The following is a 56,788-nucleotide window of genomic DNA, read 5'->3' on the forward strand; positions in this document are numbered from 1 at the left end:
TCTTCCACACCAACGTCAACATCAAGCCCGCTCCCTGAGCGGCGGCGCCGTACGAGGCCGTGGTGGCCGGCGCCACCACGGCCTCGTACGGGCTCAGACCGCTCTCGGCGTCTGGACCAGCCACTCGTGACCGAAGGGGTCGCGCACCCGGCCTGCGCGGGCGCCGTACTCGCGGTCGGCCACCTCGAAGACGTACTCCCCGCCCGCGTCGACCATGGCGCGGGCCACCGTGTCCGGGTCCGCGACGACGAGCTGGAGGAGGACGCCCGGACGGCCGAGGCTCAGCGGGTCGTCGTCGACCGTGTCGGCGTCCTTCACCTGCACGGCCGCCGGCCCGACCCGGAGCTGGGAATGCACGACACGGCCGTCGTGCTCGTGTTTTTCCTCGATCTGAGCACCCAGGGTGCGCACGTAGTAATCGAGGGCCCGGCGAGCGTCGTTGACGACGAGTTTCGGAGTCACTGCGAGTGCCACCATGTTCTCGACTCTCTCCAGTAGGGGTGAATTCATGTGACAGGACCGCGGCAGATCTGGCGGTCCGCGGCCTCCCCGAGCGTCTCTCATGACTAGCATGACGGCCATGCCTATGTTTCCTCGCCTGATCGTCTCCGATCCGGACCGGGCCTCGGTGTTCTACCGGGAATCCCTTGGCGCCGAGGAGGTTTTCCGCGCTCCGCCGCTCGACGACGGCCGGCCCAGCGTCATCGATCACCGCATCGACGGCACGACGCTCAGGGTCTCGCCCGCCGTCGAGGAATGGGGGTGGCTCGCCCCCGGTGACATCGGCGGGTCACCGGTCCTGATCGAGCTGGAGGCCGACGACCCCGACGCCGTCGGCGAGCGCATGACCGCCGGCGGCGCCGAAGTGATCGTGCCGATCGAGAACCGCCCCTACGGCAAGCGCTCGGGCCGGATCCGCGACCCGTTCGGCCATCTGTGGATCCTCACCGGCGAACTGAAGTGAACCGGGCGGCCCGGTGAGCCGGGGCCGCCCGCCGGCTCACGCGGCCTGGTCGGTCGGCGGCCACGGGGTCAGCCGGTAACCGAAGCCCTGCTCGCTCTTCTTGATCCCCTGCTTGATCGCGATCGGCAGGGTGAGGTCGCGCATCATCCGCTCCCACCAGTGCCGCGGCGTCATCACGGAACCCATGCGCTGCGCCTGCTTCAGCATCTTGGCCACCCGGGCGCGGCGGTCGGCCTCGAACGCCGTGAAGGCGGCGGTGACGTCGCGCTCCCGTCGCATGGCGGCGGTGAGTCCGTACGCGTCCTCCAGGGCCAGCGTCGCCCCCACCCCGAGGTGCGGCTGGATGGCGTGGGCGGCATCCCCGATCACGATGGCGGTGCCCCGGTGCCAGCGCTCCAGCAGCGGCACCTCGTACACCGGCCAGCGCCACACCGTCCCCACGGAGGCCCGAATGATCTCGCCGAGTTCCGCGGGGTCGGTGCGGTGGCGGTCCACCAGCGCGTCGATCCACCCCGAGTTGGGCAGGTCGGCGAGTTCACCGATGGTCCGCTCCTGTACCTCGTAGTGGTTCTCGAACCACAGGATCTGCCGCGGGCGGATGACCTGGTAGCCGAAGAAGCCGTGCAGTCCGAAGGTCATGTGGAACATGCCGTCCACCTTGTAGCGGTCGGAGACCTCCGACAGGCCGCCGGAGCCGACCACGCCGGCATACCGCGGGGGCGCGGCCTCCGGCAGCACGTGCGGCCGCACGTCGGAGTGCACCCCGTCGCAGCCGACGACGATGTCCGCCACCGCCTCTGACCCGTCCGCGAAGCCCAGTTCCCAGCCGCCGTCGGGCCGCTCCCGCAGCGACCTCAGCCGCTTGTCCAGGCGCAGTTCCACGCCGTCGGCGACGGCCGCCTCGCGCAGTCCGGCGCTCAGCGCGCCGCGCATGATGTTGGTGGTGGTCTCCGGATTGTTCGCGAGCCAGCGGCCCTTGTGGTTGCGGAAGGTGATGCCGTCGCAGACCGTCCCGGTCCTGAGCGCGGCGTCCGCGATGCCCAGCTCCTCCAGCACGCTCCGTCCGAGCGGGGCCAGGTTGAAGAACGAGCCCACGTCCTCGACCCGCTTGCTGTAGGCCTCGTACAGGGTCACGTCGTACCCCGAGCGGGCCATACCGACCGCGAATGTCGGTCCGGCCACCCCGCCTCCCACGACAGCCACATTCCGGCCGGTCCCAGGTCCACTCATGTCGGGCTCCTCGCCGCCGATCGTCTCAGCACTGGTGGCGCTCAGCGTAGGAACTCCCGGCAACCGCGAGCCGACTGTTGTCGCGATTCTTTCGGCGCACCCCCGACGCGGCGCGCTCCCCGCAAAGGTTGACCAGGTGGCGTCCTGTCAAAGAACCCCCGACTCGGCCGGGCGGGTGTGTCCACCCCGTGAACTCTTCGGCAATTGCGTCGGCGTCCTGCCTGGTCACCGAGGCATTACCCAGGGCGTGCCACGACTTACCCACTTGAAGCCGCCAAGACAGTCATGCAAGGGTCGAACCGATCCGAAAGCCGCTCCGGCACAGGAGCAAGGGAAGGGAATTCCACGTGATTCTGACGCCCGAGGGGAACCGTTTCGCGGAGGCCACGGAAGTGGCCGTCACCGGTGGTTCCGGATTTGTCGGAAGCCATCTGGTGAGGGCGTTGCACAAGCGCGGCCGAAAGGTGGTCGTGGTCGACTTATCCACACCCCGGCCGGACATACTCGACCTGCCCGGAGTGCGGTATGCCAAGGCCGATCTGCGCGACTTCGGCGATGTGCTGCTGGCCCTGCAGGGCACCGACACCGTGTTCCACCTCGCCGGCAACGCGAGCGGGACCCTGTCGGTGGAGCAGCCCCGCTTCGACTTCGAGGTCAACGCGGTCGGCACCTCCAACGTCGGCAACGCCTCCGCGCTGCTCGGCGTGCGCAAACTGGTCTACCTGTCCTCGGCGATCGTCTACGGCACGCCCCAGGACACCCCGATGACGGAGCACCACCCCACCCGGCCGTTCCTCCCGTACGGCGCCTCCAAGCTCTCCGGTGAGCTGGCCCTGCGCAGCCTCCACGACACCCTGGGGCTGCCCGTGGTCATCGGCCGCTCGTTCGTCGTCTACGGGCCCGGCGAGGACCCGCGGCGGGCCGGCGGCGAGGTGTCGCAGTTCCTGCGCTGGCAGCTCAACGGCCTGCCGATCCCGCTCGTCGGGGACCGCGACCGCAAGACCCGTGACTTCATCCACGTCAGCGACCTGTGCCAGGCCCTGATCACCCTGGCGGAGGCGGGCACGGACGGGGAGATCTACAACCTCGGCAGCGGCCGCGAGGTGTCCATGCGGGAGCTGGCCGACGCCGTCGCCGAGGCGACCGGCCGCCCGGCGCTGCTGGAGGCCGACACCACCAGCCTGGAGGACAGCTTCCGGCTGGTGGCCGACGTCTCCAAGCTCCGCGGGCTCGGCTTCACGCCAGAGTACGACCTCGCCTCCGGACTGCGCGACCTGGCCGCGCATCTCGGCCAGGACCCCGAACTGCCTTCGCTCACCGCCGTGTTCCGCAAGTCACCGGTGACCGGCGGGCCGGCGGTGGTGGAACGCGCGGCGGCCGGCGCGGAGGTCACGGCATGTTAGCGGCGCTGGGCGGCAAGCCGGTCATGACCGAGGGCGACGTCGCTCCCTGGCCGTACATCGTCGACGAGGACCGCCGCGCGGTGCTCCGGGCGATGGACGACGCCACGCCGTGGCACTGGCCCATGGACACCGTGCTGGAGCTGGAGTCGGCCTGGTCGGAGACGACCGGCATGCCCCATGTGCTGGCGGCGAACTCCGGCACCGCGGCCCTGCACATGGCGGTGGCGGCGGCCGGCGTGGAGCCGGGCGACGAGGTGATCGTGCCCGCCGACACCTTCCTGGCCACGGCCTCCTGCGTACTGCAGGCCAATGCCGTCCCGGTCTTCGTGGACACCGACCCGGTCACGCTGAACATCGACCCGGACAAGATCTCCGAGCGCGTCACCGACCGCACGAAGGCGATCATCGCCGTCGACCTCCACGGGCTTCCGGCCGACTACGACCGGCTGCGCGAGGTCGCCGGCCGGCACGGACTGACCTTGATCGAGGACGCCGCCCAGGCACACGGCGCCACCTACCGCGGCCGGCCGGTCGGGTCGCTCGCCGACATGAGCGCCGCCAGCCTCAACGGCTCCAAGGCCCTGTCCGCCCTGGGCGAGGGCGGCCTCTTCGCCACCCGCGACGACGAAGCCCACCGGCTCGCCCGCCGGGTCCTGATGTTCGGCGAGGAACTCACCGGCCAGGGCCGCGACTACAACGCCCGCATCATGGGCTGGAACTACCGCATCGATGTCCTCGCCGCCGCCTTCGCCCGTTCCCAGCTCAGTCGGCTCCCCGCGATGACGGCCGTCCGCGAGGCCAACGGCACCGCGCTCACCGACGCGCTGCGGGACATGCCGGGGCTGCGCCCGCCGGCGGTGCCGGACGACCGTACCCATGTGTATTTCTTCTACCCGATTCTCGTGGACCCCGAGGATTACGGACTGTCCGACGTTCCCGTGGCGGCGTTCCGGGACGCCGTGCTGAAGGCGGTCGGCGCCGAAGGACTGGGCATCATGCGCTGGCAGCACCAGCCGGTACCCGCGCAGACGCTGTTCCAGGAACGGCGCGGCTACGGGAAAGGGTGCCCGTGGACGTGCGGTCACGCCCGGCCCGGATGCGAGTACCGGGCCGAGGAGTATCCCGTCGCGCTGGACGTCTGCGAACGCCGGCTCGTCCTCGGGCAGAGTTTCAGCTCCCTCGGACCGCCCAACGGAGCGGACACCATGGCCAGGTTCACCGATGTCTTCACCAAGGTGATGATCGACGAGCGTGACGCCCTGATCGGCCTGGCGCGTGACGAGGCCGCCCGTGCCGGCTGAGGCGGCCGAGCGGCAGCGGCACGGCTCGCCTCCCCGGCAGGTGCGCAGGGCGCGGGCCGCCGTCGCCGCGGTGTTCTTCCTGACCGGCACCGTCTTCGCCACCTGGGCCTCCCGGGTGCCTGCCGTGCAGGACCGGCTGGACATGTCCGCCGGGGCGCTGGCGCTCGCGCTGGTCGGGCTCAGCGTCGGCGCGGTGTCGGCGCTGCCCGTCGTGGGCGGCCTCGTGGCGCGGCACGGCAGCCGGCCGGTGCTGCTGGCCGGCGTGGTGCTGTACGCGGGCGGGCTGCCCCTGCTCGCGGTGGCGCCCAACCTGCCGCTGCTGGCGCTCGCGCTGGCCGCGTTCGCGTGCGGCAACACCGCCGTGGACGTCGCCATGAACACCCAGGGCGTCCTGGTGGAGCGGGCCTACCGGCGCCCGATCCTGGGCAGCTTCCACGCGATGTTCAGCCTCGGCGGCATCGCCGGCGCCGCCGCCGGGAGCGTGGCGGCCGGCCGGGGCGTCGGCGTCGGGCCGCACTTCCTCGTCACCGGGCTGGTCGCGGTAGCCGCCTTTCTCGGGGCCATGACCATCCTGCTCCCGGACCCGCCGGACGCCACCGACCCGGGGCCGGCGCTGGCGCTGCCCAGGGGCGGGCTGTGGATCCCGGGCCTGATCGCGTTCTGCGCGCTCATGGGCGAGGGCGTGCTGAACGACTGGGGGGCGGTCTACCTGCACGACGCCACCGGTGCCGACGACGGCACCGCCGCCGCCGGTTTCGCCGTCTTCTCGGCCGGCATGGTCACCGGGCGGCTGGCCGCCGACCGCATCCGGGCCCGCGCGGGGACGGTCCCCTTCATGCTGGCCTGCGGGCTGGTCGCGGGGCTCGGCGCCGCCGTGGCCGTGGCGGTGGCCTCCCCCGTGTCCGGGCTGGTCGGCTACGCGCTGCTCGGCCTCGGGCTGGCGGCGGTCGTCCCCGTCGTCTTCAGCCACGTGGCCGAGCTGCACCCGGACCGGCCGGGCCCGTCCATCGCCGCCGTCTCCGCCGTCGGCTACGGCGGCTTCCTCGCCGGCCCGCCGGTCATCGGTGCGGTCGCGGAGGTCGCCGGGCTGCGGGTCGCGATGCTCGTCCCCGTCCTGCTCATGGTCGCGATGACGCTGCTGGCCCGGCGGCTGGACAGGTCAACTCGCCCTAAGGGGAGATGAACGGCCTCCTGGAGCGCCCCCTCCCCTGCCTCAGGACTTCATCTCGTACGCCCCCGACAGCGCCTCCACGCGCTGCCACACGCGCTCCGAACGCGTCCCGTCGACGACCGGGCGGCGGACCGCGCCCAGTGCCCAGCGCTGCTGGTCCCCGGTCGCGGAGTCCTTGCCGTGGAGTTCGACGGCGTGGGCGGAGAAGTCCCGTACGAGGACGGCGAACAGTTCGTCGAGGACGTCCTCGTCGAGGTGGGTCAAGGCTGCCTGTTCCAGGACCAGTTGGCCGTGGACGACGAGGGCGAAGAGCTGACCGACGGCGAGGAGCAGGTCGAGGTCCCGGCTCTGCGCCTCGTCGGGGGCGGCCGTGCGCACGAACTCGCAGAGCGCGTCGGCCTGTTCGCGGAACCGGGCGATGTTGGGCAGGTGGGCGTAGGCGTCGAAGGCCGGCCGCCAGTCGTGGAAGCGCACCGAGCCGAGACCGCGGGCCGGGCCCTGCCGGAAGAGGAAGGCGTCGTCGGCAGCGTCGAGACGGGTCGGGACGGGCTCGTAGGCGACCGGGTCGAGGAGGTGGTTGCGCATGAACTTGAGGATCAGCGCCAGGTTGACGTGGACGGTGCCCTCCAGCTTCGGCAGGCCGCGGATCTCGACGGCGGCCTGGGCGAAGTAGTTGTCCTTCTCGAAGCCCTTGGCGGCGATGACGTCCCACATCAGGTCGATGACCTTCTCGCCCTCGGTGGTCACCTTCATCTTCGTCATCGGGTTGAACAGGAGGTAGCGGCGGTCGTCGGGGCCGGCGGTGCGGAAGTAGTCGACGGCGCGGTCGCTGAACAGCTTCATGCCGACGAGCCGCACGTACGCGTCCGTCAACTCGCGCCGTACGTGCGGGAAGGCGGTGACGGGGCGGCCGTAGAGGATGCGGTTGTGCGCGTGGGTGACGGCCTCGTACATCGCGTGCTCGCAGATGCCGATCGAGGCGGTGCACAGGTTGAACTTGCCGACGTTGACCGTGTTGAGGGCGGCGTCGAAGGCGGCACGGCCGGTGTGCAGGACGTCTTCGGGGGCTACGGGGTAGTTCTCCAGGCGGAACTCGCTGACGTACTTCGAGGAGTCGACGACGTTCTTGACCAGGTGGTACGCCGGGTGGCGGCTGTCGGCGGCGAAGAAGACGTAGCCGTCGGGGCCCTCGACGTCGGTGCGGCGGCCGAAGACGGAGACGAGCCCGGCGGCGTTGCCGTTGCCGATGTAGTACTTGGAGCCGGTGGCCCGGAAGCCGCCCTCGCCGCCGGGCTCCAGGAGCATGTCGGTGGAGTAGATGTCGGCGCCGTGGGTCTTCTCGGACAGGCCGAAGGCGAACACCTCGCCCTGGGAGAGCAGTTCGGCGGCGCGGGCACGGGCGGCGGGGTTCTCGCTCTGCCAGACGGGGCCGAGGCCGAGGATGGTGACCTGCCAGGCGTACCAGTAGTCGAGGCCGTAGAAGCCGAGTATCTCGTTGAGGGCGGCGATGCGGGCGGTGTCCCAGCGCTTGCCGTCCTCGCCCTCAGCGGCGGCCGAGGCGGGGGTGAGGAAGGTGGCGAAGAGCCCTTCCTTGGCGGCGAAGGCGAGGAAGTCGCCGAGCCAGGCGCGGGTGCGGTAGTCCTCGATCAGCCGGCGCTTGCCCCGCTCCTCGAACCAGTCGACGGTGGCGCGCAGCAGCCTGCGGGTCTCCGGGTCGAAGTGCGCGGGGTCGTAGGTCCGCGGGTTGAAGAGCAGCGCGTCGGCCATGGGTTGCCGCCTTTCGGCTGGGAGGGTGAGGGGTGGTTCCGGGCACGGGTCCCGGGATGGGTCCGCTCGGCCGGTCAGCGGCCGGCGTCGAAGCGGGCGAGGGTGGCGAGGACGTCGTCGAGCCAGGCGATCATCATGCGTTCGTAGGCGATGCCGCCGCGCAGCACGACGTGCTGGAGCTCCCGTTCGGCGTCGAGCGGGCCGTCCGCGGGGGGTGGTCCGAAGTCGCGGTTCTCGCCCGCGAGGTAGTGGGCGAGGCGGTCCGTGTGCGCCTGCCGGTGCCGCTCGACCTCGCTGATCAGGGCGGCCGGATCGTCGAAGGCGGCGCCCCGGACTTTGACCGCCAGGTCGTGCCGCACGCTCTCGGGCTCGGTCGGTTCGCCGAGCCACGCGGAGAGCGCGGCCCGTCCGGGCCCGGCGACGGAGTACTCCTTCTTGTCGGGACGCCCGTACTGCGGGACGTCCCTGACGTCGATCCAGCCGTCGCTCTCCATGCGCTTGAGCACGCGGTAGATCTGCTGGTGGGTGGCGGTCCAGAAGTACCCGATGGACCGCTCGAAGCGCCGGGCCAGCTCATAGCCGGAGCCCGGCTTCTCCAGCAGGGAAACGAGGATCGCGTGCTCGAGCGCCATGCGCACGATCTTGCTATGCACTTCGTTGCATAGCAACGGTCCGGCGGTGAGACACGGCTCACCAGGCCGGTGCTAGACCCGTTCCAGCGGGCGGTGGGGAAGGGGTGGGAGGTCGATCTCGATGGAGTCGTCCGGGCGGACGATCCCCCCGCGGCGGACCACCGCCATGACGCCGGACTTGAAGGTGAACTCGCCGGAGCCGGGGTCGATGGTGAAGACCTCGGCGAGCAAACCCTTGCGGAAGGCGTTGATCTTCGAGCACGGGTTGCGCAGTCCCGTCACCTCGATCACCGCCTGCTCCCCGAGACGGAGCAGAGCCCCCGTCGGCAGGCCCAGCAGGTCCACGCCGCGCGTGGTGATGTTCTCGCCGAGCTGGCCCGCGGCGACCTCGAAGCCCTTGAGCGCGAGCTCCGCGAAGAGTTCCTCGTGCATCAGGTGCACCTGGCGCAGATTGGGCAGGTCCGGCTCGTAGGTCATGCGGAACTGGTGCCGGATCGTCTCGCCCGCGTGCACGTCCCCCGCCACGCCGAGCCCCGTGAGCAGCGTGATGGAATCACGAGTGGGCTTGCTGAACCGGTACACCTCGTTACGGCTCACTGCGGCGACCCGGCCCGTCATCACGCCGTCCAACCTAACGCACCTCCACGCGGTCGCCCTGCGACGTCGCACCCGTCGCGACCGGGTTGGCGGTGAACCGCCAGCGCCAGGTGCCGGTGGTGTCCGCGGTGACCGTGGTGCGCAGCACTCCGGAGCTGTCGGCGGTGACCGTCTTCACGGTCCTGAAGGTGTCGGTGCCGGACGTGCGGAACTGCAGCGCCACGGGAGGTGTAGACGCACTGCACGGTGGTCGCGCTCTGCGCGGTGCATTCGTTGCGGGTGGGACGGATGACCAGCCCGTCGGGGCCGACCACCTTGGGACCGATGACACTGTCGATGCCGGAGCCGTCCGTGGCCGTCAGCGTGACGCCGACCCCCGTTCCCAGCGTGGCGCCGACGCCGGTGGTCGTCTTGGCGACGGTGACGGACGTGATGCGGGTGTCCCCCACGGTCGTGTCGGCGTGGGCGGCGGGCGCCACGGCGGCCAGGGCGACCAGAGGACCGACGGTGACGACCGCCGCGTAGGGCTTGCGCATGGTTCTCCCAGCAACGAGGGCTGGATCATGGTCCGGTTGTGGCCTGAAGGCGTCGCCGAGTTGTACGGATCTTCGTCCCGGAGAACGGTGCCGGAGCGGTGGGCGCCGGGTGCTGGGCCGGGGTGGCGCCCACCGCCGAGGCCGGTGCCTCGGGAACCCTTACCGGATCAGGGCAGTGTCCATTTCTGGTTGGGGCCGGTGTGACAGGTCCACAAGTGGACCGGGGTGCCGTCGTTCCAGGTGCCGCCGGACGCGTCGAGGCACTTGCCCGACTGGGGATTGCGGACGGTGCCGTCCGCCTGGGGCTCCCAGACCTGGGCTCCGGAACCGTTGCACGTCCACAGCTGGATCTTCGTACCGTCGGCGGTGTTGCCGCCGGAGACGTCGAGGCACTTGCTCAGCGCCCGGACGGTCCTGTCGCCGGACAGCGTCCAGCGCTGGGCGGCGGTGCCGTTGCAGGTCCACAGCTGGATCTGGGTGCCGTCGGCCGTGTTCGACTGGGACACGTCCAGGCACTTGCCGTTGACGCCCTTCACCTCGCCGGTTCCGGTCGCCGTGCCGGGGAGCTGGTTGAGGGTGTACCACGCCTCGGTGCTCCACAGTGCCTCACCGCTCGTGGAGCTGAAGGGGCGGGGGGAACGCACGTGGACGACCCGGTCCGCCTTGAGCCCGGGGATGGTGAGGGTGACCGTCTTGCGGTCGGCGGAGAGCGTCGCCGACTGGGCGGTGAGCGTCTCCTCGTCGACCTTGGGGCCGCCGTAGTCGGCCGTCGGGACGTAACGCCACTGCTTGATCTTGTAGCGTCCCGCCAGGCCGGCCGCGGTCTCCTGCGACACCGGCTGGGTGTACTCCAGGGCGAAACCGCCGGGGACGGCCCGCATCGCGCGGATGTCGAAGGCGTTGGTGCCGTTGGGCGTCAACTTCTGCAGGCCGTAGGCGAGTTTGCCTTCCTGGCCCCAGTTGCCGCCCGCGCCCAGGCCGCCGGCGTAGAGCGCGCCGTCCGGACCGACACTGATCCTGGTGACGCCGGCCTCGAGTCCTTGGGTGAGGCGGAACACCGCGCCCTGGTACTCGCCGCCCACCTTCTCCAGGTAGCCGCGCTGGATACCGCCGTAGGTCACGTCCCCGAACAGCATCTGCCCGGCGAAGGGACCGTCCTTCAACAGCAGGGGTGTGCTGGGCGAGTTGGCTATCTCGCCTTGCGGGAGCCACAGCACCGGCTTGGTCACCGGCTGGGAGTCGAACGGGCCGTCGGGGTTGGTGTGGTGGTTGAAGAACCGGCCCTGCTTGATGTGCACCAGCTTGGACGAGGGCAGCCAGCCGCCCTGGTTGTCGGTGGCGAACAGTTCGCCCTCGGGGCCGAACCCGATGCCGTTGGGGGTGCGCAGTCCGCCGGCGATGTAGGACACCTCGCCGGTGGCCTTGTTCACCTTGATGGCGGTGCCGCGGTTCGGCGCCGGCTGCGGATCGGTCGTGGCGCCGCCGTAGTTGATGGAGACCGACAGGTTCAGGTAGAAGAAGCCGTCGCGGTGCAGCAGCCCGAAGGCGAACTCGTGGAAGTTGCCGCCGAAGGGCCAGGTCGCGACCTTGCGGTACTGGTCGGTGACGTCGTCGCCGTTGGTGTCGTTCAGCTCCGTCAGTTCGTGTTTCTGCGAGACGTAGAGCTTGCCGTCGACGTAGGTGATGCCCATCGGTTCCTTGAGGCCCTGGGCCACCTTCTTCGCCGTCACCTTCTGCGGACCGGTGTCGCCGGTGACGTTGCTGAGGAGATAGACCTCGCCGGTGGTGTTGTTGCTGCCGCCCCAGGTCGCCACGGCCAGCCGGCCGTCCGGCAGCCAGTCCATCGCCGAGACCTGCGGTTCGAAGCCGCTGGGCCGCAGGTTGGTGAGCGTGTAGTTCGGGTGCACGCCGGCCAGCGGCAGTCCGTCGCCGGGTGTGTCCGCGCTGCCCTCGCACTGCTTGGGTCCTGGCGCCGTGACGCGTACGACGCCGGCGTCGGTGCTGAGGGCGGAGTTCGGGACGACGCTGAAGCCGGAGGCGCCCGGCGGCTGCCAGGCCAGGGTGAGCTGCTGGCCGCCGTCGCGCTCGAAGTGCTCGATGCGCAGGGCGTGCGCGCCCTGCGTCAACTGCACGGTGGCGTCCTTGGGTTCGGCTCCGTGCAGCCCGTCGTGGTTGATGACCAACTGGTCGTCGATCCACAGACGCGAGCCGTCGTCGCTGGTGAGCCGGAACGTGTAGGTGCCGTTGGCGGGGGCGTGCAGATTGCCGATCACGTGCGTGACGAACCTGGACTCCAGCCCGAAGTCCGCGGCCGTGGACCAGTCGATGACGGACATGCGCTTGTCGATGTTGGGGGTCTGCCCCGCCTTCAGGGTGCAGATTTCGTTCAGGGCCACCTGTACGTCGAAGACGCGCAGGGTGACGCCGGGATCCTGTGGGGGCAGATCGGCGGGCGCGCGCTCGGCCGACTCGGCCGGCAACGTGGCCAGACCGCCGAGCAGTAACGAGGTGATGAGGGCGCCGACCCAGGATCTGCGGCGCCGGAGGAACAGCCGTGGATTCACGAGACCTCCTGACGGACCCCTCGATCAGAGCGGCCCGTGCGAAGTGAAGGGAAGATCCACCGCTGCCAGGGCGCGCCGTCGCCCTGGATACGGAGGGGATACGGGCGGTGACTCACGTGCAGTCCGCCGCCGCGTCCGACACAGTAGGGACTTCCGCCGGGGTCGTCCATACTTTGTCCATCATCAGGTCAAAGAACCGGCGGCGGCCGGCCCGGCGGTGTGTCACCGCCGGGCCGCCGTACGCTAACCCCGCCGGCTTACGCCGTGTGCAGGCGCAGGCCGTAGCGGTTCAGGATCTCGTTCACCGGCTGGAACCAGGTCTGGCCGCCGCCGGAGCAGTTGCCCCACCCGCCGGAGGTGACGCCCTGAGCCTGGTCGCCGGAGATGAACGAGCCTCCGGAGTCCCCGGGTTCGGCGCACACGCTGGTCTTGGTGAGCTGGTGGACGGCGCCCTGGCTGTAGTTCACCGTCTCGTTCTTCGCCAGGACCGTCCCGCAGTGCCAGCGCGTGGTGGAGCCGGAGCGGCAGATCGACGCGCCGACGGGAGCCTCGTTCGAGCCGCGCACCAGCTGGTCGGGCACCGTGCCCCAGCCCAGCACCACGGGTACGGTCCACCAGCCGCTGCCCACGTTCACCCAGGCGTAGTCGTCGCCCGGGAACGACGAGCCCTGGAAGGCACCGATGTGGGTGTGGTCCCAGCCCCTGACCGCGGCGCCGGCCCGCCCGCAGTGACCGGCGGTGACGAAGCCGCCATGGACCGAGAAGCCTATGGAACAGCGGACGTTGCCCGTGTAGTAGGGATCGCCGCCGACGGTTCCGGCGGCGAAGGTGCGGGGAGCCGCGTTCACTTCGCGGATCTGGACGGGGCCGGCCTTGCGGGCCTTGGCCACGAAGGCGGTGACATCGTTATCAAAGCGCTGTGATGTGACGACGTCCACCACCACGCGGTTGACCTTGGGGTCCACTCGCCAAGCGGCGACGCCCTGGGGCGCTTCGGCCTTGTCGAGCTGCTTCTTCGTGGCGTCCAGCCGGGCCTCGGAGTAGTCGGCCCGGCGGAACTCGGCGCCCGCGGCCCGCAGTTCGCCGGCCAGGGACGGATCGGTGGCGGCGACCGTCAGTCTGCCGGTGCGCGCGTCGAACCAACTGCCCGCGTAGGCGCTTCCGGCGACGCTCCTGACGCGCCGGTCCACGGCTGCGGCGTGCCGCTCCGCCGAAAGGCGGTCCTCGGCCTCGGACTTCGTGAGGTTCAGGTCGCGCTGCATCGCCTGCACGAGGCCCGGCGACATCTCGGGAGCGCCCGAGCGAGGACCGGGTGCGGCCTGCGCGATGGGCGAGAGGGAGGCGGCCGCGGCTCCGAGGGCGAGCAGCAGAGCGGCGGCAGCGCGTGATCGCGTATGACGCATGGGGGTGCTTCCTTCCGTTCGCTGTGGGGGACGCCGGCTGAGGACAGCAGGCGCGCGGACGGTGAGAGCGCTCTCAACGCTAGCCGGGAGGTTACGCCGACATCGGCAACTGGTCCATACCTAGTACGAGTTGAGATGGCACGAAGTGAAACCAGCGTCAGGCGGCCCGCCGTCGTTCGGCACCCCGACGTTCAGGGAGCCTTCACCAGGGGTGGCTCTCCCCAGGAAGCGGTCAGCGCCTGGCGCAGCGCGCTCACGGCCGGCGCGCCGATGCGTTCGGCGAGGACGCCCTCGATCACGGCGAGCGCGCCCTGCGCTCTGTGATGGACCCGGGCACCTTCGGCCGTGGGGCGGATCAGGCGGCTGCGGGCGGAGGCGGGGTCGGGGACCTGCTCCAGCAGCCCCATGCCGATCAGACCGTGCACGGCCTGGTGCACGGTCTGCCGGGTGACGCCGATCCGGCGGGCGAGTTCGGAGATCGTGGTGCCCCGCTCGTCCAGGGTGGCGAAGACGGCGGCCTGGGCCACGGTCACCGGCTGCTCCCCCGCGGCCTCCATGCTGGCCAGCAACGCGTCGTCGAACCACCGCTTGGCCTCGGTGAGCAGCTGGGGCAGGTTCGGCGCGGGCGTGGTCATGGCTCCTCGGGGGCGGGACGGGAATCCGAGCATAGCGACAGCACGTCGATCGTCCTGGCCCAGGACGGGGGACCGAGGACGGGGGACCGAGGACGGGGGACCGAGGACGAGGGACCGCGTCACTCGGGGTCCCGCGAAACATACATGTCAGGTAGCCTGACATTAATTGCTTCCTCGTGCCGGAGGTCTTCCATGACCATGGAGTTCGCCACCCGCTATCGCTCCCGCTCACGCATCCCCGCCGATCCGGGCAAGCCCTACTTCATCGAGAAGGGCATGGGCGACCGCGCCCACCTGTTCACCGACCTCGTCACCGTCTACGCCGGCGGCGAGCAGACCGAGAACACCTTCAACTTCTTCACCGTCGAAGGCCCCAAGGGCGACCTCATCCCGGCCCACTCCCACGCCGACACCCACGAGGTCTTCTACGTCACCGACGGTGCCGTCCGGCTCTTCGTCGAGGACCTTGAAGGCGAGCAGTCCGAGAAGCTCCTCACGGCCGGCGACTTCGGCTTCGTCCCCAAGAACTGCCCGCACGCCTACCGCATCGAGCGCCACCACAGCCGGATCGTCGGCGTCGCGGCGGGGCCGGGCGGGACCTTCGAGCGGTTCTTCGAGAACCTCGGCACCCCCACCGAGGAACTCGGCCTGCCGGAACGGCCGTTCGTGCCCGAGCCGCACAAGTTCGGTACCGTCCCGCGCCAGTACGACGTGCGGTTCCTGCCCGACCACCAGTGGCGCACGGGGAACTGACCGACGGTGGCGTACGGACAAGCGCTGCTGGCCGGGGCGGTGGTCGGCGTCCTGTACGCGGCTCTGCGTGTGAAAGCCCCCGCTCCCCCACCCGTCGCCCTGGCCGGCCTGCTCGGCCTCCTGCTCGGGCAGAGCCTCCTGGAGAAGCTGTGACGGTCGGACGGCGGGCCCGGGCTGCCGCCTTCGGCCGCCGTATCGTGGTCTCCTTCGCCACGGGGCTGGCGATCGGCGCCCTCTGCCGGGCCTTCGGCATCACCGCCCCCGCTCCGGCGCTGCTCGGGCTCACGGGTCTGCTGGGCATCGGCCTCGGGGAGCGCGCGGCCACAGCGCTCGGGGCGCGGGTGGCCCGCCGTCGCGCGGCTCGTCCGGGCGCGGACACGGCCGACGTAGAGCGGCCCTCGCCGACGCTGCGACGGCTCGGCCTGGAGGAGTCCTCGCCGGACCTGCGACCGCCCGACCAGGCGCAGCCTCCACCGGGTCTGCGACCGCCCGACCAGGAACAGCCCCCGCCAGGCCTGCGACCACCCGACCAGGAGCAACTTCCCGCCACCCCGGGCACAGCCCTCCCCGTGGGACCACCCGCCACCCCGGGCACAGCCGTCCCCGTGGGACCACCCGCCACCCCGGGCACAGCCGTCCCCGTGGGACCACCCGCCACCCCCCGCACAGCCCTCCCGGAGCAGCCCCCCGCCACCCCGCACCCAGCCCTCCCGGAGCAGCCTCCCCCCGCCCCGCACCCAGCCGTTCCCGAGGGACCTCCCCCCACCCCGCACACCCCCCACCCGCAGCACCCCACCCCCACCACAACCGATCAGGCGCCGCCTCCCCCCTGCGCCTGCCTCCCGTCCTCGCGGCACTGACCTGCCGGTCTGCGCCGACTGCGCCGACCGCGCCGACCGCCGCTTCCTGGGTTCCGCCCACGTCTGCGGTTCCGCCCACGTCCGCCGCCCGTTCTCGTCCGGAGAGAGGCCCCATGCCCCTGTCGCCCGAGCTCGCCGCCCTGCTCGCCCCGCCCGCGCCCGACCGACTGCCGCTGCCGCCCGCCGCGCATCCCGCGCCGGGCGTACGGCTGCTGCGCGGCGCCGTCTATGCGGCCCCGGCGGGCATCCGCCCCCTGGAACTCGACCTGTGGCTGCCCGATGAGCCGCAGGGGCCTGTGCCCGTCATCGTCTACCTCCACGGCGGCGGCTGGCGGACGGGCACCCGCGCGGACATGGGACCGCGCTTCCGCCACTGGCGCCCAAGCCCCTTCGCCCGTCTCGCCCAAGCCGGGTTCGCCGTCGCCAGCCTCGACTACCGACTCTCCGGCGAGGCCCTCTACCCCGCTCAACTGGAGGACGTCACCGCGGCCGTGGCGTGGCTGAACGCCCGTGCCGGCGAACTCGGCCTGGACACGGGCCGGACCGTGGCCTGGGGCGAATCCGCCGGAGCCCACCTGGCCGCCCTGCTGGCCCTCACCACCCCGGTGAGCGGCTGCATCGCCTGGTACGGGCCCACCGACCTGACCACGTTGCCGGCCCAGTCCCGGCCCGGCGCCTACGATCCCGCCGATCCCACGACCCGCGAGGCCCTGCTGATCGGAGCGGCCGTCGCCGCGGCGCCCGACCGCGCCCGTGCGGCCAGCCCGGTCGCCCACGTCACCGCCGGCGCCCCGCCGTTCCTCATCCTGCACGGCACCGACGACGCGCTCATCCCCCTCGCCCAGGGCGAGCAGCTGGCCGCGGCGCTGCGTGAGGCGGGCGCCGACGTCGACTTCCGTCCCGTGGTCGGCGCCGACCACGCGTGGGCGGGGCTGCCGGAGGAGGAGGTGGAGCGGTGCTTCGCCCTCTCCGCGGACTTCGCCCGCGCACGCACCCTGGCACCGCCGACGCGCACCACACCCGCGCGTCACTGACGGTGCGCCGGTATCGCGGCGGTGAGGCCCAATGGCGTCAGCTTGCGTTCCCGAAGCTGCATGCGGATCTCGCCTCAGTACCGAGTAAAGTCTCCACGTTCAGCGGCCCGCGCACACCGGTCCTCCAGGAGAACAGTGACCAGATGGTCCGCAGCCCTGACCGACGCCGGCATCACCCAGCCGCGGCTACGGCAGGACTACGACGCGCAGCGCCGGCTCGTGCGGCGGTTCGATCCGCACGCGTACCTCGCGACACGACTGCTGCTCCCCGCACGTCTTCACCCCGCCGTCGTGGCAGCCGTGGCGTTCATGCACGAGACGGACGAACTGATCGACTCCGGGGAGGTGAACACCCGCCGGGAAGCCCTGCGTTCATGGGATCAGCAGGTCACCGCGGCCCTGAACGGCGACACCGGCAATGCCACGCTCAGGGCACTGGCCGACACCGTACGGCGCCATCCGCACCTGGCCGGCCGGGTGCGGGACTTCCTCAACGGGGCACCGCTGGAGGCCGCTTGGACCGGTGACGACACCGAGGACGACTTCCAGACCTACATCGACGGCTACTCGTTGCCCGGCCTGATGCTCACGGCTTCCCTCATCGCGCCGCCGCGCGAGTCCGGCCGGGACGTTCCCTTCCAGCAGCACTGCCGGAAGCTGATCGAGGGCTGGCAGCGGATCGACCATCTCGCGGACCTGCGTGAGGACGCCCAGGCCGGCACAGTCGGCGTTCCGCGCCGCGCACTTGCCGAGTACGGCCTGACCCCCGAGGACCTGCTGAGGCAGCCGTCCGATGCGCCGGCGGTCGAGCTGCTGGTCCGGGCCCAGGCGGAACTCGCGGGCGCGGCGCTCCAGGAGTGCGCAGGGCTCCCGGACCTGGTCGAGGGCGAGTTCCGGCCGTTCGTGAGGGCGCTGATCTCCGTGCAGCGGCTGCGACTTGAGGCCATCGGGCGCAAGGGCGGCGCCGTCCTCAAGGGCGGTGTGCGGCCCCCTGCCGTGGCCACTGCGCGGGTCCTGCTGCGGGAGGCCGTCCGGGCCCGGTGGCCGCGTCGGCGCTGACGGTGGCGGGGCACCCGGCAGGGTGTCCTCGGTGCCCGGTCACCGGCTGGTCTGCGGGCTGGAGGGCTGGAGGAGCTGGTCGACGGGGGCGTAGTCGTCGGTGAGGAGCCGGGCGTCGCCGATCCAGGAGGTGAGGTCGTCGCCGGTGGTGATCTTCCAGCCGGTTTTCCGGGCGTCCAGGGCCTCCTGGGTCGCGGGCACGTCGACGGGGCGGTTCGAGGCGAGCACCACCAGATTGCCGCCTTCGGGGGCGGCGGCCGGGTCGAGGCCGATGTCGGCCGGTTCGCCGGCGACGGCGACGTGCTCGAAGGTCTCGCCGAGGGTGGCCACTTCGGCCCGCGCGAAGTCCATCCCGCCGTGATCGATGAGGTTGACGACGTACAGCCCGTCCTCGTCGAGCGCCCGCCGTACGTCCGTCATCGCCTCCACCGTGGTGAGGTGCCACGGCACGCTCACGCCGCCGAAGGCGTCGCCGACGACGAGGTCACGGCTGCCTGCGTCCAGCCGCCGCAGGCCGAGCCTGCCGTCCTCGGCCCGTACCTCGATGCCGCTGAGCGCACGCAGACCGAGGTGCTCGCGGTTGATGCGCACGACCCCGCTGTCGATCTCGGACACGAGACTGCGCGTCCCGGGTCGCGTCGCCGCGAGGTAGCGGGGGAAGGTGAGTCCGCCGCCGCCCAAGTGGTAGGCGGAAAGCGGCTCGTCGTCGGGAAAGGCCGTGTCGACCACGGACGCGAAGGCGCGCACGTACGTGAACTTCAGGAACGTCGGGTCGTCGATGTCGACGTAGGAGTGCCGCAGGCCGTCCAGGACGAGGGTACGGCCGCCCGTCCTGTCGGGGTCATCGACGACGTTCGCGCAGTGGTACCTGGTCTCCGCGTCGCAGCCACCGGGCGCGACCGTGGTGGCGAGGCCGCCGGCGACGACGACGAGGGTCAGGGCGGGAACCCCGGTCCAGCCGCGCGTACGCCACTCGATCAGGGCCGAGCCGGCCACCAGGAGGATCCCGAGGCCGATCAGGATGCCGCTGACCGGGAAGCGCGACACGAGGACGAAGCCGGTGAGGACGGTGCCGACGATGGCGCCGGCGGTGCCGACGCCGGACAGCCGGCCGACCACCGTTCCGGTCTCGGCGAGGGTGGTCAGGCGCAGCTTGGTCACGATCGGCGTCACCGCGGCGAGCAGCGCGCCCGGCACGAGGATGGTCAGCGACGCGATGAAGAAGAGCAGCGGCGGCGCCCACTCCGCCGTGGTGCGCAGGACGAGCGGGGTCAGCGCCACGACGACACCCGAGAGCCCGAGCGAGGGGCCGATCAGCCGGCGTGGACTGACCTGGTCGGCGAGGCGCCCTCCCATCCAGGATCCGGCGGCGATAGCGGTGAGGGCGACACCGATGACCATGGTGCTGGTCTCCAGGGTCAGGCCGAGGTAGGGAGCCAGCAGCCGCAGCGCGACGATCTCGACCACGAGGACCGCGGCCGAGGAGGAGAACACGAGCACGGCGGCGGCACGAGAACCCAGTCCGTTGTCACGGGGGTTGGGCGCGGCGACGGGGGACGAAGACAATCCGGTCACACGCGGCATCCTTCCACGCGCCGCGTCTGCCCACAGGAGTTGAGAGGAGCCGGAGGCTTTCGCAATCGTGATCGACCGGCCCAAGGGCCCCGGTGCCATGATGATCGGTATCGGCGGGCCCGCCGCCCGAGAAGACCCCAGGTGACCCAAGGAGACACGTGGACGACCGCACCCAGCAGGAGCACGACCAGGCCGAACCCGAGATCCAGGCACGTATCCAGGAGAACTTCGGACGTCAGGGGCTGATGGCCCACCTCGGTGCGCGGATCACGAAGATCGCGCCCGGCCGCGTCCACATCGTGCTCCCCCACCGCCCCGAAGTCACCCAGCAGCACGGCTACTTCCACGCCGGAGCCACCAGCGCCATCGCGGACAGCGCCGGCGGCTACGCCGGTCTGACGTTGTTCCCCGAGGACAGTGACGTCCTCACCGTCGAGTACAAGATCAACCTGCTGGCGCCCGCACTCGGTGACCACCTGGAGGCCGTCGGCACTGTCCTGAAGTCCGGCCGCACCCTGACCGTGTGCCAACTGGAGGTGTACGGCGTCCAGGACGAGGCGCGCAAGCTCGTGGCGCACGGGCAGCAGACCCTCATCCGCTTGGACGGGCCCCCGCGGTGAGCCCCGAGCGCCCAGCGGCGGAGGCGAGCCGGCGTTCGGCGATCCGCTGGGCCGCCCGCAGGGGGGTGACCCCGGCCGACCGCGCCGCTTCGAGGATGTCGCTGACGGTGTCGGCGATGCGCTCCACCCGCTTCCGCCCGGCCTCATGGGTGTGGTTCTGCGACTCCCTGCTGAGGGTGTAGGCGATACCGCCGGCACTGGCCACGAAGTCGGGCACCCAGACGATGCCCCGGCGGGCGAGGGCGTCGGCCACGCCCTCCTCGGTCAGCTGGTTGTTCGCGGGGCCGACGATCAGACGCGCCGTGATGTGCGGGACGGTCACGTCGCTGAGCACCCCGCCGACGGCAGCGGGGACCAGGATGTCGGCCGGCGCGGCCAGGGCCTGACCGGGCTCCACCCACCCGTATCCGCTCGCCAGGGCCTGCGCCTTGCGGGACGGCTCCACGTCCGATACGACCACCTGCGCGCCCTCGGCGGCCAGTCCCACGGCGATGCCGCTGCCGACCGCACCGAAGCCGCTGATCACCACCGTCCGCCCGGCGCAGGAGGCGTCGCCGAACACATGCCGCGCGCCGGAGCGCAGGGCCGCCAGCACACCGATCGCGGTCGGGCCGCTGGAATCGCCGGTGCCGCCGTGCTCCTGCGGGGCGCAGTACGCGTAGGGCGAGAAGCGCTTGAGGACCACCATGTCCTCGGGGCCGGTGCCGACGTCGGGACCGGTGCGATACGAGCCCTGGAAGGAAGCGATCAGCTCGCCCAGGTCCTCCAGGGCGGACTCGCGCAGTCCCGGAGTGAGGTCGGTGTCCCGGCCGAGAGCGATCACGCTCTTGCCGCCGCCGAAGTCCATACCGGCCACCGCGGCCTTGTAGGTCATCGCCTCCGACAGGCGCAGGGCGTCGGCCAGTCCCTCCTGCCAACTGTCGTAGCGACGCAGCCGGCAGCCGCCGACCGCGGGTCCCAGGGCCCGGGAGTGGACCGCCACGATCAGCGGAAGCCGGGAACGGCGGCCGCGCCGGATGACCACGTCTTCATGGGTGAATGCTTGGCTCATGGCTGTGAAGCTAGGCCGATGCTCAGAGCGGGCGGTCAAGTGCCGAATGAAATTCGGGGCCTTGGCGCATAAGCCAGTCATGGATGAACTTGATGCGGCGATCGTGCACCATCTGCAGGCAGATGGCCGGCAGTCCAACCGCGCCCTCGCCGAGCGGCTCGGCATAGCCCCTTCCACCTGTCTGGAACGCACCCGGCTCCTGCACAAGCGCGGGATCATCGAGGGCTACCGCGCCCAGGTGTCCCTTCGGGCGCTGAACCGGTCCGTGCAGGCGATGGTCGCCACCCAGGTCCGGCCGCTGCGCCGGGATGTGGTCGCCGCGTTCGAGCGGTCGGTGACCCGGCTGCCGGAAGTGGTCTCCGTGTACACGATGGCCGGCAGCGACGACTTCCTGGTCCACGTCACGGCTCCGGACATCGACCATCTGCACGCCTTCCTCCTCGACCAGTTCACCAACCGGCGCGAGATCGTCAGCTTCCGCACCTCGATCATCTTCCAGCACCTCACCAACCCGGTGCTCGACCCGCTGCCGGCCTCTGACTCCCCGGCGGATGCATAGGATCGCCGCATGGCGTTGCGACCTGTCATGGTGAACATCAAGGCCGTTGATCACGCGGCGGTCGGCCGGTTCTGGGCGGAGGCGCTCGGCTGGAGTGCCTACAGCCCGGGGGTGACGACGTACGTGGGACCCCCCGGGGGTCTCGTCTGGCCGGACCCGGTCGCCGTCGGCATCGATGTCGTTCCCGTCCCGGAGGCCAGGACGGGAACGAAGAACCGGGTGCACCTCGATCTCGCCACCACCTCCGCGGCCCATCAGGCGGAGCTGGTGGCACGCCTGCAGGATCTCGGTGCGGCCCCGGCCGACGTGGGCCAGGGCAAGGTGCCGTGGACGGTCCTCGCGGACCCGGAGGGCAACGAGTTCTGCGTGCTGGAGCCCCGGGAGGTCTACCGGGACACCGGGCCGATCGCCGCGGTGGTCGTGGACTGCGCGGATCCGCGGGCCATGGCACGGTTCTGGGGTGCGGCGCTGGACTGGGACCTGCGCGAGGTGTCAGATGATCATGCGGTGATGCGCTCCGCCAGGACGGGCGGCCCGTACCTCGAATTCCTCCGTACGCCCGGGGGGAAGACGGTGCCGGACCGCGTCCACCTGGACCTGCTGCCGTACCCCGGCGACGACAGGGCGGCGGAGGTGGCCCGGCTGCGGGCGCTCGGCGCCGCCGACCTCGATGTCGGCCAGGGTGCCGTCCCGTGGACGTGTCTCACCGACCCGGAGGGCCACGAGTTCTGTGTTCTCGCCCTGTCCTGAGCCGGTTCCCGCCCTGTCCTGAAGGCAACAGATGGCCGCCCACATGTTTGAGACGGGCGTTTTGGTTCACGCGTAAGGAGTATCACTCCACGTGGAGGCAGCCATGCTCTTGATAGGCATCATCCTGCTCGTCATCGGGTTCATCACCGGTGTATCGATCTTGTGGACGATCGGGCTCATTCTGACCGTGATCGGCGCGATCCTGTGGATCATGGGCTCGATGGGACACGCGGTCGCCGGACGTCGCCATTATTGGTGACGCCGGGAGCAGATCTGCGGCGTCACGACGCAGCTCGGGCCGGTGTTTCCGCACCGGAGGCCCGAGCTGCGTCGGCTTGTCCTGCGAAGCTTGCGCCCGTGCCCCGCGGAACGGACGAGCGGGGCGGAGCGAGAGGTAGCAGAGGCTATGGACTGGGCGCATTTCGCACAGCAGATGGCGTCGATGGCGCGTGACCTGCTGTCGCAGGAGTCCCTCTCCGGCACGCTGGAGCGGATCAGCGGTTCAGCGGTCGAGCTGGTGGAGGGCTGTGAAGCGGCCGGCATCCTGATCCTGCACGGCAAGACGATCGAGACTCTCGCGCCGACCGAACAGCTCGTCGTGGCCAGCGACCGGCTGCAGGAGCAGGCGGGCGAGGGCCCGTGCTTCGACGCCGCCCACACCAAGAACGACGAGCGCGTCTTCCGGGTCCGCGATTTCGCCCACGAGCCGCGCTGGCCCGCCTACGCCCCGCAGGCCCGTCAGCTCGGCGTGGGCAGCATGATGGGCTTTCTGCTCTACACCGAGGACGAGGAGCTCGGCGCCCTCAACCTCTACTCCCCCAGCCCCGGCGCCTTCACCGAGACCAGTGAGCTGGCCGGCTGGCTGCTCGCCTCCCATGCCGCGGTCGCCTTCTCCAGCGCCCGCACGCAGGCCCAGATGGAACACGCCATGGACACCCGCCATGCCATCGGCGAGGCCATGGGTATCCTCATGGGCAGCCATGATCTCACCGAGAAACAGGCGTTCGACGTCCTGCGCCGCTACTCGCAGACCAAGAACGTCAAGCTCCGGGAGGTCGCGCGCCAGATCTGCGAGCGGGGCGGCCTGTCCTGACCCCGCGTTCGGCTCCCCCGGCTCATGGGCAGAACCAGAGGAGCCTAGCCAGATCAGCTCCCTAGGGATACGCCGCTGACCCGGCCTGTGCACCAAGTCCCCGCGCGCGGCGCATTCAATGCGTAACCGGCGCCCTCTATCTCGTATCCCCTGCGGATGCCGGAGCCGCACCCCGACTTTGTCCTGATCATGGAAAAAGCAGAGAGTTCTGGCGCGAAAGGGGTTACGCGCCAGAACGAAGGCCGCTAACTTCCTTGAAATGAACCGGTCATGCATATGCGGTCCGGTTCAACGGCGCGACGGCGCGCGCCGTTCTCCCCTTCCCCAGGACGCCCCTGTCCTGCAGTCATCCCCACACCTCGGGAGACGTCTGTGCGCACAGCACTGCTCAGACCCAGGCTCATCCGTTCGTTGGCGCTGGCGGTGGTGTGCGCCGTCGGCTGCTTCGTACCGGGAACCGCATCCGCCGCACCGCCCGATCCGGCCGACGGCGTCGGCGCGGCCGCCGTGGAGTTCCAGCAGATCACGCTCGCCAAGGGCGTGGCCGAGATGGGCGAGCCCATGACCCTCGCCGTCCTGCCGAACCGTTCGGTGCTGCACACGTCACGCGACGGCACCGTACGGATCACCGACGCGGCCGGGAACACCAGCGTGGCCGGCAAGGTCGATGTATACAGTCACGACGAGGAGGGTCTGCAAGGCATCGCCGTGGACCCGGCGTTCGCCTCCAACCGCTTCATCTACCTGTACTACGCGCCCAAGTTGAGCACGCCGGGCGGTGACGCCCCCTCGGACGGGGCGGCCGCGGACTTCGCGCCGTTCGACGGCGTCAACCGGCTGTCCCGGTTCGTCCTGAAGACCGACAACACCCTGGACACGGCCAGTGAGAAGAAGATCCTGGACGTGCCGGCGTCGCGCGGCATCTGCTGCCACGTCGGCGGCGACATCGACTTCGACGCGGCGGGCAACCTCTACCTGTCGACCGGCGACGACACCAACCCGTTCGCCTCGGACGGCTACACCCCGATCGACGAGCGGGCCTCCCGCAACCCGGCCTACGACGCCCAGCGTTCCTCGGGCAACACCAACGACCTGCGCGGCAAGGTGCTGCGGATCAAGGTGAACGCCGACGGCACGTACGCCATACCCAGCGGCAACCTCTTCGCCCCCGGCACCGCCAAGACCCGCCCCGAGATCTACGCGATGGGCTTCCGCAACCCCTTCCGGATGAGCGTGGACAAGGCCACGGGCATCGTCTACCTCGGCGACTACGGCCCCGACGCCGGCACGGCGAACGCCGGCCGGGGGCCCGAGGGACAGGTCGAGTTCAACCGGATCACGAAGGCCGGCAACTACGGCTGGCCGTACTGCACCGGCAAGAACGACGCCTACACCGACTACAACTTCGCCACTGGCACCTCGGGCGCCAAGTTCGACTGCGCCGCGCCCAAGAACACCTCCCCGCGCAACACCGGGCTGACCGACCTGCCCCCGGCGCAGCCGGCCTGGATCCCCTACAACGGCGGATCCGTACCGGAGTTCGGCGGCGGCTCCGAGTCCCCGATGGGCGGCCCCGTCTACCGCTACGACGCCGCCTCCACCTCCCAGGTCAAGTTCCCCCAGGAGTACGACGGCGACTACTTCGCCGGCGAGTTCGGCCGCCGCTGGATCAAGCGCGTCGAGGCCGCCGGTGACGGCACCGTGCAGTCCATCAACGCCTTCCCCTGGACCGGCACCCAGGTGATGGACATGGCCTTCGGCCCGGACGGCGCCCTGTACGTCCTGGACTACGGCACCGGCTACTTCAACGGCGACGCGAACTCCGCGCTGTACCGCATCGAGCACGTCACCGACGGCCTCGCCCCGCTCGCGCAGGCGAAGGCGAACGTCACCTCCGGCAAGGCACCGCTGGCGGTCACCTTCTCCTCCAGCGGCAGCTCGGACCCGGACGGCGGCGCTCTCAGCTACGCCTGGACCTTCGGCGACGGCGCGACCTCCACGGCCGCCAATCCGTCGCACACCTACACGGCCAACGGCCAGTACACGGCCACCCTGAAGGTCACGGACCCGACCGGCAAGACAGCCACCGCGTCCGTGCAGATCACCGTCGGCAACACCGCCCCGACCGTGCGGATCGACCTGCCCACGGACGGCCGTATCCACGACTTCGGCGCCGCGATCCCGTTCAAGGTGACGGTGACCGACCCCGAGGACGGCACCATCGACTGCTCCAAGGTGAAGGTCTCCTTCATCGTCGGCCACGACAGCCACGGCCACCCGCAGACCTCGGCCACCGGATGCACCGGCACCCTGCAGACCCTGGCCGACGGCGAGCACGACCCCAACGCCAACATCTTCGGTGTCATCGACGCCGAGTACACCGACAAGGGCGCGAACGGCCAGCCCGCGCTGACCACGCACGACCAGCACATCGTCCAGCCCTCCCACCGGCAGGCCGAGCACTACGGTGACTCCGCCGGTGTCCAGGTCGTCTCGCACGCTCCCGCCCACGGCGGCAAGACCGTCGGGTACATCGACAACGGCGACTGGATCTCCTTCGCGCCCTACGCCCTGGACAACACCACCCGCTTCACCGCCCGGGTCTCCTCCGGAGGAGCGGGCGGCACCATCGAGGTGCGCGCGGGCTCGCCGACCGGTGCCCTGCTCGGCACCGCGACCGTGCCGGTGACCGGCGGCTGGGAGACCTTCCAGGACGTCACCGCCGACCTCAGCAACCAGCCCGCCGGCTCCACCCAGCTGTACCTGGTCTTCAAGGGCGGCGCCGGTTCGCTGTTCGACGTCGACGAGTTCTCCTTCACCACCTCCGGCGGCGGCGGAACCGGCTCGGGCGCCATCAAGGGCGTCAACGGCAAGTGCCTGGACGTCGACGGCGGCAACACCGCCGACGGTACGAAGATCCAGCTGTGGACCTGCAACAACTCCACCGCCCAGACCTGGACCCCGGCCGGCGACGGATCCATCAAGGCGCTGGGCAAGTGCCTGGACATCTCCGGCGGCGGCACCGCCGACGGCACCAGGATCCAGCTGTGGACCTGCAACAACACCGGCGCCCAGAAGTGGGCACCCCAGGCCGACGGCACCGTCCGCAACCCGCAGTCCGGCAAGTGCCTCGACGCGTCCGGCGGCACCTGGAACGACGGCACCGCCGTCCACCTGTGGACCTGCCACACCGGCCCCAACCAGAAATGGACCCTTCCGTAGAAAGGAGGCGACCGACATGCGTACCCGACTCAAGACCGTTCTCGGCCTGTTCGCCGGCCTCACGCTCTGTCTGACACCGCAGGCCACAGCCGTGCCCGAGCCGGCGGACCAGCCGGCCGGCAAGACCCGCCAGGTGACGGCTGCCCGGCCCGCGGCCGATGCGGCGGCCGACCCGGCGTACAAGATCCTCGTGTTCTCCCGGACCGCCGGCTTCCGGCACTCGTCGATCGACGACGGCATCGCGGCGCTGCGGTCCCTCGGCACGGCCAACAACTTCACCGTCGACGCGACCGAGGACCCCCAGGCCTTCACCACCGGCAACCTCGGCCAGTACAAGGCCGTCGTCTTCCTCTCCACGACCGGTGACGTGCTCGGCGACGGCCAGCAGACCGCCTTCGAGCAGTACATCAAGGGGGGCGGCGGCTACGTCGGCATCCACGCGGCGGCCGACACCGAGTACGGCTGGCCCTTCTACGAGGGCCTGGCCGGTGCCCTGTTCCACTCCCACCCGGCCATCCAGTCCGCCACCGTCAAGGTCGAGGACCGGGCCCATGACGCCACCGCCCACCTCGGCAGCACCTGGCAGCGCACCGACGAGTGGTACAACTACCGCTCCAATCCCCGCACTTCGGCCCGTGTGCTCGCCTCCCTCGACGAGTCCAGCTACTCGGGCGGGAACATGTCCGGCGACCACCCCATCGCGTGGTGCAAGGACTACCAGGGCGGGCGGGCCTTCTACACCGGAGGCGGCCACACCGACGAGTCGTACGGCGAACCCGCGTTCCGGCGGCACCTCCTGGGCGGCATCCGCTGGGCCGCCGGCATGACCGAGGCGGACTGCCGCCCCGAGACCGGCTACACCTCCCTGTTCAACGGCTCCTCCACGACCGGCTGGCGGCAGGCCGGCCCCGGCGGCTTCACCCTCGCCGACGGCAGCCTCACCTCCTACGGCGGCCTCGGCATGCTCTGGTACGCCGCCAAGGAGTTCACCGGCGACTACTCCCTCAAGCTCGACTGGAAGATGGCCGGCGACGACAACTCCGGCATCTTCCTCGGCTTCCCCGCCTCCGACGACCCCTGGTCGGCGGTGAACAACGGTTACGAGATCCAGATCGACGCCACCGACGCGGCCGACCGCACCACCGGCGCCGTCTACGGGTACAAGTCCGCCGACATCGCGGCACGCGACGCCGCCCTGAACCCGCCCGGCGAGTGGAACACCTACGAACTGCGCGTCACCGGCGAACGGCTGGAGATCTTCCTCAACGGCCGCAAGATCAACGACTTCACCAACACCGACCCCGCCCGCAGTCTCCAGCAGGGCCACATCGGCATCCAGAACCACGGCGACGGCGATGACGTCGCGTTCCGGAACATCCGGATCGACGAGGCGGGCGGCACCACGCCCGGTCCCCGCACGGGTGCGGTGAAGGGCGTCAACGGCAAGTGCCTGGACGTCGACGGCTCCAACACCGCCGACGGCACAAAGGTCCAGCTGTGGACCTGCAACGGCACGAACGCGCAGAACTGGACGCTGGCCGGCGACGGCAGCGTCAAGGCGCTGGGCAAGTGCCTCGACGTCTCCGGCGGCGGCAGCGCCGACGGCACCAGGATCCAGCTGTGGACCTGCAACAACACCGGCGCCCAGAAGTGGGCACCCCAGGCCGACGGCACCGTCCGCAACCCGCAGTCCGGCAAGTGCCTCGACGCGTCCGGCGGCACCTGGAACGACGGCACCGCCGTCCACCTGTGGACCTGCCACACCGGCCCCAACCAGAAATGGACCCTTCCCTGACCGACTGAGCCACTGAACAACTGAACGACTGAACGACTGAACGACTCACGATCTGAGCGAGCCGCACGGGTGAGGGCCGATTCCCCCGGCCCTCACCCCCGGCTCGCCGGGTTGTTGTCCGCGAACTCCCCCGGGTTTGTCCGTGATCGGTAACGGACGCATCCGGGGGCTCCCGTCTGTCGTCCTGCCAGGTGGTCGCACGGCGGCCCTGGGTGTGAGGGACTGCGGGAAGCGGGGCGGACATGGCACGGCACGGTGGCGGGCGGGGCTGGTACGGCAAGATGATCGGGGCGGCGCTGGGGGTGACGGTGCTCGCCACCGGCGCCTCGGTGTGGACCGTGCAGGCGGGTGCCGCGAGCAGCGGTTCCTCGGCGGAGGCAGCCAGGCCGAGCCCTGCCGCCAAGCGGGTCGCGGTGACCATCGCGCACGCCTCCGACGCGGGGCCGCGGGGCGTCAACCTCACGATCGACGACGGCCCGGACCCCGTGTGGACCCCCCAGGTGCTGGACGTCCTGCGGCAGTACGGGGCGAAGGCCACGTTCTGCATGGTGGGCACCCAGGCGCGGGCCCACCCGGACCTGGTGAAGGAAGTGGTCGCCGCCGGCCACCGGCTGTGCGACCACTCGGTGGCGCACGACACCACCATGGACCAGCAGTCCCAGGCCTACCAGTCGCAGCAGATCCTCGACGCCGAACGCATGATCACCGAGGCGTCGGGCGGCGTACGGCCCATGTACTACCGGGCGCCCGGCGGTGCCTTCACCCCCTACAGCCGCACGCTCGCCGCCTCCCGGGGCATGCGCCCGCTGGGCTGGAACGTGGACACCAAGGACTTCGAGCAGCCGGGCGCGGACGCCATCGTCGCCACCGTCCAGCGGGAACTGCCCAATGGGCCGACCGTCCTCTTCCACGACGCGGGAGGCGACCGCTCCCAGACCGTGGAGGCCCTGCGCCGGATCCTGCCCTGGCTCAAGGAGCAGGGCTACGCCTTCGGCTTCCCGGTGCTGCGCTGAGCCGTACGAGTCCGGCGCAGGCGAAGGTCTCGCCCTCGCGTGGCGCCCTGGTCCAGCCGGTCCTCGTCCGCGTCCGGTCGCGGAACCCACTCGCGCTGCCAACGGTCAAGAACGTCCGGCCAGTTGAAGGATTCGCCGCTCATGGCCGGATGGTGTCATGCGGCACTGACAACGGCCCGCCCAGCGTCGCGCCGGGGCCCCGCCGCGACCCCTCTCACAACACTTTTGGCCCAGTGATGAGGAGGTGACCGGCAGCGGACGGCGTGTCACCCGGCGGGTCGTCCCAAGTGGCGGGCGCCGGGTTCCCGGCTGACCGTGGATCACGTCGAGGCGGGGCCCGATCCAGTTGATACAGCGTCAGCGACCCGCTCGTCGGCAGAACGGACGTCAGATGCACTCTGCACGCGCACTGCTCGCCATCTCGGCGGCTTCGGCCGCCCTCGTCCTCAGCGCCCCGGGCGCCCACGCCGTCGAACCCGACCGGGACCACGAGGAGTCCTCGTACAGCCAGGACCACGGCACCGGCCGGGAGGACGAGCACCGGGGTGAGGACTCCTGGGGTGACAAGGAGCACGGCAAGGAGGACTCCTGGGGCGACAAGGACCACGAGAAGGACGACTCCTGGAGCGGCAAGCACGACGAGAACTCCTGGAAGGGTGACCACGAGAAGCCCAAGGGCGGCATGCACACCGGCGGCGGCGGGCTGGCCGGGCCCACGGTGACCGCGGGCGGGCTGGCGGTCCTGGCGGTCGCCGGTACCGGTCTCTACGCGGCGCGCCGCCGGAAGAGTGCCGGAAGCGTGGCCTGACCATGCCGGGCGTCATAGCCACCGCGGCCGCCACGTGTGTGCCGCGTGGCGGCCCCGCGGTCCCCGTCGTCCCGTCAGCTCCGCTGCTGTGCCCAGGTGAGGTGCCCTCTCCATGACAGCTCGTCCCTCCTCCCGGACCGACGCCGATACGCCCCGGGCGAAGCCGGGACTCCGCGCCCGTGTGCTGGTCATGTCGGTGGCCGCCGCCCTGGTGGTGCTGGCCGTGAATGTCTTCGGCGACGACGAGCCCTCCGCCTCCTCCAGTACGTCGTCTGCCGCGCGGGCCGCCGCGTCGTCCCCGCCCGCCGGCCTGCCGGCGCAGCAGTCGGCGGGCAAGCACCTGCCCCGGGCCAAGCCCGTGCGGCTGCTCATCCCGAAGATCTCCGTCGACGCCCCCTTCACGGACCTGGCCATCGGCCCGTCGGGACAGCTCGATCCGCCGCCCGCCGACGACGTCAACCTCGTCGGCTGGTTCGCCAAGGGAGCCGCACCCGGGGAGCGGGGAACCTCCGTCGTCGCCGGGCACGTCGACACGGCCACCTCGCCCGCCGTCTTCGCGGACCTCGGGGAGCTGGAGAAGGGAGACACCTTCCAGGTCGAGCGCGCCGACGGCCGGACGGCGTCCTTCGTCGTCGACAGCGTCGAGACCTTCGCCAAGGACGACTTCCCCGACGAGCGGGTCTACGCCGACACCGCGCAGGCCCAGATCCGGCTCATCACCTGCGCGGGTGACTACGACCGCGCGGTCAAGGACTACACGGACAATCTCGTCGTCTTCGCCCACCTCGCGTGAGACCTGACGCATGAGACCGGGCACATGAGACCGGCGCCTGCCGCGGGGGCAGGCGCCGGCCTCGGTCGTCAGGGACGTGGACCTGCTGTCAGCAGGGGTTGATGGTGAGCTTGAACGTGGTGGTGGTGTTGCGGATGTTCTCGTCGTTGTCGCTCATCCGCAGGCAGTTGAACGTCGCCTCACCCACGGCGGGGCCCTGACCGGGTTCCGGCATCTCGTTCACCCAGATGCCCATGCCGGACTTGGCGTCCCAGGCGTCACCGCTGCGCTTGGCGCCGGTGATCGAGATGTCGGAGAAGACGGTGTCCTTGACGGGGTTCTCCGGCTGGCTGCCGTTGTACTTCGTCTGGAACATGATGCCGCTGTAGGTCGGCGACACGATGTCCACGTTGTTGACACGGATGCCCTGGAAGACCTTGGACGCCGAGAACAGCCACATGCCGGGGAAGGTCTGGTTGCCCCAGAAGTGGCCGCCCGCCCGGACGATCGAGATGTTCTCGAACGTGGTGGGGTCGGTGCCGAAGCCGTTCATCGGGTAGCCGAAGTCCAGCGAGGAGATGGTGATCCCGGAGTACACGAGCGTGTCGGCGATGTGGATGTTGCGGAAGGTGTTGCTGTAGCCGCCGTACACGGCGATGCCCGCGGCCCGCCAGGTCAGGGTGGTGCTCAGGTTCTCGTAGACGTTGTTCTTCATGTCCGCGCCGCCCGCGTCGATCGCCGAGAACAGCGCGAAGCTGTCGTCGCCGGTGGCGCGGGCGTCGTTGTTGGACACGAGGTTGTCCGTGGAGCCGTTGGTCATGTTGACGCCGTCGGCGAACATGTTCCGGATCCGGGAGTTCCTGATCGTCATCCGGTCGGTGTTGGCGCCCCAGTAGAGGCAGACCATGTGCTCGTTCCAGATGTCGTCGATGACGATGTCCGACACGTTGGCGAAGTCGAACACCTTGCCCGGTCCGTCGATGCGCGAGGTGTAGTTGCCGAAGTAGGCGAAGCCCTTGAAGAGCGAGCCCTTGGCCGTCGCGTCGGCGCGGAAGCCGACGTCCGTGTTGTCCTGCGTGGTCGGGGCGTGGAACTTCGTGTACCAGGGTCCGGCGCCGACGACCTTCACGCCCTTGCCGTAGACCTGGAACTTGCTCGACGTCTGGTAGTCGCCGGGCGGCAGGTAGACGCCGACGAGCTTGCCGGTGGTGTCCATGCGGACCCGGTCCAGGGCGTTCTGCACGTCCTGGTGGGTGAATCCGGCGGGTACCGCGTAGGCCGCCGGGTCCGGGTTGGCGACCGGGGTGGCCTTCTCCAGGCTGATGAAGTCGAAGGCGTAGTGGGCGGCGGTGTTGGCGGCGTCCTTCTGGAGGCGGATCTTGCTGCCCGCGGGGACGGTCTCGCCCAGCAGGATGTGCGCCTCGTCGTAGATGTGCCGCGGCGCGCCCGAACCGGGGTCGTTGCCGGGTCCGGCCTCGGCCCCGTACAGCCAGGCGTACTTCGAGGTGAGCGGGAGGGCCTTCTTGAAGGTGCCGTCGACGTAGACGTTGATGGTGGAGTCGATGCCGCCGCCGCCCGGGGCGTCCGGGATGGAGAAGCGGGTGACCAGGGTGTTCGTCTCGGCGCGGGTGGTGAACTCGACGTACTCCCCGGTCGCGTCGAGGGTCACCGCCTTGCGGCCGGACGCCTCACCGGCGATGTCGCCGACGGTCCGGTTGGGTCCGACGACGCGCGCGCCGCCGCCGACGGCGCCGTCCTCGGCCTCGTAGGTGGTGTACGGCATGTCGGCGCCGCGGCCGACGAACAGGGGCTGGGTGGCGGTGTTGTTCTCCCGCTTGACCGGCAGTTCGTTGGCGTCGGCGGCGATGACGGTCCTCACGGTGTAGGAGCCGTTGGCGGCGGTCCAGGGACCGAGGGTCACCTCGGCCGTGGCACCGGCGGCGATGGTGCCGGTGTGGGCGCCGGTCAGGGTCCTGACCGTGGCCCCGCTGCCGTCGACGACGGTGAGCGTGACGGCGTGGCTGCCCGCGGCGCTCGCCTGGGTGCCCTGGTTCTTCACCGGCACCTTGAAGGAGACGGAGTCACCGGCGCTGGGGCTGGACGGGTTGGTGGTCACCGTGCCGGCGACCAGGTCGGAACTGGTGACCGGCTTGACGACCAGGGCGGTGGGCCGGGTGTAGGTGTTGTTGGTCTCGTTCTGCTCGATGATGTCGTTCGCCTCGTCCGCGACCGCGCTGAGCTCGTAGGAGCCCGCGTCGCGGGCGCCGATGGAGGTCTGGACGGTGGCCTGGGCTCCCGGTGCGAGGGCGGTGACGTCGGCGGTGGCGACCTTGGTGCCGCCCAGGCGTACGGCGACCTTGCCGGCGGGGGCGGGGGCCGGACCGTCGTTGCGGACGGTGGCGGCGACGGTGATGACGTCCGACTCCACCGGTGCGGCGGGGGACGTGGTCAGATTCGTGACGACGAGGTCCGGGTTGGGCGCGGGCACGCCGACGATCTGGAACTCGGCGAGCTGGCCCGCCGGGGCGCCGGTGTTCGCGGTGAACCTCAGCCGTACGTCGGCCACCCGGCCGCCGACCGGGACGGTGACGGTGTTGCCGCTGCCGGGGCTGAACTCGTAGCTCTTGGCCGCGACCAGGCTGGTGAAGGCGGTGGCCTTCTGTTCCCGGCCGAGGACCTCGATCGTCTGGGAGCGGGCCGACCATGCCGTGTCCGGGTTCAGCTTGAGCACGAGCCGGTCCAGGTCGGCGTTGGCGCCCAGCTTCACGGTGAGGGTCTGGGGGTAGCTGCCGCCGGCGCCCTCCCAGTAGGTGGCGGTGCTGTTGTCGTTGGCGTTCGCGGCGACGAAGCTGTGCACCGTGGAGGATGCCTCGATCGGCTTGCCGACGGCGAGGTTGGAGCCGTTCTGGCCGCTGCCGTTGCGGGTGACGCTGTTGCTGTCGCCCGACCTGTTGCCCGCGGCGTCCTTGGCCCGGACGACGTAGGTGACGGTGCTCGTCGTGGGCTGGGTGTCGGTGTACGTGGTGACGTTCCCGGCCACGCTGCCCCGCAGGACGTTGTTGGCGTAGAGGTCGTATCCGGTCACCCCGACGTTGTCGGTCGAGGCGGTCCAGGTGAGCTTGACCTTGCCGGGGTCGGCCTCGGTGAACGCGAGGTTCGCCGGGGCGGTCGGGGCCTGGGTGTCACCGGCGTCGCCGACGCGGGTGACGGTGTTGCTGTCGCCGGACTGGTTGCCGGCCGCGTCCCGGGCCCGTACGCGGTAGGACACGGTCTGGTTCGCGGGGCGGTTGTCGGTGAAGGCGGTGACGTTTCCGGCGACGCTGGTCAGCAGGTCGCCGTTGGCGTAGATGTCGTAGGCGGTGACGCCGGTGTTGTCGCTCGCGGCCTTCCAGGCCAGCCGGATCTGGCCGGTGGCGGGTTCGGTGAAGGCCAGCTCCGAGGGTGCGGTGGGGGCCTGGGTGTCGCCGGTCGCCGGGCCGTAGATCTCCAGTTCGGATATCTGGGCGGCGGGCTGGACGGTGTTCGCGGTGACCAGAACGCGGACATAGCGGGTGGTGGTCGCGTCGAGGGTGATGGTCGCGGTGTTGTCGTTGGCGGCGGTGAAGGCGTAGGCCTGCGAGGAGGACAGGTCGGTGAAGGCCGTGCCGTTGGTGCTGCCCTGGATCTTCAGGGTCTGGCTGCGGCTCTCCCAGCCGGCCGGGAGCTTCAGGACGACGCGGTTGATGGCGCGGGAGGTGCCGAGGTCGGCCTGGAGCCACTGCGGCAGGGCGTTGTTGGAGCTCTCCCAGTAGCTGGCCCGGTTGCCGTCATTGGCGTTGCCCGCCGTGTACACCTCGGTGTGGCTGCTGGCGGTCAGGGTGCGTCCGGCGGCGAGGTTCGCGGAGGTGTCGTCGGCCGAGTGCACCTCCAGCTCGGAGAGCTGGGCCGCCTGCCAGCCGGTGTTGGCGGTGATGTCGACGCGGACGAACCGCGTCTGGGTGGCCGGGAACGACACGACGACGGTGTTCCCCGCGCCCGGCGCGAACGTGTAGGTGGCGGAGCTCTTGAGGGTGGTGAAGCTGGTGCCGTCGGCGCTGCCCTGGACGGAGAGCGTCTGGTTGCGGCTCTCCCAGCCCGCCGGCAGCTTCAGGACCACCTCGTCCACCCGGGTGGACGACCCCAGGTCGGCCTGCACCCACTGGGGCAGGTTCGATCCGGCGCTCTGCCAGTAGGTGCCCTGGTTGCCGTCGGTGATGTTCCGGGCGCCGTACTCGGTGTGGGAGGTGCTCGCCGACGCGGCGTCGCCGAGCGCGATGTTCGGTCCGCCGGCGGCCTCGGCGGCCATCAGCGGGCCGCCCAGCACCAGCAGGCTCGTGGCGATCACGGCGCTGAGGCACCGGGATCTCCAGATGCGGGTTGTCATCCAGTCCTCGCTCTTCCGCCGCGTGCACGAGGGCACGCGGCGCGACTCGGGGGGAAGTGTGCGGATTCGGCGCTTGCCAGGTCGTACCGCCGGTGCGGCGGCCCGGGGGAGCGGGCCGCCGTACCGGTGCCGGTGGGGGTCAGGTGCGGTTGATGACGAACTGCGAGCCGGGCTCGACGCAGATGTCGCTCTCCGCCGAGTTGGTGATGGTCACGTCGGTGAGGGTGGCGCTGCCGCGGGCGCCGCCCATGGCGAGGACACCGCAGCCGTTGACCGACTTGTCGATGCGGACGTTGTTGATCTTCACGTCCGGCATGGCGCCGCCACCCGTCTTGAACTGGATGCCGTCGTAGGTGGAGTCGTGGATGTCGGTGTCGCGGATGGTGACCCCGGGGATGTTCGGCCCCTGCGCGAAGAGGGTGATGGCGCCGAACTCCTGGTCCTCGTTCCAGAACGCCCCGCCCGTGCGGTACAGGCCGTTGTTGGCGATCAGGGTCTGCCCGGAGAAGGGCAGCGGGTCGTGGTCGGTGGCGAGCATGATGCCCGGATAGTTCATGGTGTCGGAGACGAGGTTGTTCTCGATGATGTTGCCGTAACCGCCGTAGACCGCTATGCCGTTGGCGCGCCAGGGCAGCTGGATCGTGTTGTTGCGGAAGTGGTTGTCGTGGCCGATGTCGACGGCGGTGTCCTTGACGTACTTGCTGGCCCATACGGCGAGGGCGTCGTCGCCGGTGTTGCGGAAGGACGAGTTGTAGACGGTGGAGTTGCGGGTGCCGTTGGCGAAGTTGACGCCGTCGGCATAGGTGTTGCGGATGCGGACGCCGCTGAACTCGACCCCGTCGCCCGGTCCCCACAGCTCGGGGATGTTGGAGTAGTCACGGCCGACCCAGGCGCCCACGTTGGCGTGCTCGATCCACACGTTGGTGATCTTGGTGTCCTTGCCGAAGCGGCCGTTGAGGGCGACACCGCCCTCCGCTCCCCCGTCGCCGCCCCGGATGGTGCCGGAGCCGAAGATGGCGATGTCGGAGATCTTGGTGTTGTGGTCGATGTCGAAGCCGAAGTTGCCCTCGTGCGGGTGGTTGATGCCGCCGGCCTGGTGCGGCGGGGTCAGCGCGTACAGCTGCGAGTGCCACATGCCGGCGCCGCGGACGGTGACGTCCCGGATGCCGACCTGGTTGTACTGGCCCCGGTTCTGCGGGTCGTCGGTGAGGATCTTCTTCTCCTGGCGCCACTGGCCGGCCGGGATCCACACGCAGTCGATCTCGCCCTTCTGGTCGGCGGTGACGGCGCGCTGGATGGCGTCCGCGTCGTCGATGCCGTCGTTGGGCACGGCGCCGTACTCGGTGATGGACGTGCACGCGGCGGGCTTGGCGGCCGGGGCGGCGACCTGCTCCAGGTCGATCAGGTCGATGATGTAGAAGGCGGCGGAGTCACCGGCGTCCCGCTGGAGTCGGAACTTCGTGCCCGCCGGGTAGGTCTCGGTCAGCAGCGCGTTGGACTCGTCGAAGAGCCGGCGCGCGTCGCCGCCCGGGGTGTTGGTCAGGCCCTCGGGGTCGTCGGTGCTGCCGTAGAGCCAGCTGTGCTTGGAGGAGAGGGTCAGCTTCCGGACGAACCTGCCGTCGGCGTAGAGGCTGAGCGTGGCCTCGCGGCCGCCGCCGGTGGCCGAGTCGGGGATGGAGTTGCGCACCACGATCGAGTTGGCCGCGTTGGTGGAGGTGAACTCCACGTGGTCGCCGGTGGCGTCGAGCCGTACCGAACGGCGTCCTGAGGATTCGGTGGCGAAGTTGGTGTGCCCGAACGTGCGCAGCTTGTCCGCCGTCAGCAGGGTCCCGTCGTAGGTGCCGTCCTCCGCCTCGTACTCGGTGTAGGGAACGGCGGCGCCGCGTCCTACGACGATGGAGCGCGCGAAGACGTTGTTGTTCTCGTCGGTCTCCGCGACCGTCCCGGTGGCGTCGGCCGTCGCCGTGAGGGTGGCGCCGCCGCTCGTGGCCTTCCAGGTGCCCGAGATGGCGACGGTGGCCGTCTCGCCCGCGGCGATGGCCGGCGTCGTGCCCTGAAGGGTGGTCTCGCCGACGGTGAGGCGGGTGATCGTACCGGCGGGGACCGTGCTGGTCCCGCGGTTGTTGACCGCCACGGTGAAGGAGACGGAGGAGCCGGCCGCGGGTGCGGCCGGGTTGCTGGTGATGCCGGTGACGCGCAGGTCCGGGCCCGGGGCCTGGGTGACGGTCAGCTTCCTGTCGGCGGTGCGGCTGTTGTTGCTGTTGTCCAGCTCGGCGACGGTGTCCGTCGGGTCGACGGCGGCGGAGACCGTGTAGGAGCCGGTCGGGCGCTTGCCGACGGGGACGCGGACGGTGGCGGACGATCCGGCCGGGAGGGCGGCGACCGGAGCGGAGCCCGCGACGGTGCCCTCGACGCTGACGTTCACGGTCGTCGCGGGGGCGGGGGCGGTGCCGGCGTTGCGCACGGTGGCGGTGACCGTGACGTCGTCCTTCTCGGACGGGGAGGCCGGGGACCAGGTCAGGTCGGTGACGACGAAGTCCGGGTGGGGTGCCGCCTTGCCGATCACCTGGAGTTCGGCGACCTGGCCGCCGGGGGCGCCGGTGTTGGAGTGCACGGCGAGCCGCACGTCCGCGACGCGGCCGGTCACCGGGATGACGACGGAGTTCTGGCCCGAGGAGGGGCTGAAGGAGTACTCGGCCCGGGCCTTCAGGGTGGTGAAGGCGGTGGCGCCCTGGGCGCGGCCCAGGACTTCCAGGGACTGCTTGCGGGCCGCCCACACCTGATCCGGGTTCAGCTTGACGGCCACGGCCTCGATGTCCGCGGCGGCGCCGAGCTTCACGGTCAGGTTCGCCGGGAAGCCCGCCGACTCCCAGTAGGTGCCGACCTGGTCGTCGTTGGCGTTCGTCGCCACGTAGTTCTGAGTCGTGGACGTGGCCTCGATCGGCTTGTTCCGCGCCAGGTTGGTGCCCTCGAGGGGCGGCTCGCCGGGGTCCTCGCCCGCCTCGCCGTAGATCTCCAGCTCGGACAACTGCGCCGCGTTCCAGCCCGAGTTGGAGGCCACCTGCACCCGGACGAAGCGTGCCGTGGCGGAGGGCAGGTCGATGTTCACGGTGTTCGCCGCGGCGGGGGCGAACGCGCGGGCCTGCGCGCCGGCGAGCGTGGTGAAGGAGCCGCCGTCGGAGCTGCCGAGGATCGCCAGGGACTGCGAGCGCCCCTCCCAGCCGGTGGGGAGCTTCAACGCCACGCGGTCCAGCGGGACTTGGGAGCCCAGGTCGACCTGCACCCACTGCGGGAAGGAGCCCGTCGGGCCTTCCCAGTACGACTGCTGGCTTCCGTCGGTGACGTTCGCCGCCGGGTAGCCGCCGTGCGCTCCGCCGGCCGTCGCCGTTCTGCCGAGCGCGAGGTTGGGGCCGACGTCCGCGGCGTGGGCGGGGGCGGGCAGCAGTCCGACGGTGAGCAGGCCCGCTGTCAGCAGTCCGGCCCCCCATCGCCTGCCCATAGGTGTGCCTCTCATGGTGACCTTTCCGCGATGTGGGCGCGGCACGTGCCCGGCTCCGCCCGCCGGTCCGGCCGGACGTGGACATCCGCCAAGGGCCCGGTGGGAGAGCTGACAAGGTCGTGCGCCGGGAGCCCAACATGACTCCGACAAGGAACAGCGACACCAAGCCAACTTATTGAGTAACTTTGTGACTTGTTTGCATCACTGGAGTGAGAGGTTTCTACTGCGTGACGAGTTTGTCAACGGTTCCGTCCGGGTCATGACAGCGAAAGAGCCCGGAAACGGCAACGGCACCGGTATCGGAGCCGCTGAAGCGGCGGTGATACCGGTGCCGAAGGTCTGGAGGCGGAGCCGGGCGGTCAGCGCGCCGGCGGGGGCGCGGTCGAGCCGCGGACGACGAGCTCGGGCTCGAAGAGCAGCTCCCCGGGGTGGGAGTGGGAGCCCTGGATCTGGGCGCACAGCAGGTCGACCGCCGCACGGCCCATCGCCTCGATGGGCTGGCGCACGGTCGACAGGGGCGGCTCCGTGCACGTCATGAACGCGGAGTCGTCGAAGCCCACCACCGACACGTCCGCGGGCACGGTGAGCCCGCGCCGGCGGGCGGCCCGGATGGCCCCGAGGGCCAGCGGGTCACTGCCGCACACGATGCCGGTGACGCCCTGCTCCAGCAGCCGCGCGGTCGCGGCCTGTCCGCCCTCCAGCGAGAAGATCGACCGCTGCACGAACTCCTCGGGCAGCTCCATGCCCATGGCCTTGGCCGCCACCCGGGCGGCGTCCAGCTTGCGCCGCGACGGGACATGGTCGGCAGGGCCCACGACCAGGCCGATCCGCTCGTGGCCGAGGGATGCCAGGTGGCGCCAGGCCTGCTCGACGGCGACCGCGTCGTCGCAGGCGACGCAGGGGAAGTCCAGGCCCTCGATCGACGCGTTGACGAGGACGACCGGCACCTTGCGCTCCGCCAGCAGGTGGTAGTGCTCGTGCGGCGCGTCGGCCTGCGCGAAGAGGCCGCCGGCGAAGACCACGCCGGACACCTGCTGCTGCAGCAGGAGGTCCACGTAGTCGGCCTCGGCCACGCCGCCCTTGGTCTGCGTGCAGAGCACCGGCGTGAGCCCCTGCTGCGCGAGCGCGCCCCCGATGATCTCGGCGAACGCCGGGAAGATCGGGTTCTGCAGTTCCGGCAGCACGAGGCCGACGAGCCGGGCGCGCTCCCCGCGCAGCTGCGTCGGGCGCTCGTAGCCGAGGACGTCGAGCGCCGTGAGCACGGACTGCCGTGTCGCATCGGAGACACCGGGCTTGCCATTGAGGACACGGCTGACCGTTGCCTCGCTGACCCCCACCTTCTTCGCCACCTGGGCCAGTCGTCGCGTCATGCATGCAAGCGTAACGCAAAACCCGCAAGTTGTTGCGGCCGATCCCTCTTCTTTCTCTCTGCCCGCAGGCCCTCGGCGGGCCCGGATCTGCCCTCAGCACCCGTTTCCCGTTGCCGCCCCTGCGTAAGCGGGCGCAAGCCCGGCGGCGTCACCAGGGGGACGGGGCCGGCGGTGGAACCACCGGGGGCCGGTCGTCGCACGTGATGGTGTTGGGCAGCAGCCGGTCGGTGAGCCAGCCGCCGTCGTTGCCGCCGCGGTCGGTGAGGCTGAACTCCGATCCGGTCGGCGGGAAGTTGAACGCACCGCAGTTGTTCACCCCGACGGCGCCGACGTTGCGGGCGTCGACGTTCTCGAAGGTCGCGGAGCCCTTCACCCGGGCGCTGACCACCGACGTGCCGGTGCCGTCGACGCGGATGTCCTTGAAGTGGACCGCCGGGATGTCGTACCGGTCCTTCACGCCCCAGTCGCTGACCAGCATGATCGCGTTGTAGGTGCTGTCGAGGTAGTGGTCGCCGGTGACCCGGATGTCGGCGTCGATGCTCCGGTCGAGGGCGTAGAGCCACAGGGCGCCGAGTCCGATCCTCCAGTTGAGCTCGAAGGTGCCGGCCCGCACGGTGGTGTTGCCGGTGAAGCGGAGCGTGCCGCTGAACGGCTCGGCGCCGAAGCGGGCGCCCGCGTGCAGGGCGCTGCCCTCGCGGACGGGGTCGGCGACGAGGTTGCCGCTGACGGTGTTGTCCCGGCCGCCGTAGAGGGCGATGCCGTTGGCGAGGGTCGGGGACTGGACGGTGTTGCGGGAGAAGACGTTGTTCGCGTTGTCGGTCTTCTGCGACCACATGGCCAGGCCGTCGTCGCCGGTGTTGCGGACGAAGTTGTTGTGGACGCGCGAATCGGTCACGCCGGTATGGAAGTTCAGGCCGTCGGCGATCTGGTCGGTGATCACGTTGTCGGTGACCTCGACGTTCGACATGGGGCCGTCGAACCACAGCCCCACCTTGGTGCGGTGCAGGTACAGGCCGCGGACGGTGGAGTCGCTCATCGCGCCGCCGATGGCGTTGACCTGGTCGTCGTCGATCCGCTCGCGGACGTCGCCCTCGATGGCGAAGCCGGACAGGTGCACGTTGCGGCTGCCGCCCTGCGCGGCGGGCTTGCCGTACAGACCCACTCCGGTGTGCCGTGAGCCGTCGGGCGCGGGCTGCTCCAGGGCGACCGCCCGGCCCTTGAGGACGGTGTGCCAGTTGCCGGCACCGGTGATCGTGACGTCGTCGACGACGATGTGCCGGTTGACCTGGTAGGTGCCGGGCGGCAGGTAGACGGGCCGGTCGGTGCGGCGGGCGACGGTGATGGCGCGTTCGATGGCGGGGGCGGCGTCGCGCCTGCCGGTGGGGTCGGCTCCGAAGGCGCGGACGTCGACGCCGCCGCGGACGGCTTGGGGCGGTGCGACCAGTTCGGAGTCGAGCAGGTCGATCACGGTCCAGTCCGCCCGGCTGCCGGCCGGCACGGTCAGGCGTACGCGCTCGCCGGCGCGGTGGGTGCGGCCGAGCAGCAGGCGCTGCTCGTCGTAGAAGTGGGTCGGGCGGAAGGGCTTGGTGATCCGCGGTGCCGGGTCGGTGTCGGCCGGGACGCAGGCGCACTCGGTGATCCACCAGTCGGGGTGCAGCAGGTCGGCCTGGGGGTCGTTGGTGAAGGGGTACTGGTTGTAGAGCCAGGAGTACTGCGAGGTGAGCGTCATGGTCGTGCGGTGCCGGCCGTCGACGGTGATGTCGAGGGGCGCCGTGATGCCGCCGCCCTGCCGGGCGTCGGGGATGCTGTAGCGCACGGTGAGGGCGTTCGCGGCGCGCGGCAGGACGAACTCCACGTGCTCGCCGGAGGTGAGCCGGACCGCCGTTCGCCCCGAGGCCTCCGAGGGGAGGGTGTAGGGGGTGCGGTCCGGGCCGATGATCCGGCCGTTCGTCGTGGCGTTCTCCGCCTCTTGTTCGACGAAGGGCACCTCGGCACCGCGGCCCGCGACGAGCGTGGGGTCCAGGGCGGCACGGGTGACGACGGGCTGGGGGCCGGACGAGGGCCGGGGACGCTGGGCGGCGGTGGCGTCGAACGCGGTACCGAGGAAGAGGAGGGCGCACGCGAGGGCGGTGCCTCTCGCTGCGGTCTGGGCACGACTCGGGGACATCGGGGGCTCGCTTCTGTCGCGGAGGGGAAGGAGGCCGTGCGCGTAACAGGAGACGGGAACGGCAGGGTGCGCCGCCCTGTCCGCGCTGTGCCGTGCTGCGCGGACAGGGCGGGCGGTGGTCGGCGGGTCAGGTCCGCAGCCACACGGCGGTGTCCTTCGGCAGCGTTCCGTCGGCGTGCAGCGGACCGCTGGCGAGGAGGAGGCGCTGGTGCGGCGGCAGGCCGGCGGGCGCGTCGGCGAGGTTGACGACGCAGACCAGGCCGTCCGTCCGCCGGAACGCGAGAACGTTGTCGTCGCCGGCCAGCCAGGTCATGGGGCCGTCGCCGAAGCCGGGCCGGGTGCGGCGCAGGAGCAGGGCCTGCCGGTAGAGGGTGAGCATCGAGTCCGGGTCCTCGCTCTGCCGGTTGACCGCGTAGCGCGCCCAGTCGGCGGGCTGGGGCAGCCAGGGCTCGGACGGCGTCCCGAATCCGTAGGACGGCGCCTCGGCCTCCCAGGGCAGGGGGACCCGGCAGCCGTCGCGGCCGGGGTCCGTCCCGCCCGAGCGGAAGTGCATCGGGTCCTCGATGCGGTCCAGCGGGATGTCCGCCTCGGGCAGGCCCAGTTCCTCGCCCTGGTAGACGTAGACGGAGCCGGGCAGGGCGAGGGTGAGCAGGGCTGCCGCACGGGCGCGACGCGTGCCGAGGTCCAGGTCGGTGGGGGTGCCGAAGCGCTTCTTGGCGAAGTCGAAGCCGGTGTCCGCGCGGCCGTAGCGGGTCACGGTGCGGGTGACGTCGTGGTTGCACAGCACCCAGGTGGCCGGGGCTCCGACGGGGGCGTGCTCGGCGAGGGTGTCGTCGATGGAGCGGCGCAGCCGCGCCGCGTCCCAGGGGCAGGTCAGGAAGTTGAAGTTGAACGCCGTGTGCAGTTCGTCGGGGCGCAGATAGCGGGCGAAGCGTTCGGCGTCCGGCAGCCACACCTCGCCGACGAAGACGCCCCCGTACTCGTCGGCGACGGCCCGCCAGGAGCGGTAGATGTCGTGGATGTCGTCCTGGTCGATGAAGGGCGAGGGGTCGACGCCCTCCACGTAGTCGGGCAGCGCGGGGTCCTTGGTGAGCAGGGCCGCGGAGTCGATGCGTACGCCCGCCACCCCGCGTTCGAACCAGAAGCGCAGGACGTCCTCGTGCTCCTGCCGGACGGCCGGGTGGGCCCAGTTGAGGTCGGGCTGCTCGGGCGTGAACAGGTGCAGGTACCACTCGCCGTCGGGGACGCGGGTCCAGGTCGAGCCGGCGAACTGCGACGGCCAGTCGTTGGGCGGCAGTTCCCCGTTCTCCCCGCGTCCGGGACGGAAGTGGAACAGTTCCCGTTCCGGGCTGCCGGGGCCCGCGGCGAGCGCGGCCCGGAACCACGGGTGCTGGTCGGAGACATGGTTGGGGACGATGTCGACGATGGTACGGATGCCCAGCTCACGGGCCTCGGCGATCAGCTTCTCGGCCTCCGCCAGCGTGCCGAAGGCGGGGTCGATGGTGCGGTAGTCGGCCACGTCGTAGCCGCCGTCGACCAGGGGCGAGAGGTACCAGGGCGTGAACCAGACGGCGTCGACACCGAGTTGGGCGAGGTAGGGCAGGCGGGCGCGCACGCCCGCGAGGTCCCCGGTGCCGTCGCCGTCGCCGTCGGCGAAACTGCGCGGGTACACCTGGTAGATGACGGCGTCGCGCCACCAGTCGTCGGTGCGGTGCGGGGTGGGGGCTGCCACGGGGCGGTCCTTTCGGGCAGGGTGGATCTTCGCCGCCGGCCCGGATCGGCGGGGCGTCGGACAGGCCGGCGGCGAAGGCTTCGGGGGTGGGAGACGGGACGGGGGCGGTCAGCCCTTGAGGCCGCCCGCGGTGAGGCCGCTCATGATGTTCCGCTGGAAGACCAGGAAGATCAGCAGCGTGGGCAGGGAGGCGATGGTCAGCGCGGCGATCAGCACGTTCACCGGTACGCCGTTGGACAGCGAGTAGATCCCGACGTTCAGGGTCTGCTTGGCCGGGTCCGGCAGGGTGAGCATCGGCCACAGGAAGTCCTTCCAGACCCCGACGACCGCGAAGATCGACACCACGCCGAGGATGGGCCGGGAGATCGGCAGCACGATCGACCACAGGGTGCGCATCGGGCCTGCGCCGTCCATGGAGGCGGCGTCCAGCAGCTCCTTGGGGATCGAGTCGAAGAACCGCTTCAGCAGGAAGATGTTGAAGGCGTTGGTCACCGAGGGCAGCCAGATCACCCACGGGGTGTTCAGCAGGTTCCGCTCGACGATCGGCACGTCCAGGACCGTCAGGTACTGCGGTACGACGAGCACCGTCGCGGGGATCATCAGCGTCGCCAGCATCATGCCCAGGATCGCCTTGCCGAACACCGGGCGCAGCTTGGACAGCGAGTAGGCGGCGGCCACGTCCAGGACCAGTTGGAAGGCGAGCGCGCCGAACGCGTAGTAGAGGGTGTTCCCCAGCAGCCCGGCGAGGTCCATGACGTCCCAGGCCTGCTGGTAGTTGGCGGGCTCGAAGGAGTCGGGCACCAGCGTCGGCGGGGTCTGGATCACTTCCTGCGCGTTCTTGAAGCCGCTGGAGATCAGCCAGTACAGCGGTCCGAGGAAGACCAGCGTGAAGCCGCCGACGACGACGGTGAACACGGTCCAGTACACGGCTTTGCCGCGGGGCCGGGCGAGTTGGGCCGGCGAGATGAGCGTACGGGTGGACATGGTGGTCTCTCCTGGCCTACTCGTCCTGGGCGCGGCTGAGCTTGACGTACGCCGCCGAGAATCCGGCGAGGAGTACGAGCAGGAGCAGGCCGAGCGCCGCCGCGGCACCGTAGTTGTTGAAGTTGAAGGCGTACTGGTAGATCAGGTAGACGACCGTCGTGGTCGAGCCCTCCGGGCCGGCACCGCCGGTCAGCAGGAAGGGTTCGACGAAGACCTGCATCGTCGCGATGATCTGCATGAGCAGCATCAGCGACAGGATCAGCCGGGTCTGCGGGATGGTGACGTGCCAGATCTTGCGGAGCAGACCGGCTCCGTCGAGTTCGGCCGCCTCGTACAGCTCACCGGGGATGCCTTGCAGCGCGGCGAGGTAGATCAGGGCGGCGCCGCCCATGTTCATCCAGGTGGAGGCGAGGACGACGGAGAACATCGACAAGTCCGCGTCCTGCAGCCACTGTTGCTCCGGCAGGCCGAAGAAGCCGAGCATTTCGTTGAGGAGCCCGTAGCCGGGGTCGTAGAGGTACTTGAACAGCAGCACCGAGGCGACCGGCGGCAGCATCACCGGCAGGTAGACCAGCAGCCGGAGGTAGCCCTTGCCGTGGTGGAACTCGTTGATGACGATCGCCACGACGAACGGCACCGCGAAGCCGAAGACGAGGGCCAGCACGGTGAACAGCAGCGTGTTGCGCCACGCCTGCCAGAAGGCGGGGTCGTTGTAGACCGTGACCAGGTTGTCCAGGCCGACCCAGGTGACCTCGCCGTCCTCGGTCTTCTGGAACGCGAGGAAGAACTCCCGGATCATGGGATACCAGGAGAACAGGGCGAAGCAGACGACCGCGCCGATGAGGAAGCCGTGGGCCGTCAGGTTCCGCCGCAGGCTCTTGGCGAAGGAGCCGCCGGAGGTCGCGCGGGCCGTCTCGCGCGGCTGGGGTGGGCGGGGAGGTCCCGCCTTGCTCTGGGTCAGGCTGGGGGCCGACATCGTTGCTCCTCGGTACTGATCTGCCGTGTCTGTTGCCGGGGCCGGGCCGCCGGGCGATGCGGCGGTAAGGGCCGGGCCGCCGGGCGGGGCGGCACCTCACGCCGCCCCGCCCGGTCGCGTCACTGGTTGGCCAGGATCTGGTTGACCTGCGACTCCGCGGTGCTGAGGAGCTTGTCGACGTTGGCGTCCTTGTTGGTGAGGATGCCGGACATGACGTTGTCGAGGACCTTGTAGATCTCCTGCGCCTTGGGCGGCTCGGCCTTGCCCGCGACGGGGTTGTCCATGAACGTCTTGAAGTTCTCCACCGGCATCGTGGCGTGCTCGGCGCGGGCCGCGTCGTCCTTGGCCTTGGACTCGTTCAGCCAGAAGTTGGGCTGCGGAACACCCACCGGCAGTCCGTCGGCCTTGGTGCGCGCCCAGTCGAACTGGCCCTTGCCGACGGTGAGGTTCTTGAAGTTCAGCCAGGCGACCGCGGCCTTGACCTTGTCGGACGAGATGCCCTTCTTGATCATGTAGCTGTTGCCGCCGGCCAGGGTGGCCTTCTCGCCGGGTATCGGCCCCATGCCGAAGTTCTCGTACTCGGCGCCGAGTTGCTGCGCCATGTAGGCGATGTCGTCGGGGGCGGCGAGGAACATGCCGAGCTTGTCGGTGGCGATCTGCTTCTGGAGGTCGCCCCACTTCAGCAGCTGGGTCTTGCCCATGCTGTCGTCCTCCCAGCGCATGGCGCGGAGGTTCTCGGCGACCTGCTTGCCCGACTCGTTGTTGAACGCGGCCTTCTTGCCGCTCGCGTCGACGATCTCGCCGCCGATGCTGTACATCTGGGCGGTGAAGTGCCAGCCGCCGGTGTTGCCCGCGCTGTACTCGCCGAATCCGGCGATGCCGTCACCCAGGCCGGCGATCTTCTTCGCGGCGGTGCGGACCTCCGCCCAGGTGCGCGGCGGGGCGTCGGGGTCGAGGCCGGCGTCCTTGAAGAGCTTGCGGTTGATCAGCAGGCCCATCGTGTAGTTGCTGGTGGGCAGTCCGTAGAGCTTGCCGTCCTGCTTGAGGGTGCCGAGGACGTTCGGGTCGATGTCCTTCAGCGCGGGGACGGTCTTGTCGTTGACGTACGCGGTGATGTCCTCGGCGCCGTCGTGGTCGAGGACCTGGGGCAGGTCGGTGAAGTAGGTGTAGAAGACGTCCGGCTGGGACTTGGCCTTCAGCATCGCGGTGAAGCGCGGCGGCTCCAGGCACTGGCCCGGGGTGGAGCGGCCCTCGATGGTGACGTTCGGGTAGGTCTTGTTGAACTCCTTGACGTCCTCCTTCCACTGCTTGAGCTCGGCCGCCTTCGCCGTGGGCGGCATGCAGTCGATGGTGATCGTCACCTTCGTCTTCGGGTCCAGCGGCGCGGACGGATCCGACGAGCCGCCTCCCTCGGAAGCGCCACCGCCGTCGTCGCTGCTGCTCGTGCCGCAGGCGGCGAGCGCGGTCAGCGTGAGCGCGGAGACGAGGGCGACCGCGCCGGCGCGGCGGGTACGACGGAACCGGGCACTTCTCATGGGTGGTCCCCTTCGGGCATGAACGTGGAAGGTCACCCCACCACCGGACGGCGGATGCGTTGTGGGGTGCGGCACACTCAACCACTCGCCCCAAGTGAACGCAAGATCTCGCGTTCATTTCGTAATTCTCTGACAAGAGGCAGTCGAGTGCCGGTGGAACGCCCGCGAGAACCCAGCCGAACCGCAAGCGTCAGGCAGGGCGAGCAGCCGGGAAGAGTGTCTGAACTGGGAGAATGCTCCGACCCGGGCTGTAGCGACGCGCAACCTCGCGCCCAGCAAGACTTCCGATGAGCGGAACCTCTTGCGTAGAAGCACCCGGGCGGATAACGCACGGATGCAAGTGCACCCGGTCGTGCCGGTCGAGCTTGGTCAGCAGTGGAGATGCGCTCGGTCGCCGCTGCGTTCGGCGGCCGGGACCGCGGCGAGTGCGACTTCGAAGCCGTCGCCGTTCTCCGGGCAGGCGGCGTAATGCCGGTCGCCGGCGGTCAGGGCCGGGGACTGTACGGCAACCGCACGGGGGTCGCGGCGCATCGCTTCACCACGGAAGGCATGCTCTCACCGGACGGTACGGCTGCCCGGACCACACTGCTCCTGCCAGTGGGCCAGGGCGGACGCGCTCTTGGCCGTATCGGGGTGTTCCGGACCCAGTACTCGGCTCCGGTCGGCGACCAGTTCGGCGAACGCGGCGGCGGCCCCCACGGCGTCCCCGGCCTCGCCTGTCCAGAGCGCGAGGTTGTGCCGCGACAGGAGCGTACGCGGGTGGTCGGGTCCCTGGACGCGGGTGCGATCCCGCACCACGTCGGCGAACGCGGCGGCGGCGCCTGCCGCGTCCCCCGCTCTCCCTCGCCAGCGGGCCAGCTCATGACGGGCGTCAAGGGTGGCGGGATCGTCGGGCCCCAGGACCCGCGCCACGTCGCCGAGAAGATCGGTGAACACGTCGACGGCACGCAGGGGATCTCCCCCCTCTCCCAGGCAGAAGCCGAGGGCCTGCCGGTAGAGGAAGGTCTGCCGGTGATCAGGCCCCACCGTCCGAGTCTGATCGGCGACGACTTCGGCCACGACCGTGGCCGCGGCGGCCATGTCGCCGGCCATCTCCAGGAAGGTGAAGAGTTCCACGCGTACGGCACAGGTGCCGGGGTCCTCCGGTCCCAGCGCTCGCGACGTGTCCTCCAGGAGCGTGCGGAGCGCGGCCGCCGCTCCCGCGGCGTCTCCCGCACCCCGGCGGCGGGCGATATCGAGCCGGGTGTTGAGCGAGTCGCGGTCGTCAGGGTCCCGCAACCGGAGGAACGTGTCGAGCAGTTCGGCCGCCGGGGTCGCGTTCGGCATCCTGCCGAGGCCGATGCGGGCGAGCCAGTCGTCCAGGCCGCCGTCCCTGGCCGCCAGCCGGCCGAGGAACCAGAAGGTGCCCTCGTCACGGGCACGGATACGGCCGTGCAGTTCCTCGATCGCGGCTTCCCGCGACGCGGCTGCGCCGTCGCGATCGAGGACCTCCGCCATCAGCGTGGCAGGCTGCTTCGTGCCCCCGGGCTCGCCGACAGGCGCGGCCTCCAGGTCCGCCTGTATCCCGAATTCCGCGTACATCGCAGGGAGTTGGGCCAGGACGGCCTCGGCCCGGGGAAGCGATGCGGTCAGCATCCTGTCCACGACTGCCGCTCCGGCGGTGATCTCGACGGCGGCGCGGTACATCCGCTCGATGCCCTGGAGATGGCCCGCGATCGCACGTACCGGATCCCAGAACGCCTCCGTGACTTCGTAGACGCCCCCTCCCCCGGAGGAGAGCAGGTCGGCGATACCGTCCACCGAGACGAGGCCGTCAGGCAGGTCGGCGCGACGGCGGGGCGGCGCGTCTGCCCAGTCGGGGGTGGGCAGACCGCGTTCGGCTAGCTCGCTGTCGATGGCATCGCGGACTTCCCCCACCGCTTCCAGGAAGTCACGGATCCCGCTGCGGATCTCGTCGGCCGAGTACACGAAACCGGCCTGCGGGAACGCGACGGCCACCCTCCGCGAGGTCATCAGGCGATCGTCCCCGTCGTAGGCGATCTCCAGGTCAAGCGCGTACACGTACGTGTCGAAGGTGGGTTCCATGCCGAGCCGCACCTCGAACCGGTCCGCCTCGGCCTGTCCCACCACCTGGGAGAGGCCGATGACCGCCCGGAAACCCTCGGCGTCCTCGGGCGGCGGGAGGGCGGCGTCGTACGTGGCGGACACCGGCAGGAGCGCGCCGACCCACAGGGCGCGGTAGGGGGTCAAGCGCATGCCGGCGAACATGCTCCCGCAGCGGACCGCTCGGTGCACGCGCACCACGAGCCGCTTGAGTACGGCCGGCTGGCCCCCTGTGTTGCGCACCTTGACGTCGAGCACGGGCGACATGTCCCGCGGACCCGATGCCTCCGGCTTCGGCGGTGGCGCGATGCTCACGTCGACGAGTTCGACCTGCGACTTCGGCGGGCGCCGAGCGCGAAGCGCCGCCCACGCACCGATGATTGCGGCCGCGATGCCGCCGATCAGCCCGAGAACCGTAGCCAGCACGAGATCGACGCTACACGGTGGGCGACCGGCTCGACGCCGCCGTTCTCATATCCACCCACCGATGATCGACATCGCTGGGAAGAGGGAAGCATGTCCGTCGGGATGCGGGGCACATGCGTCGGTGCGTGACCCATGTGACGACGGACCACCAGGAGGCTCTTGTGCTGATGGCACACCCCGCCGTGCTGACGAACCTGATCGAACAGTACGAGACCCTGCGCATCCTGCATGCTCAGGACGGAAGCGCGGACGTGCGCCAGCGCATGGACGACGTCGCCTACACCCTGTGTGTGGCGACGGGGACGGCCGACGTGGACGCCGCCCTCATCGCGGCCCGTCATCAGCTGCCCGGCGCCCGCCCGGAGGACGACTCCGTCCTCACCGCCCCCGCGGCAGGCCACTGACCCGCGCCACCGAAGAGCAGTGTGCTGCCCCGCTCGGGAGGAACAGCGGGGCAGCGGGTGTTGCTAAGAGCCGTAGGTCTCGAACTCCGCCACCCGCGGAGTGCCCGAAGACCCGGTGATCTCGAAGGTGATCTTCCGCAGTGAGGTCCGCGGGAAGGTGATGACGCCCGCGCCGCTGCCGGAGGTCAGGACGGCTCCGGTGTCGCCGTTGAGCAGCCGCCAGGAGCCGATGGCCCCCGCGGATCCGGACGCCTCACGGATGTTGACGCTGGACACCGCGGTGGCGGAGCCCCACTTGATGGAGACGGCACCGGTCGATCCGGCCGGTGACCAGTACGTGCTCATGCTGCCGTCGCGGACGTTGCCGTAGCTCGTCCCGTCAGCCTTGCTGGAGCCGTCGGAACCCGCGCCGATGCTGAGGTTGGTGCCGCTGGGCTGGGTCGGCGTCGGAGTCGGAGTCGGGGTGGGCGTGGGGGTCGGAGTGGGCGTCGGAGTGGGCGTCGGAGTCGGAGTCGGAGTGGGCGTCTGCGGGGTGCAGTTGCCGTCCGACACCCGCAGGCCGGTGCCCGCGCCCGCGGTCCGGCGCACGACGTCGGGCACGCAGGTGGCCGCGTCGAGGGTGTAGGCGTAGGGGATGCTCACCGAGGTGTTGGACTGGGGGTTCGGACCGGCCGGGCGGTTGTCGGTTCCCGGCGCGGACCAGGTCACGTTGTCGAAGACGTTCCCGCTGACCTGCCAGTAGCCGAGCTGGTCGGTGTAGAAGGTGCCCAGGACGTCCTTGGAGTCCTCGAAGTAGTTGTTGTCCACCTTGGCCTTGGCGCCCGCGCGGGAGTTGATGCCGGACTCGTTCAGGCCCGTGTAGTGGTTGTTGTAGATGTGCGAGATGCCGCCGCGCAGCAGGGGCGTGCGGGAGTCGATGTTCTGGTACAGGTTGTGGTGGAACGTGACGTACCCGTTGGAGACGTCGCTCTCGCTGGAGCCGATCAGGCCGCCCCGCCCGGAGTTGCGCAGGATGCTGTACGACAGCGTCACGTACTGCGTGTTGTCCTTCATGTCGAAGAGACCGTCGTACCCCTCCGACTCCCCGCCCGACGCCTCCAGGGTGGTGTGATCCACCCAGACGTTGCGGACGCCGCTCTCCATGCCGATCGCGTCGCCGCCGTTGGAGGTGGGCGAGCCGGACTTCTTCACGTTCCGGATCGTGACGTTCTGGATGATGATGTTGCGGGATTCACGGATGTGGATACCCAGTTGGTCGAAGACAGCCCCGGAGCCCACGCCGACGATCGTGACGTTGCTGATCTGCTTGAGCTCGATCACACCGTCGGCCGTGTTGCAGCTGGTGCCGGAAACCTTCGCGGTGTTGCCGTGGTTGATGGTTCCCTCGACCTGGATGATGATCGGCGTGCTGCTGCTGGCCCGGCCGCAGAGCGCCGCGTGGATCTGGGTACCGGTGGTGGCCCGGACCGTCTGTCCGCCCGCGCCGCCGGTGGTGCCGCCGTTCTGGGTCGCGTATCCGGTGGCGCCGCCGGTCGCCGCGGACGCCTCCGGCACCGACAGGGCCACACCGGCGGCGGTCGCCAGCGCGAGCGCCGCCGAGGCCGCGGACAGTCGCAGGGCGAGAGGTCTTCTCATGGTCGTCTCCCGAGATCTTCGTCTACGTCCGATGCGTGGTGCGTCTTTCCGTCTGCTCGCGGACCTGGGGTCCGTGCCGCACGGGCGGGTCCCGGAGCACTCAGCAGCACTCCGGGAAAGCGCTTTCTGGCCGGAGACGATAGGGGTGGGGGGACGGTCCGACAAGACTATGGACTGAATCCGGTTCACATTCTCGAACGGCGGCCTGTGTGGCTTCGGTCTCAGGAGCCGGCCGTCGGGTGCCACTCGCGGCGGAGGAGGCCGAAGACCCAGGAGTCGGAGACGTCACCGTTGACGACGCAGTCCTCGCGGAGGGTGCCTTCGCGCACGAAGCCGAGCTTTTCCAGGACTCGGGCGGACGCCGCGTTGCGGGTGTCGGTCTCGGCCTGGACGCGGTTCAGGTCCAGGGTGTCGAACGCCCACCGCAGGACGGCGTGCGCGGTCTCCGTGGCGTAGCCGTGGCCCCACGCGGCGGCGTCGAAGACGTAGCCCAGGGACGCGCTGCGGAAGTCCGGGTTCCAGCCGGTCAGGCCGCACCAGCCGATGAACGCGCCGTCGCGGGCGCGGTCGACGGCCAACCGCGCTCCCGTGCCTTCCTCCTCGATCGTCCGGCAGGCCGCGATGAAGCGCTGGGCGCGGGCCGGTGCGGTCCACGGCGGGGAGTCCCAGTACCGCAGCACGTGGGCGCTGCTGTGCAGCGCGTAGAGCGGGGCCGCGTCGGCGTCGGTGAACGGCCGTAGTCGCAGGCGGGCGGTGTGCAGCTCGGGAGTGGGCGATGTCATGCGGAGCATGCTGCCGCGTCACGCCCGACCCTGGCCATCCGTTTGTCCGACGGTCGAGGGGCGCGTTGCTTACCGGAGGATTTCGGGCTGATCGACACGGAGTAGAAGGGGTCTCCTGGGGTCAGCGCGCGATCACCCAGCTCGGTGACCATGTTCCGGCCGCGTCGTGGGTGCCCGTGGTGGTGGCGAGGTGGGTGCGCAGCGTGGTCAGCGCCGGGTGGGGATTGTCGCGGTGCCATAGGAGGGCGTGCGGGTAGACGGGGGTCGGGCCGGTCACCGGGATGCGGCGCAGGCCGTGGCCGGCGGGCCAGACCAGCCGGGTCCGCTCGCCCATGAAGGTGGCCAGGGCCGGGGTGTCGGCGATGGTGTCCAGGAGGGCGTCGGAGCCGAAGTTGGGGCCGGTCGCCTCGATGGTCACGCCGAACTCGGCGACGAGGTCGTCGTAGTAGGCCGCCCACTCGGTACCCGGGACGATGCCGGGCATCCAGATCCGGTGGCCGGCGAGCTGAGCCAGGGTCACCGAACGGGCGCCCGCCAGCCGGTGGGCGGGGCCGGTCAGGAGCTGGAGCGGCTCGTCCAGCACCCGCACGGATGCGATCTCCTCGGGCAGGGGGCGGCCGGGCGCGGCCACCGCGCGGAAGGAGGCGTCGATCGTGCCGGAGCGGATGGCGGCGACGGCCGTTTCGATGTCCTGGAGCATGACCACGTCGAGGTCGATCTCGGGGTGCGCCCGGTGGAAGCCGCGCATCAGGCCCGACGGCGCGACGCGTGAGGCGATCACGTCGACCCGCAGCGGACGGCGCCCGGTGCGCACGGACGCCACCGCGCGCTCGGCGACCCGCAGCAGCTCCCGCGCGTGGGGAAGGAACGCCTGCCCGTCGATGGTGAGTTCGGCGCCGCGCGCGGTGCGCGTGAACAGCCGCACGCCCAGGCTGCGCTCCAGCGCGGCGATGCGCTTGGAGACAGCCTGCTGGGTGACGGCCAGCCCGGCGGCGGCCTCCTGGAACTGGCCCGCGTCGGCGACGGCGACGAAGGTCCGGACGGTGTCGAGGTCCATGCCGATACGGTAGGCAACCGGATCGGCCGGATGCGGTCTGTTCACGCGCGGGGGAACGCCAATAGCCTGTGCGGCCTTCGCGTCTGGGGGGTCTCGTGAACGGTCTCCGTGCGCTCGTCGTCTGTTTCGTCCTCGCGTGTGCCGCGGTGGTGTCGCCGGCCGCCTCGGCCTCGCCGCCGACCGCCGTGGCGCCGAACTGGTCCGCACTGCCGGTGCCCCCGGCGGCCGTCTCGCCGGTGACCGTGTCCGATCTCGCCGCGCGCGGGCCGGACGAGGCATGGGCGACCGGGTACGAGCAAGCCGCCGACGGACTGCGGCCGATGCTGTACCGCTGGGACGGCACGGCGTGGAGCCGGGACACCACCTTCCCCGGCGCCGCCGAGCCGGGCTGGCTGGGCAAGGTGCAGTTCGTCGGCGAGGAGGTGTGGATCTTCCACAGCCGCGCCGGTCAGGGGGAGATCCTGCGCCGTTCGGCGGCCGGGTGGAGCGCGCTGCCGCTCCCGCGGACGCTCTGGGTCTACCAGGACTTCGCCGCCGTACCAGGAGCCGCGTGGGTGGTCGGCGAGGACGACACCGGGCTGAAGGTGCTGCACTACGACGGCACCGGCTGGACCACCCAGGCCACCCCGGACGGTGTGCTGTACCTGATGGGGATCACCGCGCGCTCGGCCACCGACGCATGGGCCTGGGCGGACACCAGCACCGGGACCACCGTCCTGCGCTGGAACGGCACCGAGTGGCGCGACGCGCGGGTGCCCCTGCCACCGGACAGCAACGTGCACACCCTGATCCTCGAACCGTCCGGCCGCGTCACGATCGGCGGCAGCCAGTACACCGACGGCGTGTCCCGCACCTACCTGACGGCCTTCAACGGGCGGGCCTGGCGCACCACTTACCCGGCGCTGGGCGACACCTACACCGAGGCCATGGTCCGCGGCCCGGACGGCGCGCTGTGGCTGCCGGTGCGCAGCGACCGCGCCTTCCAGTCGAAGTACGCGCGCGTGGACGGCGTTCGCACCACCTTCTCCTACGGCCCGGAGCGCACGAACGCGATCGACGTCAAGCCGCGTGCCCTGGCCCGGGCCGGGTCCGCGCTGCTGTCCGTCGGGACGGTCGAGATCTACGGCTCGAAACCGAACCTGATGAGCGAGCGGCTGGGAGGCTGACCATGGCACGCAGACTTCTCGTCGCGGTCCTCACCCTCGCCGTGGCCCTGGTGACGGTCATGAGCTCGGCCGCCGCCCAAACCGTGGCCTGGAAGCACGTGCCGGTCCCGGCGCAGGTGCGCCCCCAGGCCGGGCTGAACGAGGCCGTGGCGTTCGGGCCGGACCGGGCCTGGGCGGTGGGTGCCGACGCCGTCGGCCGGGAGGCACCGGGCTTCCCGCTGCTGCTGCGCTGGGACGGCACCGCCTGGCACCGCCAGAGCCTGCCCGGGGTGGGCTGGCAGGGAGAGCTGCTGTCCATCGCCGCGACCTCACCGACCGCCGTCTGGGCGGTGGGCCGCGACTCGGCGGGCGGCGCCCGTCTGCTCCGCTTCGACGGCAGCGGCTGGTCCGAGAGCCGGGCGCCGCGCGGTGTCGTACTGACCAAGGTCGTGGCAGGCGGCGGGGAGACCTGGCTGATCGGGTCGCGCGACGGCGCGCAGGTGCTGCTGCGCTGGGACGGGCGCGGCTGGCGGGACCTGCCGGTTCCGCCGGGGGCCGTGTACGGACTGCACATCCTGGCGGCCGACGACGTGTGGGCCGCGGGCGCCACCGACTCGGGGGCGGCCGTCTCCCACTGGGACGGGCAGGCGTGGCAGCAGACGATCGCGTACGGATTCCCTCGGTCGGCCGTGGGCAGTGTGCTCGCCGTGTCCCCGACGGAGGTGTGGGCCGGTGGCACGGCCGGGTTCGTCGGGGGCCCGGTGGGACGGCCGATCCCGCCCCTGCTGGTCCGCTTCGACGGGCAGGCGTGGAACCGGGTGGCCGTGCCCGCCGACTTCGGCTCGATCAGCTCACTGGCGCCCAGCGCCTCCGGTGAGCTGGCCTGGGTCGCGATGGCCCGCTCGCAGAAGTACGGCCCGCCCGGCAGCTATCCCCCGTTCGTGGCCGGACCGGACTTCCTGTCCTGGAACGGCCGGTCGTTCACCGAGTACGGCGAACCCGCGGTGGCCGGCGAGGGCGAGTCCTCGGTGCTGCGGCTGGCGCCGGTGCCGGGCACGGAGCAGGTGTGGTCGGTCGGCCGCGCCGACGGCCCCGAGGGCGCGTTCGCCCCGCGCATCCTCCTGTTCGAGCCCTCGGCTTGACCTTGACACAGTGGCAACGCCTTCACTGTGGGCCGAGGAGGTGCTCTCCATGCCCACAGAGAACACGAACACGGCGAACACGAACACGAACACGAACACGACGGCCGCGCTCACCGGCCTGCGGAACAGCGACGCGTCAGTACGGCTCAAGGCGGCGCTGGCGCTCGGCACAACCCCGGACGCCCAGAGCATCGACACGCTCATCGAACGGTGTGCGGTCGAGCCGGAATTCTATGTACGGGACATGCTCACGTGGGCGCTC

Annotated in this window: 49 protein-coding genes (2 of these 49 running past the window's edge); 25 read left to right on the forward strand and 24 right to left on the reverse strand. The window is 70.7% G+C overall.

What is annotated here, in order from left to right:
* Positions 1-38, forward strand: partial view of an FAD-binding oxidoreductase gene (locus tag ACWD1Z_RS26205; RefSeq protein WP_451122028.1) — the 3' portion only. Its footprint begins 1,342 nt before the window's first position; only the last 38 of its 1,380 coding nucleotides appear in the window; the start codon falls outside the window, past its left edge; it ends in the stop codon at positions 36-38.
* Between the two features lie 55 nt (positions 39-93).
* On the opposite strand, the gene ACWD1Z_RS26210 is transcribed toward ACWD1Z_RS26205, so the two are convergent.
* Entirely contained in the window at positions 94-477 is a 384-nt protein-coding gene (locus ACWD1Z_RS26210) for a VOC family protein (RefSeq protein WP_451122029.1), read from the reverse strand.
* Between the two features lie 103 nt (positions 478-580).
* On the opposite strand from ACWD1Z_RS26210, the gene ACWD1Z_RS26215 reads away from it, so the two are divergent.
* The gene (locus ACWD1Z_RS26215; RefSeq protein WP_451122030.1) at positions 581-964 is read left to right on the forward strand and encodes a VOC family protein; all 384 of its coding nucleotides are present in this window, start codon (positions 581-583) and stop codon (positions 962-964) included.
* 36 nt (positions 965-1,000) lie between these two features.
* On the opposite strand, the gene ACWD1Z_RS26220 is transcribed toward ACWD1Z_RS26215, so the two are convergent.
* Positions 1,001-2,194, reverse strand: coding sequence for an FAD-dependent oxidoreductase (locus ACWD1Z_RS26220; protein ID WP_451122031.1), 1,194 nt, complete (start codon positions 2,192-2,194; stop codon positions 1,001-1,003).
* A 392-nt stretch (positions 2,195-2,586) separates the two neighbouring features.
* Between ACWD1Z_RS26220 and ACWD1Z_RS26225 the strand changes: the two genes are divergently transcribed.
* From ACWD1Z_RS26225 to ACWD1Z_RS26235, 3 genes are read left to right on the forward strand one after another with little or no spacing between them, the layout of a single operon-like run.
* Positions 2,587-3,597, forward strand: coding sequence for an NAD-dependent epimerase/dehydratase family protein (locus tag ACWD1Z_RS26225; protein WP_451122083.1), 1,011 nt, complete (start codon positions 2,587-2,589; stop codon positions 3,595-3,597).
* On the forward strand, positions 3,591-4,898 hold the full coding sequence (locus ACWD1Z_RS26230) for a DegT/DnrJ/EryC1/StrS family aminotransferase (RefSeq protein WP_451122032.1): 1,308 nt from the start codon (positions 3,591-3,593) through the stop codon (positions 4,896-4,898). Before ACWD1Z_RS26225 ends, ACWD1Z_RS26230 begins: the two co-directional genes overlap by 7 nt.
* Positions 4,888-6,081 (forward strand): MFS transporter, encoded by a 1,194-nt coding sequence (locus ACWD1Z_RS26235; RefSeq protein WP_451122033.1) that lies wholly within the window; start codon positions 4,888-4,890, stop codon positions 6,079-6,081. The genes ACWD1Z_RS26230 and ACWD1Z_RS26235 overlap by 11 nt, the downstream gene beginning before the upstream one ends.
* A gap of 30 nt (positions 6,082-6,111) precedes the next feature.
* On the opposite strand, the gene ACWD1Z_RS26240 is transcribed toward ACWD1Z_RS26235, so the two are convergent.
* The 4 genes from ACWD1Z_RS26240 to ACWD1Z_RS26255 form a co-directional block, all read right to left on the reverse strand.
* Complete coding sequence (locus tag ACWD1Z_RS26240) at positions 6,112-7,836, reverse strand: acyl-CoA dehydrogenase family protein (RefSeq protein ID WP_451122034.1); 1,725 nt, start codon at positions 7,834-7,836, stop codon at positions 6,112-6,114.
* Positions 7,837-7,910: 74 nt separating this feature from the next.
* Positions 7,911-8,468, reverse strand: coding sequence for a PadR family transcriptional regulator (locus ACWD1Z_RS26245; RefSeq protein WP_451122035.1), 558 nt, complete (start codon positions 8,466-8,468; stop codon positions 7,911-7,913).
* 72 nt (positions 8,469-8,540) lie between these two features.
* Complete coding sequence (locus ACWD1Z_RS26250; protein WP_451122084.1) at positions 8,541-9,086, reverse strand: MOSC domain-containing protein; 546 nt, start codon at positions 9,084-9,086, stop codon at positions 8,541-8,543.
* Positions 9,087-9,099: 13 nt separating this feature from the next.
* A complete protein-coding gene (locus ACWD1Z_RS26255) occupies positions 9,100-9,288 on the reverse strand; it encodes a hypothetical protein (protein ID WP_451122036.1) in 189 nt (62 codons plus the stop codon).
* 101 nt (positions 9,289-9,389) lie between these two features.
* Here ACWD1Z_RS26255 and ACWD1Z_RS26260 point away from each other — a divergent pair, with 101 nt between their 5' ends.
* Positions 9,390-9,590, forward strand: coding sequence for a hypothetical protein (locus ACWD1Z_RS26260; RefSeq protein WP_451122037.1), 201 nt, complete (start codon positions 9,390-9,392; stop codon positions 9,588-9,590).
* Between the two features lie 178 nt (positions 9,591-9,768).
* On the opposite strand, the gene ACWD1Z_RS26265 is transcribed toward ACWD1Z_RS26260, so the two are convergent.
* The 3 genes from ACWD1Z_RS26265 to ACWD1Z_RS26275 all read right to left on the reverse strand — a co-directional run bounded on the left by ACWD1Z_RS26265 (position 9,769) and on the right by ACWD1Z_RS26275 (position 14,203).
* A complete protein-coding gene (locus ACWD1Z_RS26265; RefSeq protein WP_451122085.1) occupies positions 9,769-12,102 on the reverse strand; it encodes a ricin-type beta-trefoil lectin domain protein in 2,334 nt (777 codons plus the stop codon).
* 320 nt (positions 12,103-12,422) lie between these two features.
* Positions 12,423-13,568 (reverse strand): S1 family peptidase, encoded by a 1,146-nt coding sequence (locus ACWD1Z_RS26270; RefSeq protein WP_451122038.1) that lies wholly within the window; start codon positions 13,566-13,568, stop codon positions 12,423-12,425.
* Between the two features lie 191 nt (positions 13,569-13,759).
* A complete protein-coding gene (locus tag ACWD1Z_RS26275) occupies positions 13,760-14,203 on the reverse strand; it encodes a MarR family winged helix-turn-helix transcriptional regulator (RefSeq protein ID WP_451122039.1) in 444 nt (147 codons plus the stop codon).
* Positions 14,204-14,395: 192 nt separating this feature from the next.
* Here ACWD1Z_RS26275 and ACWD1Z_RS26280 point away from each other — a divergent pair, with 192 nt between their 5' ends.
* The 5 genes from ACWD1Z_RS26280 to ACWD1Z_RS26300 all read left to right on the forward strand — a co-directional run bounded on the left by ACWD1Z_RS26280 (position 14,396) and on the right by ACWD1Z_RS26300 (position 17,909).
* Positions 14,396-14,956: a quercetin 2,3-dioxygenase gene (locus ACWD1Z_RS26280; protein ID WP_451122040.1), complete on the forward strand. Its 561-nt coding sequence runs from the start codon at positions 14,396-14,398 to the stop codon at positions 14,954-14,956.
* Between the two features lie 6 nt (positions 14,957-14,962).
* Positions 14,963-15,109, forward strand: coding sequence for a DUF1427 family protein (locus tag ACWD1Z_RS26285; RefSeq protein WP_451122041.1), 147 nt, complete (start codon positions 14,963-14,965; stop codon positions 15,107-15,109).
* Between the two features lie 44 nt (positions 15,110-15,153).
* On the forward strand, positions 15,154-15,816 hold the full coding sequence (locus ACWD1Z_RS26290; RefSeq protein WP_451122086.1) for a XapX domain-containing protein: 663 nt from the start codon (positions 15,154-15,156) through the stop codon (positions 15,814-15,816).
* Between the two features lie 113 nt (positions 15,817-15,929).
* On the forward strand, positions 15,930-16,850 hold the full coding sequence (locus ACWD1Z_RS26295) for an alpha/beta hydrolase fold domain-containing protein (protein WP_451122042.1): 921 nt from the start codon (positions 15,930-15,932) through the stop codon (positions 16,848-16,850).
* A gap of 135 nt (positions 16,851-16,985) precedes the next feature.
* A complete protein-coding gene (locus ACWD1Z_RS26300) occupies positions 16,986-17,909 on the forward strand; it encodes a phytoene/squalene synthase family protein (RefSeq protein WP_451122043.1) in 924 nt (307 codons plus the stop codon).
* Between the two features lie 39 nt (positions 17,910-17,948).
* Here the strand turns inward: ACWD1Z_RS26300 and ACWD1Z_RS26305 are convergent, their stop codons facing one another.
* Complete coding sequence (locus ACWD1Z_RS26305) at positions 17,949-19,493, reverse strand: fused MFS/spermidine synthase (protein WP_451122044.1); 1,545 nt, start codon at positions 19,491-19,493, stop codon at positions 17,949-17,951.
* A gap of 149 nt (positions 19,494-19,642) precedes the next feature.
* Here ACWD1Z_RS26305 and ACWD1Z_RS26310 point away from each other — a divergent pair, with 149 nt between their 5' ends.
* Entirely contained in the window at positions 19,643-20,104 is a 462-nt protein-coding gene (locus tag ACWD1Z_RS26310; RefSeq protein WP_451122045.1) for a PaaI family thioesterase, read from the forward strand.
* Here the strand turns inward: ACWD1Z_RS26310 and ACWD1Z_RS26315 are convergent.
* Entirely contained in the window at positions 20,076-21,155 is a 1,080-nt protein-coding gene (locus ACWD1Z_RS26315) for a Glu/Leu/Phe/Val dehydrogenase dimerization domain-containing protein (protein WP_451122046.1), read from the reverse strand. The two genes, ACWD1Z_RS26310 and ACWD1Z_RS26315, sit on opposite strands and share 29 nt — an antisense overlap.
* 79 nt (positions 21,156-21,234) lie before the next feature.
* Between ACWD1Z_RS26315 and ACWD1Z_RS26320 the strand changes: the two genes are divergently transcribed.
* The 9 genes from ACWD1Z_RS26320 (at position 21,235) to ACWD1Z_RS26360 (ending at position 31,188) form a co-directional block, all read left to right on the forward strand.
* Entirely contained in the window at positions 21,235-21,714 is a 480-nt protein-coding gene (locus ACWD1Z_RS26320; RefSeq protein WP_451122047.1) for an Lrp/AsnC family transcriptional regulator, read from the forward strand.
* Between the two features lie 9 nt (positions 21,715-21,723).
* Entirely contained in the window at positions 21,724-22,464 is a 741-nt protein-coding gene (locus tag ACWD1Z_RS26325) for a VOC family protein (RefSeq protein WP_451122048.1), read from the forward strand.
* A gap of 103 nt (positions 22,465-22,567) precedes the next feature.
* On the forward strand, positions 22,568-22,723 hold the full coding sequence (locus ACWD1Z_RS26330; protein ID WP_389419827.1) for a DUF6131 family protein: 156 nt from the start codon (positions 22,568-22,570) through the stop codon (positions 22,721-22,723).
* Positions 22,724-22,870: 147 nt separating this feature from the next.
* Complete coding sequence (locus tag ACWD1Z_RS26335) at positions 22,871-23,557, forward strand: GAF and ANTAR domain-containing protein (RefSeq protein WP_451122049.1); 687 nt, start codon at positions 22,871-22,873, stop codon at positions 23,555-23,557.
* 372 nt (positions 23,558-23,929) lie between these two features.
* Positions 23,930-26,779: a PQQ-dependent sugar dehydrogenase gene (locus ACWD1Z_RS26340; protein WP_451122050.1), complete on the forward strand. Its 2,850-nt coding sequence runs from the start codon at positions 23,930-23,932 to the stop codon at positions 26,777-26,779.
* Positions 26,780-26,795: 16 nt separating this feature from the next.
* Positions 26,796-28,574, forward strand: a complete 1,779-nt coding sequence (locus ACWD1Z_RS26345; protein WP_451122051.1) for a ThuA domain-containing protein — start codon at positions 26,796-26,798, stop codon at positions 28,572-28,574.
* Positions 28,575-28,816: 242 nt separating this feature from the next.
* Positions 28,817-29,587 (forward strand): polysaccharide deacetylase family protein, encoded by a 771-nt coding sequence (locus ACWD1Z_RS26350; RefSeq protein WP_451122052.1) that lies wholly within the window; start codon positions 28,817-28,819, stop codon positions 29,585-29,587.
* Positions 29,588-29,978: 391 nt separating this feature from the next.
* Positions 29,979-30,395, forward strand: a complete 417-nt coding sequence (locus ACWD1Z_RS26355; protein WP_451122053.1) for a hypothetical protein — start codon at positions 29,979-29,981, stop codon at positions 30,393-30,395.
* Between the two features lie 112 nt (positions 30,396-30,507).
* Positions 30,508-31,188 (forward strand): class F sortase, encoded by a 681-nt coding sequence (locus ACWD1Z_RS26360; protein WP_451122054.1) that lies wholly within the window; start codon positions 30,508-30,510, stop codon positions 31,186-31,188.
* Between the two features lie 88 nt (positions 31,189-31,276).
* Here ACWD1Z_RS26360 and ACWD1Z_RS26365 read toward each other — a convergent pair whose 3' ends face one another.
* From ACWD1Z_RS26365 to ACWD1Z_RS26410, 10 genes are all read right to left on the reverse strand, one after another.
* Positions 31,277-35,569, reverse strand: a complete 4,293-nt coding sequence (locus tag ACWD1Z_RS26365; protein ID WP_451122055.1) for a discoidin domain-containing protein — start codon at positions 35,567-35,569, stop codon at positions 31,277-31,279.
* 139 nt (positions 35,570-35,708) lie between these two features.
* Positions 35,709-39,083 (reverse strand): CARDB domain-containing protein, encoded by a 3,375-nt coding sequence (locus ACWD1Z_RS26370; protein ID WP_451122056.1) that lies wholly within the window; start codon positions 39,081-39,083, stop codon positions 35,709-35,711.
* Positions 39,084-39,427: 344 nt separating this feature from the next.
* Positions 39,428-40,438, reverse strand: a complete 1,011-nt coding sequence (locus ACWD1Z_RS26375) for a LacI family DNA-binding transcriptional regulator (RefSeq protein WP_451122057.1) — start codon at positions 40,436-40,438, stop codon at positions 39,428-39,430.
* 148 nt (positions 40,439-40,586) lie between these two features.
* On the reverse strand, positions 40,587-42,605 hold the full coding sequence (locus ACWD1Z_RS26380) for a glycosyl hydrolase family 28-related protein (RefSeq protein ID WP_451122058.1): 2,019 nt from the start codon (positions 42,603-42,605) through the stop codon (positions 40,587-40,589).
* Between the two features lie 127 nt (positions 42,606-42,732).
* Complete coding sequence (locus ACWD1Z_RS26385; protein WP_451122059.1) at positions 42,733-44,337, reverse strand: glycoside hydrolase family 13 protein; 1,605 nt, start codon at positions 44,335-44,337, stop codon at positions 42,733-42,735.
* 108 nt (positions 44,338-44,445) lie between these two features.
* Positions 44,446-45,321 (reverse strand): carbohydrate ABC transporter permease, encoded by an 876-nt coding sequence (locus ACWD1Z_RS26390; protein WP_451122060.1) that lies wholly within the window; start codon positions 45,319-45,321, stop codon positions 44,446-44,448.
* Positions 45,322-45,337: 16 nt separating this feature from the next.
* Positions 45,338-46,297, reverse strand: a complete 960-nt coding sequence (locus tag ACWD1Z_RS26395; protein ID WP_389419599.1) for a carbohydrate ABC transporter permease — start codon at positions 46,295-46,297, stop codon at positions 45,338-45,340.
* A gap of 119 nt (positions 46,298-46,416) precedes the next feature.
* The gene (locus ACWD1Z_RS26400) at positions 46,417-47,832 is read right to left on the reverse strand and encodes an extracellular solute-binding protein (protein ID WP_451122061.1); all 1,416 of its coding nucleotides are present in this window, start codon (positions 47,830-47,832) and stop codon (positions 46,417-46,419) included.
* A 369-nt stretch (positions 47,833-48,201) separates the two neighbouring features.
* The gene (locus tag ACWD1Z_RS26405; RefSeq protein ID WP_451122062.1) at positions 48,202-48,363 is read right to left on the reverse strand and encodes a hypothetical protein; all 162 of its coding nucleotides are present in this window, start codon (positions 48,361-48,363) and stop codon (positions 48,202-48,204) included.
* Between the two features lie 24 nt (positions 48,364-48,387).
* Positions 48,388-50,361: a tetratricopeptide repeat protein gene (locus ACWD1Z_RS26410; protein ID WP_451122063.1), complete on the reverse strand. Its 1,974-nt coding sequence runs from the start codon at positions 50,359-50,361 to the stop codon at positions 48,388-48,390.
* 161 nt (positions 50,362-50,522) lie between these two features.
* On the opposite strand from ACWD1Z_RS26410, the gene ACWD1Z_RS26415 reads away from it, so the two are divergent.
* Positions 50,523-50,765, forward strand: coding sequence for a DUF5133 domain-containing protein (locus ACWD1Z_RS26415; RefSeq protein ID WP_451122064.1), 243 nt, complete (start codon positions 50,523-50,525; stop codon positions 50,763-50,765).
* Between the two features lie 63 nt (positions 50,766-50,828).
* On the opposite strand, the gene ACWD1Z_RS26420 is transcribed toward ACWD1Z_RS26415, so the two are convergent.
* From ACWD1Z_RS26420 to ACWD1Z_RS26430, 3 genes are all read right to left on the reverse strand, one after another.
* Complete coding sequence (locus tag ACWD1Z_RS26420) at positions 50,829-52,400, reverse strand: pectate lyase family protein (RefSeq protein ID WP_451122065.1); 1,572 nt, start codon at positions 52,398-52,400, stop codon at positions 50,829-50,831.
* A 221-nt stretch (positions 52,401-52,621) separates the two neighbouring features.
* A complete protein-coding gene (locus ACWD1Z_RS26425) occupies positions 52,622-53,182 on the reverse strand; it encodes a GNAT family N-acetyltransferase (RefSeq protein WP_451122066.1) in 561 nt (186 codons plus the stop codon).
* 121 nt (positions 53,183-53,303) lie between these two features.
* Complete coding sequence (locus tag ACWD1Z_RS26430; protein ID WP_451122067.1) at positions 53,304-54,239, reverse strand: LysR family transcriptional regulator; 936 nt, start codon at positions 54,237-54,239, stop codon at positions 53,304-53,306.
* Positions 54,240-54,334: 95 nt separating this feature from the next.
* On the opposite strand from ACWD1Z_RS26430, the gene ACWD1Z_RS26435 reads away from it, so the two are divergent.
* The 3 genes in view from ACWD1Z_RS26435 to ACWD1Z_RS26445 are tightly spaced (at most 49 nt apart) and all read left to right on the forward strand, a layout consistent with a single transcriptional unit that may run on beyond the window.
* On the forward strand, positions 54,335-55,405 hold the full coding sequence (locus ACWD1Z_RS26435; RefSeq protein ID WP_451122068.1) for a hypothetical protein: 1,071 nt from the start codon (positions 54,335-54,337) through the stop codon (positions 55,403-55,405).
* A 2-nt stretch (positions 55,406-55,407) separates the two neighbouring features.
* Complete coding sequence (locus ACWD1Z_RS26440) at positions 55,408-56,526, forward strand: hypothetical protein (protein WP_451122069.1); 1,119 nt, start codon at positions 55,408-55,410, stop codon at positions 56,524-56,526.
* Between the two features lie 49 nt (positions 56,527-56,575).
* A protein-coding gene (locus tag ACWD1Z_RS26445) for a HEAT repeat domain-containing protein (protein WP_451122070.1) crosses the window boundary here: on the forward strand, positions 56,576-56,788 show its 5' end (the start). Its footprint extends 477 nt past the window's final position; the window shows 213 of its 690 coding nt (coding positions 1-213); its start codon is at positions 56,576-56,578; its stop codon lies beyond the right edge, outside the window.

It is taken from the genome of Streptomyces sp. NPDC002784 (genome assembly GCF_053592135.1).

Coding starts and splice junctions, on each gene's coding strand:
- ACWD1Z_RS26210 (WP_451122029.1), bottom strand. CDS start 477: ATGGTGGCACTCGCAGTGACTCCGAAACTCGTCGTCAACGACGCTCGC.
- ACWD1Z_RS26215 (WP_451122030.1), top strand. CDS start 581: ATGCCTATGTTTCCTCGCCTGATCGTCTCCGATCCGGACCGGGCCTCG.
- ACWD1Z_RS26220 (WP_451122031.1), bottom strand. CDS start 2,194: ATGAGTGGACCTGGGACCGGCCGGAATGTGGCTGTCGTGGGAGGCGGG.
- ACWD1Z_RS26230 (WP_451122032.1), top strand. CDS start 3,591: ATGTTAGCGGCGCTGGGCGGCAAGCCGGTCATGACCGAGGGCGACGTC.
- ACWD1Z_RS26240 (WP_451122034.1), bottom strand. CDS start 7,836: ATGGCCGACGCGCTGCTCTTCAACCCGCGGACCTACGACCCCGCGCAC.
- ACWD1Z_RS26245 (WP_451122035.1), bottom strand. CDS start 8,468: ATGGCGCTCGAGCACGCGATCCTCGTTTCCCTGCTGGAGAAGCCGGGC.
- ACWD1Z_RS26250 (WP_451122084.1), bottom strand. CDS start 9,086: ATGACGGGCCGGGTCGCCGCAGTGAGCCGTAACGAGGTGTACCGGTTC.
- ACWD1Z_RS26260 (WP_451122037.1), top strand. CDS start 9,390: ATGACACTGTCGATGCCGGAGCCGTCCGTGGCCGTCAGCGTGACGCCG.
- ACWD1Z_RS26270 (WP_451122038.1), bottom strand. CDS start 13,568: ATGCGTCATACGCGATCACGCGCTGCCGCCGCTCTGCTGCTCGCCCTC.
- ACWD1Z_RS26275 (WP_451122039.1), bottom strand. CDS start 14,203: ATGACCACGCCCGCGCCGAACCTGCCCCAGCTGCTCACCGAGGCCAAG.
- ACWD1Z_RS26280 (WP_451122040.1), top strand. CDS start 14,396: ATGACCATGGAGTTCGCCACCCGCTATCGCTCCCGCTCACGCATCCCC.
- ACWD1Z_RS26295 (WP_451122042.1), top strand. CDS start 15,930: ATGCCCCTGTCGCCCGAGCTCGCCGCCCTGCTCGCCCCGCCCGCGCCC.
- ACWD1Z_RS26305 (WP_451122044.1), bottom strand. CDS start 19,493: ATGCCGCGTGTGACCGGATTGTCTTCGTCCCCCGTCGCCGCGCCCAAC.
- ACWD1Z_RS26315 (WP_451122046.1), bottom strand. CDS start 21,155: ATGAGCCAAGCATTCACCCATGAAGACGTGGTCATCCGGCGCGGCCGC.
- ACWD1Z_RS26320 (WP_451122047.1), top strand. CDS start 21,235: ATGGATGAACTTGATGCGGCGATCGTGCACCATCTGCAGGCAGATGGC.
- ACWD1Z_RS26325 (WP_451122048.1), top strand. CDS start 21,724: ATGGCGTTGCGACCTGTCATGGTGAACATCAAGGCCGTTGATCACGCG.
- ACWD1Z_RS26330 (WP_389419827.1), top strand. CDS start 22,568: ATGCTCTTGATAGGCATCATCCTGCTCGTCATCGGGTTCATCACCGGT.
- ACWD1Z_RS26335 (WP_451122049.1), top strand. CDS start 22,871: ATGGACTGGGCGCATTTCGCACAGCAGATGGCGTCGATGGCGCGTGAC.
- ACWD1Z_RS26345 (WP_451122051.1), top strand. CDS start 26,796: ATGCGTACCCGACTCAAGACCGTTCTCGGCCTGTTCGCCGGCCTCACG.
- ACWD1Z_RS26350 (WP_451122052.1), top strand. CDS start 28,817: ATGGCACGGCACGGTGGCGGGCGGGGCTGGTACGGCAAGATGATCGGG.
- ACWD1Z_RS26355 (WP_451122053.1), top strand. CDS start 29,979: ATGCACTCTGCACGCGCACTGCTCGCCATCTCGGCGGCTTCGGCCGCC.
- ACWD1Z_RS26360 (WP_451122054.1), top strand. CDS start 30,508: ATGACAGCTCGTCCCTCCTCCCGGACCGACGCCGATACGCCCCGGGCG.
- ACWD1Z_RS26365 (WP_451122055.1), bottom strand. CDS start 35,569: ATGACAACCCGCATCTGGAGATCCCGGTGCCTCAGCGCCGTGATCGCC.
- ACWD1Z_RS26370 (WP_451122056.1), bottom strand. CDS start 39,083: ATGAGAGGCACACCTATGGGCAGGCGATGGGGGGCCGGACTGCTGACA.
- ACWD1Z_RS26375 (WP_451122057.1), bottom strand. CDS start 40,438: ATGACGCGACGACTGGCCCAGGTGGCGAAGAAGGTGGGGGTCAGCGAG.
- ACWD1Z_RS26380 (WP_451122058.1), bottom strand. CDS start 42,605: ATGTCCCCGAGTCGTGCCCAGACCGCAGCGAGAGGCACCGCCCTCGCG.
- ACWD1Z_RS26390 (WP_451122060.1), bottom strand. CDS start 45,321: ATGTCCACCCGTACGCTCATCTCGCCGGCCCAACTCGCCCGGCCCCGC.
- ACWD1Z_RS26395 (WP_389419599.1), bottom strand. CDS start 46,297: ATGTCGGCCCCCAGCCTGACCCAGAGCAAGGCGGGACCTCCCCGCCCA.
- ACWD1Z_RS26400 (WP_451122061.1), bottom strand. CDS start 47,832: ATGAGAAGTGCCCGGTTCCGTCGTACCCGCCGCGCCGGCGCGGTCGCC.
- ACWD1Z_RS26405 (WP_451122062.1), bottom strand. CDS start 48,363: ATGCGCCGCGACCCCCGTGCGGTTGCCGTACAGTCCCCGGCCCTGACC.
- ACWD1Z_RS26420 (WP_451122065.1), bottom strand. CDS start 52,400: ATGAGAAGACCTCTCGCCCTGCGACTGTCCGCGGCCTCGGCGGCGCTC.
- ACWD1Z_RS26425 (WP_451122066.1), bottom strand. CDS start 53,182: ATGACATCGCCCACTCCCGAGCTGCACACCGCCCGCCTGCGACTACGG.
- ACWD1Z_RS26430 (WP_451122067.1), bottom strand. CDS start 54,239: ATGGACCTCGACACCGTCCGGACCTTCGTCGCCGTCGCCGACGCGGGC.
- ACWD1Z_RS26440 (WP_451122069.1), top strand. CDS start 55,408: ATGGCACGCAGACTTCTCGTCGCGGTCCTCACCCTCGCCGTGGCCCTG.